The organism is Streptomyces sp. T028, from assembly GCF_048159505.1.
Taxonomy (GTDB): domain Bacteria; phylum Actinomycetota; class Actinomycetes; order Streptomycetales; family Streptomycetaceae; genus Streptomyces.
Genome location: NZ_JBLRVZ010000012.1, coordinates 114,204 through 170,512 on the forward strand (window position 1 = coordinate 114,204; position 56,309 = coordinate 170,512).

General features: G+C 71.6%; 53 protein-coding genes and 1 riboswitch (2 of these 54 cut by a window edge). Of the genes, 19 read left to right on the forward strand and 34 right to left on the reverse strand.

All coding sequences use genetic code 11. The features are described from left to right. The 10 genes from ACLZN2_RS12840 to rsmH form a co-directional block, all read right to left on the reverse strand. Positions 1-28, reverse strand: the start of a protein-coding gene (locus ACLZN2_RS12840) for a cell division protein FtsQ/DivIB (protein ID WP_416978545.1). The gene continues 779 nt to the left of window position 1, outside the view; the window shows 28 of its 807 coding nt (coding positions 1-28); the start codon lies at positions 26-28; its stop codon lies off the left edge, out of view. Between the two features lie 143 nt (positions 29-171). Beyond that, positions 172-1,269 carry an undecaprenyldiphospho-muramoylpentapeptide beta-N-acetylglucosaminyltransferase gene (gene murG / locus ACLZN2_RS12845; protein ID WP_416978546.1) on the reverse strand — a complete coding sequence of 366 codons (1,098 nt, stop codon included), beginning with the start codon at positions 1,267-1,269 and terminating at the stop codon, positions 172-174. A 6-nt stretch (positions 1,270-1,275) separates the two neighbouring features. Next, positions 1,276-2,640, reverse strand: coding sequence for a putative lipid II flippase FtsW (ftsW, locus tag ACLZN2_RS12850; RefSeq protein WP_416978547.1), 1,365 nt, complete (start codon positions 2,638-2,640; stop codon positions 1,276-1,278). A gap of 98 nt (positions 2,641-2,738) precedes the next feature. After that, on the reverse strand, positions 2,739-4,169 hold the full coding sequence (gene murD / locus ACLZN2_RS12855; RefSeq protein WP_416978548.1) for a UDP-N-acetylmuramoyl-L-alanine--D-glutamate ligase: 1,431 nt from the start codon (positions 4,167-4,169) through the stop codon (positions 2,739-2,741). Beyond that, positions 4,151-5,224, reverse strand: coding sequence for a phospho-N-acetylmuramoyl-pentapeptide-transferase (mraY, locus tag ACLZN2_RS12860; RefSeq protein WP_416978549.1), 1,074 nt, complete (start codon positions 5,222-5,224; stop codon positions 4,151-4,153). The genes murD and mraY overlap by 19 nt, the downstream gene beginning before the upstream one ends. Continuing rightward, the gene (locus tag ACLZN2_RS12865; protein ID WP_416978550.1) at positions 5,221-6,636 is read right to left on the reverse strand and encodes a UDP-N-acetylmuramoyl-tripeptide--D-alanyl-D-alanine ligase; all 1,416 of its coding nucleotides are present in this window, start codon (positions 6,634-6,636) and stop codon (positions 5,221-5,223) included. The genes mraY and ACLZN2_RS12865 overlap by 4 nt, the downstream gene beginning before the upstream one ends. A gap of 4 nt (positions 6,637-6,640) precedes the next feature. Continuing rightward, complete coding sequence (locus ACLZN2_RS12870) at positions 6,641-8,293, reverse strand: UDP-N-acetylmuramoyl-L-alanyl-D-glutamate--2,6-diaminopimelate ligase (protein WP_416978551.1); 1,653 nt, start codon at positions 8,291-8,293, stop codon at positions 6,641-6,643. 72 nt (positions 8,294-8,365) lie between these two features. After that, the gene (locus ACLZN2_RS12875; RefSeq protein ID WP_416978552.1) at positions 8,366-10,327 is read right to left on the reverse strand and encodes a peptidoglycan D,D-transpeptidase FtsI family protein; all 1,962 of its coding nucleotides are present in this window, start codon (positions 10,325-10,327) and stop codon (positions 8,366-8,368) included. Positions 10,328-10,332: 5 nt separating this feature from the next. After that, a complete protein-coding gene (locus tag ACLZN2_RS12880; protein ID WP_416978553.1) occupies positions 10,333-10,869 on the reverse strand; it encodes a septum formation initiator family protein in 537 nt (178 codons plus the stop codon). Positions 10,870-10,915: 46 nt separating this feature from the next. Then, positions 10,916-11,872 carry a 16S rRNA (cytosine(1402)-N(4))-methyltransferase RsmH gene (gene rsmH, locus ACLZN2_RS12885; protein WP_416978554.1) on the reverse strand — a complete coding sequence of 319 codons (957 nt, stop codon included), beginning with the start codon at positions 11,870-11,872 and terminating at the stop codon, positions 10,916-10,918. 395 nt (positions 11,873-12,267) lie between these two features. Here rsmH and ACLZN2_RS12890 point away from each other — a divergent pair, with 395 nt between their 5' ends. The 4 genes from ACLZN2_RS12890 (at position 12,268) to ACLZN2_RS12905 (ending at position 17,988) form a co-directional block, all read left to right on the forward strand. Beyond that, a complete protein-coding gene (locus tag ACLZN2_RS12890) occupies positions 12,268-12,813 on the forward strand; it encodes a beta-class carbonic anhydrase (protein WP_416978555.1) in 546 nt (181 codons plus the stop codon). A 251-nt stretch (positions 12,814-13,064) separates the two neighbouring features. Further along, the gene (locus ACLZN2_RS12895) at positions 13,065-14,102 is read left to right on the forward strand and encodes an AAA family ATPase (protein WP_416978556.1); all 1,038 of its coding nucleotides are present in this window, start codon (positions 13,065-13,067) and stop codon (positions 14,100-14,102) included. After that, positions 14,102-15,484 carry a DUF58 domain-containing protein gene (locus tag ACLZN2_RS12900; RefSeq protein ID WP_416978557.1) on the forward strand — a complete coding sequence of 461 codons (1,383 nt, stop codon included), beginning with the start codon at positions 14,102-14,104 and terminating at the stop codon, positions 15,482-15,484. Before ACLZN2_RS12895 ends, ACLZN2_RS12900 begins: the two co-directional genes overlap by 1 nt. After that, on the forward strand, positions 15,481-17,988 hold the full coding sequence (locus ACLZN2_RS12905; RefSeq protein WP_416978558.1) for a transglutaminaseTgpA domain-containing protein: 2,508 nt from the start codon (positions 15,481-15,483) through the stop codon (positions 17,986-17,988). The genes ACLZN2_RS12900 and ACLZN2_RS12905 overlap by 4 nt, the downstream gene beginning before the upstream one ends. A gap of 140 nt (positions 17,989-18,128) precedes the next feature. Here the strand turns inward: ACLZN2_RS12905 and ACLZN2_RS12910 are convergent, their stop codons facing one another. The 3 genes from ACLZN2_RS12910 to ACLZN2_RS12920 form a co-directional block, all read right to left on the reverse strand. Continuing rightward, the gene (locus tag ACLZN2_RS12910) at positions 18,129-18,521 is read right to left on the reverse strand and encodes a DUF3040 domain-containing protein (protein ID WP_416978559.1); all 393 of its coding nucleotides are present in this window, start codon (positions 18,519-18,521) and stop codon (positions 18,129-18,131) included. A gap of 275 nt (positions 18,522-18,796) precedes the next feature. Next, entirely contained in the window at positions 18,797-19,567 is a 771-nt protein-coding gene (locus ACLZN2_RS12915; protein ID WP_416978560.1) for a methyltransferase, read from the reverse strand. A gap of 197 nt (positions 19,568-19,764) precedes the next feature. Beyond that, a complete protein-coding gene (locus ACLZN2_RS12920) occupies positions 19,765-20,328 on the reverse strand; it encodes an SAV_6107 family HEPN domain-containing protein (protein WP_416978561.1) in 564 nt (187 codons plus the stop codon). Positions 20,329-20,509: 181 nt separating this feature from the next. Between ACLZN2_RS12920 and ACLZN2_RS12925 the strand changes: the two genes are divergently transcribed. The 4 genes from ACLZN2_RS12925 to ACLZN2_RS12940 all read left to right on the forward strand — a co-directional run bounded on the left by ACLZN2_RS12925 (position 20,510) and on the right by ACLZN2_RS12940 (position 25,971). Beyond that, entirely contained in the window at positions 20,510-21,286 is a 777-nt protein-coding gene (locus ACLZN2_RS12925; protein WP_416978562.1) for an ABC transporter ATP-binding protein, read from the forward strand. After that, a complete protein-coding gene (locus ACLZN2_RS12930) occupies positions 21,258-23,342 on the forward strand; it encodes a YhgE/Pip family protein (RefSeq protein ID WP_416978563.1) in 2,085 nt (694 codons plus the stop codon). The genes ACLZN2_RS12925 and ACLZN2_RS12930 overlap by 29 nt, the downstream gene beginning before the upstream one ends. Before the next feature lie 44 nt (positions 23,343-23,386). Then, positions 23,387-24,013, forward strand: a complete 627-nt coding sequence (locus ACLZN2_RS12935; RefSeq protein ID WP_416978564.1) for a TetR/AcrR family transcriptional regulator — start codon at positions 23,387-23,389, stop codon at positions 24,011-24,013. A gap of 485 nt (positions 24,014-24,498) precedes the next feature. Next, positions 24,499-25,971, forward strand: coding sequence for a phytoene desaturase family protein (locus ACLZN2_RS12940; protein WP_416978565.1), 1,473 nt, complete (start codon positions 24,499-24,501; stop codon positions 25,969-25,971). A gap of 44 nt (positions 25,972-26,015) precedes the next feature. Here the strand turns inward: ACLZN2_RS12940 and ACLZN2_RS12945 are convergent, their stop codons facing one another. The 6 genes from ACLZN2_RS12945 to ACLZN2_RS12970 form a co-directional block, all read right to left on the reverse strand. Continuing rightward, positions 26,016-27,017, reverse strand: coding sequence for a hypothetical protein (locus tag ACLZN2_RS12945; RefSeq protein ID WP_416978566.1), 1,002 nt, complete (start codon positions 27,015-27,017; stop codon positions 26,016-26,018). A gap of 56 nt (positions 27,018-27,073) precedes the next feature. Continuing rightward, on the reverse strand, positions 27,074-27,997 hold the full coding sequence (metF, locus tag ACLZN2_RS12950) for a methylenetetrahydrofolate reductase [NAD(P)H] (protein ID WP_416978567.1): 924 nt from the start codon (positions 27,995-27,997) through the stop codon (positions 27,074-27,076). Between the two features lie 94 nt (positions 27,998-28,091). Further along, the gene (gene thiE / locus ACLZN2_RS12955) at positions 28,092-28,739 is read right to left on the reverse strand and encodes a thiamine phosphate synthase (RefSeq protein WP_416978568.1); all 648 of its coding nucleotides are present in this window, start codon (positions 28,737-28,739) and stop codon (positions 28,092-28,094) included. A gap of 32 nt (positions 28,740-28,771) precedes the next feature. Beyond that, entirely contained in the window at positions 28,772-29,137 is a 366-nt protein-coding gene (locus tag ACLZN2_RS12960; RefSeq protein WP_133910060.1) for an Rv2175c family DNA-binding protein, read from the reverse strand. A 92-nt stretch (positions 29,138-29,229) separates the two neighbouring features. Then, a complete protein-coding gene (locus ACLZN2_RS12965) occupies positions 29,230-30,477 on the reverse strand; it encodes an NAD(P)/FAD-dependent oxidoreductase (RefSeq protein ID WP_416978569.1) in 1,248 nt (415 codons plus the stop codon). A gap of 32 nt (positions 30,478-30,509) precedes the next feature. Then, a complete protein-coding gene (locus tag ACLZN2_RS12970; protein ID WP_416978570.1) occupies positions 30,510-30,860 on the reverse strand; it encodes a hypothetical protein in 351 nt (116 codons plus the stop codon). A 55-nt stretch (positions 30,861-30,915) separates the two neighbouring features. Further along, positions 30,916-31,028, forward strand: a riboswitch (TPP riboswitch). Between ACLZN2_RS12970 and thiO the strand changes: the two genes are divergently transcribed. The 5 genes from thiO to ACLZN2_RS12995 all read left to right on the forward strand — a co-directional run bounded on the left by thiO (position 31,026) and on the right by ACLZN2_RS12995 (position 36,367). After that, on the forward strand, positions 31,026-32,192 hold the full coding sequence (gene thiO, locus ACLZN2_RS12975; RefSeq protein ID WP_416978571.1) for a glycine oxidase ThiO: 1,167 nt from the start codon (positions 31,026-31,028) through the stop codon (positions 32,190-32,192). It overlaps the preceding riboswitch by 3 nt. Continuing rightward, the gene (gene thiS, locus ACLZN2_RS12980) at positions 32,189-32,389 is read left to right on the forward strand and encodes a sulfur carrier protein ThiS (RefSeq protein ID WP_416978572.1); all 201 of its coding nucleotides are present in this window, start codon (positions 32,189-32,191) and stop codon (positions 32,387-32,389) included. The genes thiO and thiS overlap by 4 nt, the downstream gene beginning before the upstream one ends. A gap of 5 nt (positions 32,390-32,394) precedes the next feature. Beyond that, positions 32,395-33,189, forward strand: coding sequence for a thiazole synthase (locus ACLZN2_RS12985; protein WP_416978573.1), 795 nt, complete (start codon positions 32,395-32,397; stop codon positions 33,187-33,189). 216 nt (positions 33,190-33,405) lie between these two features. Continuing rightward, positions 33,406-35,349 carry a Stk1 family PASTA domain-containing Ser/Thr kinase gene (gene pknB / locus ACLZN2_RS12990; protein WP_416978574.1) on the forward strand — a complete coding sequence of 648 codons (1,944 nt, stop codon included), beginning with the start codon at positions 33,406-33,408 and terminating at the stop codon, positions 35,347-35,349. A gap of 124 nt (positions 35,350-35,473) precedes the next feature. Next, on the forward strand, positions 35,474-36,367 hold the full coding sequence (locus tag ACLZN2_RS12995; protein ID WP_416978575.1) for a deoxyribonuclease IV: 894 nt from the start codon (positions 35,474-35,476) through the stop codon (positions 36,365-36,367). Positions 36,368-36,372: 5 nt separating this feature from the next. Here the strand turns inward: ACLZN2_RS12995 and ACLZN2_RS13000 are convergent, their stop codons facing one another. Next, entirely contained in the window at positions 36,373-36,648 is a 276-nt protein-coding gene (locus tag ACLZN2_RS13000; RefSeq protein WP_416978576.1) for a hypothetical protein, read from the reverse strand. Positions 36,649-36,709: 61 nt separating this feature from the next. Continuing rightward, on the reverse strand, positions 36,710-37,342 hold the full coding sequence (locus tag ACLZN2_RS13005) for a sulfite oxidase-like oxidoreductase (RefSeq protein ID WP_416978577.1): 633 nt from the start codon (positions 37,340-37,342) through the stop codon (positions 36,710-36,712). Between the two features lie 175 nt (positions 37,343-37,517). On the opposite strand from ACLZN2_RS13005, the gene bfr reads away from it, so the two are divergent. Next, positions 37,518-37,997 carry a bacterioferritin gene (gene bfr / locus ACLZN2_RS13010; protein ID WP_416978578.1) on the forward strand — a complete coding sequence of 160 codons (480 nt, stop codon included), beginning with the start codon at positions 37,518-37,520 and terminating at the stop codon, positions 37,995-37,997. A gap of 28 nt (positions 37,998-38,025) precedes the next feature. On the opposite strand, the gene ACLZN2_RS13015 is transcribed toward bfr, so the two are convergent. Both ACLZN2_RS13015 and ACLZN2_RS13020 read right to left on the reverse strand, forming a co-directional pair. Next, positions 38,026-38,259: a (2Fe-2S)-binding protein gene (locus ACLZN2_RS13015; RefSeq protein ID WP_416978579.1), complete on the reverse strand. Its 234-nt coding sequence runs from the start codon at positions 38,257-38,259 to the stop codon at positions 38,026-38,028. A 121-nt stretch (positions 38,260-38,380) separates the two neighbouring features. Next, positions 38,381-39,733, reverse strand: coding sequence for a class II 3-deoxy-7-phosphoheptulonate synthase (locus ACLZN2_RS13020; RefSeq protein ID WP_416978580.1), 1,353 nt, complete (start codon positions 39,731-39,733; stop codon positions 38,381-38,383). A 97-nt stretch (positions 39,734-39,830) separates the two neighbouring features. Here ACLZN2_RS13020 and ACLZN2_RS13025 point away from each other — a divergent pair, with 97 nt between their 5' ends. Both ACLZN2_RS13025 and ACLZN2_RS13030 read left to right on the forward strand, forming a co-directional pair. Then, positions 39,831-39,887, forward strand: a complete 57-nt coding sequence (locus tag ACLZN2_RS13025) for a trp operon leader peptide (protein ID WP_416978818.1) — start codon at positions 39,831-39,833, stop codon at positions 39,885-39,887. 108 nt (positions 39,888-39,995) lie between these two features. Further along, entirely contained in the window at positions 39,996-41,864 is a 1,869-nt protein-coding gene (locus ACLZN2_RS13030) for an anthranilate synthase family protein (protein ID WP_416978581.1), read from the forward strand. Between the two features lie 62 nt (positions 41,865-41,926). Here the strand turns inward: ACLZN2_RS13030 and ACLZN2_RS13035 are convergent, their stop codons facing one another. From ACLZN2_RS13035 to ACLZN2_RS13045, 3 genes are all read right to left on the reverse strand, one after another. Further along, positions 41,927-42,574, reverse strand: coding sequence for a response regulator (locus tag ACLZN2_RS13035; RefSeq protein ID WP_416978819.1), 648 nt, complete (start codon positions 42,572-42,574; stop codon positions 41,927-41,929). Positions 42,575-42,585: 11 nt separating this feature from the next. Continuing rightward, positions 42,586-43,812, reverse strand: a complete 1,227-nt coding sequence (gene macS / locus ACLZN2_RS13040; RefSeq protein ID WP_416978582.1) for a MacS family sensor histidine kinase — start codon at positions 43,810-43,812, stop codon at positions 42,586-42,588. Positions 43,813-43,911: 99 nt separating this feature from the next. Further along, a complete protein-coding gene (locus tag ACLZN2_RS13045; protein WP_416978583.1) occupies positions 43,912-44,649 on the reverse strand; it encodes a lysophospholipid acyltransferase family protein in 738 nt (245 codons plus the stop codon). A 145-nt stretch (positions 44,650-44,794) separates the two neighbouring features. Here ACLZN2_RS13045 and ACLZN2_RS13050 point away from each other — a divergent pair, with 145 nt between their 5' ends. Both ACLZN2_RS13050 and ACLZN2_RS13055 read left to right on the forward strand, forming a co-directional pair. Continuing rightward, positions 44,795-45,574 carry an alpha/beta hydrolase gene (locus ACLZN2_RS13050; RefSeq protein ID WP_416978584.1) on the forward strand — a complete coding sequence of 260 codons (780 nt, stop codon included), beginning with the start codon at positions 44,795-44,797 and terminating at the stop codon, positions 45,572-45,574. Then, positions 45,567-46,211 carry a hypothetical protein gene (locus ACLZN2_RS13055; protein WP_416978585.1) on the forward strand — a complete coding sequence of 215 codons (645 nt, stop codon included), beginning with the start codon at positions 45,567-45,569 and terminating at the stop codon, positions 46,209-46,211. The genes ACLZN2_RS13050 and ACLZN2_RS13055 overlap by 8 nt, the downstream gene beginning before the upstream one ends. 211 nt (positions 46,212-46,422) lie before the next feature. On the opposite strand, the gene ACLZN2_RS13060 is transcribed toward ACLZN2_RS13055, so the two are convergent. The 6 genes from ACLZN2_RS13060 to ACLZN2_RS13085 all read right to left on the reverse strand — a co-directional run bounded on the left by ACLZN2_RS13060 (position 46,423) and on the right by ACLZN2_RS13085 (position 51,726). Beyond that, positions 46,423-47,196, reverse strand: a complete 774-nt coding sequence (locus ACLZN2_RS13060; RefSeq protein WP_416978586.1) for an endonuclease/exonuclease/phosphatase family protein — start codon at positions 47,194-47,196, stop codon at positions 46,423-46,425. Between the two features lie 154 nt (positions 47,197-47,350). After that, complete coding sequence (locus ACLZN2_RS13065) at positions 47,351-48,304, reverse strand: ROK family glucokinase (protein ID WP_416978587.1); 954 nt, start codon at positions 48,302-48,304, stop codon at positions 47,351-47,353. 130 nt (positions 48,305-48,434) lie between these two features. After that, a complete protein-coding gene (locus ACLZN2_RS13070; RefSeq protein ID WP_416978588.1) occupies positions 48,435-48,953 on the reverse strand; it encodes a DUF5304 domain-containing protein in 519 nt (172 codons plus the stop codon). A 91-nt stretch (positions 48,954-49,044) separates the two neighbouring features. Further along, complete coding sequence (locus ACLZN2_RS13075; protein WP_416978589.1) at positions 49,045-50,211, reverse strand: ArsA family ATPase; 1,167 nt, start codon at positions 50,209-50,211, stop codon at positions 49,045-49,047. 213 nt (positions 50,212-50,424) lie between these two features. Further along, positions 50,425-50,868 (reverse strand): SRPBCC family protein, encoded by a 444-nt coding sequence (locus ACLZN2_RS13080; RefSeq protein WP_416978590.1) that lies wholly within the window; start codon positions 50,866-50,868, stop codon positions 50,425-50,427. Between the two features lie 102 nt (positions 50,869-50,970). Continuing rightward, complete coding sequence (locus ACLZN2_RS13085) at positions 50,971-51,726, reverse strand: metallophosphoesterase family protein (RefSeq protein WP_416978820.1); 756 nt, start codon at positions 51,724-51,726, stop codon at positions 50,971-50,973. A 336-nt stretch (positions 51,727-52,062) separates the two neighbouring features. Here ACLZN2_RS13085 and ACLZN2_RS13090 point away from each other — a divergent pair, with 336 nt between their 5' ends. Further along, a complete protein-coding gene (locus ACLZN2_RS13090) occupies positions 52,063-53,859 on the forward strand; it encodes an AMP-dependent synthetase/ligase (protein ID WP_416978591.1) in 1,797 nt (598 codons plus the stop codon). A gap of 19 nt (positions 53,860-53,878) precedes the next feature. Here the strand turns inward: ACLZN2_RS13090 and ACLZN2_RS13095 are convergent, their stop codons facing one another. Next, a complete protein-coding gene (locus ACLZN2_RS13095; protein WP_416978592.1) occupies positions 53,879-55,459 on the reverse strand; it encodes a GMC oxidoreductase in 1,581 nt (526 codons plus the stop codon). 104 nt (positions 55,460-55,563) lie between these two features. Further along, positions 55,564-56,309: the 3' portion of a glycosyltransferase family 4 protein gene (locus ACLZN2_RS13100; protein ID WP_416978593.1), read on the reverse strand. Its footprint extends 397 nt past the window's final position; only the last 746 of its 1,143 coding nucleotides appear in the window; the start codon falls outside the window, past its right edge — the gene reads right to left on this strand; its stop codon occupies positions 55,564-55,566.

Sequence of the window (56,309 nt, forward strand, 5' to 3'; positions counted from 1 at the left end):
CGCGCTCGACGGTGGCGGATCCGGCCACGCGCACTCCCTTTCCCGGCTCGGTTCACCTCCGGGGCGCCACAGTCGGTGTCGAGAGCCCGACCGTGCTCACCCCTTCGGGCCTCCGCGCGCTCGACCTCTCAACACCGACGCGCCCCTTCGGCTCACTCGCCGATGCGTTTCCTATCGCTGGGCGCGACTCGCCGCGATCGCCTCGTACACCATGCCGACGAGCAGGTCGTCGGCGTCCCGGCGGCCGAACTCTCCGGCGGCGCGGGACATCTCGTACAGCCGGTGCGGGTCGGCGAGCACCGGCAGGACGTTCTCCCGGACCCACTCGGGGGTGAGTTCCGCGTCGTCGACGAGGAGTCCGCCGCCGGCCTTGACCACCGGCTGGGCGTTCAGCCGCTGTTCGCCGTTGCCGATGGGCAGCGGGACGTAGGCGGCCGGGAGGCCGACGGCGGAGAGTTCGGCGACGGTCATCGCGCCCGCCCGGCAGAGCATCATGTCGGCCGCGGCGTACGCGAGGTCCATCCGGTCCAGGTACGGTACCGGGATGTAGGGGGGCATTCCCGGCATCTGCTGGACATGCGGCAGTTCGTTCTTCGGGCCGACCGCGTGCAGGATCTGGATGCCGGCCTGCTGGAGCCAGGGCGCGACCTGCTGGACGACCTCGTTGAGCCGGCGGGCACCCTGCGAGCCGCCGGAGACGAGCAGCGTCGGCAGGTTGGGGTCGAGGCCGAACATGTGGCGGGCCTCGGGGCGGGCCGCGGCGCGGTCCAGGGTGGCGATGGAGCGGCGCAGCGGGATGCCGATGTAGCGGGCGTCGCGCAGCTTGCTGTCGGGCGTGGAGACGGCGACCCGGGCGGCGTACCGCGAGCCGATCTTGTTGGCCAGGCCCGGGCGGGCGTTGGCCTCGTGGACCACGATGGGCACGCCGAGGCGCTTGGCGGCGAGGTAGCCGGGCAGGGCCACGTAGCCGCCGAAGCCGACGACGGCGTCGGCCTTGGTGCGCTCCAGGATCTGCTCGGCGGCCTTGATCGTGCCGCGCAGCCGACCCGGGACGGTGATCAGCTCGGGGGTGGGCTTGCGCGGCAGCGGTACGGCCGGGATCAGCGCGAGGTCGTAGCCCCGCTGCGGAACGAGCGTGGTCTCCAGGCCGCGCTCGGTGCCCAGGGCCGTGATCCCCACGGTGGGGTCCTGCCTGCGCAGGGCGTCCGCGAGGGCGAGCGCGGGCTCGATGTGGCCGGCGGTCCCCCCACCAGCGAGTACGACATGCACCGAAATTCACCGCTCTCCGGACGGGCGCGCCGCCGAGGCACGCCGTCGCATCGTGTTCCATCTCCGGGGTTCCCGTTTCACGGCGGAACCCCCGGCCCCCCGCTTTCTACCAAAGCGGGGTTGCCGCATGGCAAGCGCCGCCCGCGCAGCGGGATCGTCGCGTGCGAAGGCGATCAGCAGCCCGATCGCGAACATGGTCGGCAGCAGGGCGGACCCTCCGTAGGAGAACAGCGGGAGGGGGACGCCGGCGATCGGCAGCAGACCGAGCACCGCACCGATGTTGATCACGGCTTGCGCGGTGATCCAGGTGGTCACGCCTCCCGCGGCATACCTCACGAAGGGGTCCTCCGTGCGTCCGGCCACGCGGATACCCGCATAGCCTAGAGCCGCGAACAGGGCGAGCACCGACAGCGTCCCCGCGAGGCCCAGTTCCTCACCGGTGACGGCGAAGATGAAGTCGGTGTGCGCTTCGGGGAGTTGGCCCCATTTCTCCACACTCGCCCCGAGTCCGGAACCGAAGATTCCGCCGGAGGCGAGAGCGTAGATCCCGTGCACGGCCTGCCAGCAGTCGGCGGCCCCGGACTTCGGCTCGGTGGCACCGATGCAGGCGAGGCGGGCCATGCGGTTCGGGCTGGTCTTGATCAGGACGAACCCGATCGCGGCGGCGACCGACAGCACACCGACGAACAGCCGGGTGGGCGCCCCCGCGAGCCACAGCAGCCCGAAGAGGATCGCCGTGAGGATGATCGCCGTTCCCATGTCGCCGCCGAGCATGATCAGCCCGAGCAGCATGAAGGCCACCGGTACCAGCGGCACCAGCATGTGCTTCCACTGGGTGAGCAGCTTCTTGTCCTGCTTGCGGGCGAGCAGGTCGGCGCCCCACAGCACCAGGGCGAGCTTGCCGAACTCGCTGGGCTGGATCTGGAAGGAGCCGCCGAGCGAGATCCAGTTCTGGTTGCCGTTGACGGCCATCCCTATCCCGGGCACCTGCACCAGGGCCATCATGAAGACGGCTCCGGCGAGGATCGGGTAGGCCAGCGCCCGGTGCAGCTTGACCGGCATCCGCGAGGCGACCAGCAGCAGCACGGCCCCGATGGAGGCGGCCAGGAACTGCTTGCGGAAGAAGAACGACCCGGGCAGCGACATCTGCAGCGCGGTGATCTGCGAGGCGGAGTACACCATGACCAGCCCCAGCACGGTGATCAGCAGACTGCCACCGAGGATCACGTAGTAGGCGGTGAGCGGCCGGTCCCAGGCCTTGCGGGCACGCGTGTAGGCGCGCAGGACGGGGTTGTCGCGCGCGGGGCGGGCGGCGGGGGGTTTGCGGACGGTCCGCTGGACGGGCGGCCTCCCGGTACGACTACCAGCCACGTGACTGCAACCCCCTAGGGGCGCGGGGAACTGCGCGACCAGCCCCCCACGGCCCGCACCCGAACGACACAGTCACGCGTCCTCCAAAAGACCCGCCGTCAGGCGAGTTCCCGCACCGCCTCAGCGAACGCGTCCCCGCGCTGGTTGTAGTTGACGAACATGTCCATGGAGGCGCAGGCCGGGGCGAGCAGCACCGTGTCTCCCGCGCGGGCGAGGCGCCGGGCCTCCTGGACCGCCGCGAGCATCGCCCCAGTGTCGGTCCGGTCGAGGTCCACGACGGGTACTTCCGGGGCGTGTCGCGCGAGGGCTTCACGGATCAGCGCGCGGTCGGCGCCGATCAGGACGACCCCGCGCAGCCGCGGTGCCGACTTGGCGACGAGTTCGTCGAAGGTCGCGCCCTTGGCGAGCCCGCCCGCGATCCACACGATCGACTCGTACGCCGCCAACGAGGCTTCCGCCGCGTGGGTGTTGGTGGCCTTGGAGTCGTCGATGTACGTGACGCCGGCCACGTCGGCCACGTGGGCGATGCGGTGGGCGTCCGGGGTGAAGGCCCGCAGGCCGTCCCGTACGGCCGTGGGAGGCACGCCGAAGGCGCGGGCGAGGGCCGCCGCGGCAAGGGCGTTGGCGACGTTGTGCGGGGCGGGCGGGGTGACGTCGGAGACCTCGGCGAGTTCCTGGGCGTTCTTCTGCCGGTTCTCGACGAACGCGCGGTCGACCAGGATGCCGTCGACCACGCCGAGTTGGGACGGCCCGGGGGTGCCGAGGGTGAAGCCGATGGCCCGGCAGCCCTCCTCGACGTCCGCCTCGCGCACCAGGTCCTCGGTGGCCTTGTCGGCGACGTTGTAGACGCAGGCGACGCGATTGCCCTCGTAGACGCGGCCCTTGTCGCGCGCGTACGCCTCCATCGAGCCGTGCCAGTCGAGGTGGTCGGGCGCGAGGTTCAGCACGGTCGCCGAGTGCGCCCGCAGGGAGGGCGCCCAGTGCAGTTGGTAGCTGGACAACTCCACGGCCAGGACGTCGTACTCCTCGTCGCCGAGGACCGCGTCGAGCAGCGAGACGCCGATGTTGCCGACGGCCGCCGTGCGCAGGCCGGCCGCCTTCAGGATGGAGGCCAGCATCTGCGTGGTGGTCGTCTTGCCGTTGGTGCCGGTGACGCACAGCCAGGGGGCCGCGTCGGGTCCCCTCAGGCGCCAGGCGAGTTCGACGTCGCCCCAGACCGGCACCCCCGCCTCGGCGGCCGCCGCGAAGAGCGGCTTGTCGGGCTTCCAGCCGGGCGCGGTGACGATGAGTTCGGTGCCTTCGGGCAGGGTCGCCCCGTCGCCGAGGCGCACGGTGATGCCGAGCGCCTCCAGTTCCGCCGCCTGCTCACGCGCGCGTGCGTCGTCGCCGTCGTTGACGACGGTGACGCGTGCGCCGAGCCCGTGCAGCACCTTGGCCGCCGGGATGCCGGAGACGCCGAGCCCGGCGACCGTGACGTGCTTGCCCTCCCAGGAGAGCCCCTGCCGGTCGGTCACTTTTCTGCTGCCCATCCCGCGTAGAAGAGACCCAGTCCCACGATCACACAGATGCCCTGAATGATCCAGAATCGGACCACGACAAGGACTTCGGACCAGCCCTTGAGCTCGAAGTGGTGCTGGAGCGGCGCCATCCGGAAGACGCGCTTGCCGGTCAGCCGGAACGAGCCGACCTGGATGACCACCGACATGGTGATGAGGACGAACAGACCGCCCATGATCGCCACCAGCAGCTCCGTGCGGGAGCAGATGGCGAGGCCCGTGAGGACACCGCCGAGCGCGAGCGAACCGGTGTCGCCCATGAAGATCTTGGCCGGCGACGTGTTCCACCACAGGAAGCCGAGGCAGGCGCCCATCAGCGCGGCGGAGATGACCGCGAGGTCCAGCGGATCGCGCACCTCGTAGCAGGCGTTGGGGTTGGTGAGGGTCTCGCCGTTGGCGCAGGACTCCTGCCACTGCCAGACGCCGATGAACGTGTACGCGCCGAAGACGAGGACCGAGGCGCCGGTGGCGAGGCCGTCCAGGCCGTCGGTCAGGTTCACGCCGTTGGACATCGCGAGGATCATGAACAGCGCCCAGACGACGAACAGCACGGGGCCGATCGTCCAGCCGAAGTCCGTGATGAACGACAGCTTCGTGGAGGCCGGGGTGTTGCCGCGGGAGTCCGCGAACTGCAGCGACAGGACCGCGAAGGCGATGCCGACGATCAGCTGGCCCGCCATCTTCGCCTTGGCCCGCAGACCCAGCGAACGCCGCTTGACGATCTTGATGTAGTCGTCGAGGAAGCCGACCAGGCCCATGCCGCACATCAGGCCCAGCACCAGCAGGCCGGTGAAGGTCGGCGGCTTGCCGGTGATCACCTTGGACAGGAAGTACGCGGCGACCGTCGCGAGGATGAAGGCGATACCGCCCATGGTCGGCGTACCGCGCTTGCTGGCGTGCTCACGCGGGCCGTCGTCGCGGATGTACTGGCCGTAGCCCTTGCGTGCGAGCAGCTTGATCAGCAGCGGCGTGCCGATCAGCGTCAGGAAGAGGCCAATGACTCCTGCGAACAGGATCTGCTTCATCATCGGGCGGAAACCTCACCCTCGGCACCGGTCGCGAGCAGCGCCTGCGCGACACTCTCGAGGCCGACCGAACGGGACGCCTTCACGAGTACGACGTCCCCCGGGCGCAGCTCGCTGCGCAACAGGTCGACCGCCGCCTGTGCGTCGGACACGTGCACCGACTCCTCACCCCACGAACCCTCGTTATATGCGCCCAGTTGCAGCCAGGCGGCTTCCCTGCCCCCGACCGCGACGAGCTTGCTGACGTTGAGCCGGACGGCGAGCCGTCCGACCGCGTCGTGCTCGGCGAGCGCCTCGTCCCCGAGCTCGGCCATCTTGCCGAGCACCGCCCAGGTCCGCCTCCCCTTGCCCATTGCCGCGAGCGCGCGCAGAGCGGCTCGCATGGACTCGGGGTTCGCGTTGTAGGCGTCGTTGACGATCGTCACGCCGTCCGGGCGCTCGGTGACCTCCATCCGCCAGCGGGAGAGGGAGCCCGCCTCGGAGAGCGCGGTGGCGATCTCTGTTACGGACATGCCCAGCTCATGGGCGACGGCTGCCGCGGCGAGCGCGTTCGACACGTGGTGCTCACCGTACAGGCGCATGGTCACATCGCTGCACCCGGAGGGTGTGTGAAGGCTGAAGGAGGGCTGTCCGCTGTCCGTGAGTCGTACGTTCTCGGCCCGTACGTCCGCTTCGCCGGACTCTCCGAAAAGGACCACCTTCGCCTTCGTACGGGAGGCCATGGCCCGGACCAACGGGTCGTCGGCGTTGAGGATCGCGACGCCCCCGTCGCTCGCCGCGGGAAGGCTCTCGACCAGCTCGCCCTTTGCCTGTGCGATCTGCTCGCGGCCGCCGAACTCGCCGATGTGGGCGGTGCCGACGTTCAGGACGAGGCCGACCTTCGGGGGCGTCAGATCGGTGAGGTAGCGGATGTGTCCGATGCCGCGGGCGCCCATCTCCAGGACCAGGAACCGGGTTTCCCCGGTGGCGGACAGGGCGGTCAGCGGCAGCCCGATCTCGTTGTTGAGGGAGCCGGGGGTGAAGACGGTCGGCGCCTTGCGCCGGAGCACCTGCGCGATGAGGTCCTTGGTGCTGGTCTTGCCGGCCGAGCCGGTGAGCGCGACGAGGGTCGTGCCGAGCTTGTGCACGACGTGCCGGGCGAGGGCGCCGAGGGCGGTCTGGACGTCGTCCACGACGATCGCGGGCACACCGACCGGTCGCGAGGCCAGGACGGCCGCGGCGCCCGCCTCGACGACCGCGGCCGCGTAGTCGTGGCCGTCGACGCGTTCGCCGACGAAGGCGACGAAGAGGCTTCCGGGTTCCACCTCGCGGGAGTCCCGGACGACCGGTCCGGTGACTTCCACGGACGGATCCGGTATGTCGTGGGTCTGCCCGCCGACGACTGCTGCGATCTCGGCGAGGGAGAGGGCGATCACAAGTTCATCCCTGGGTCTGCTGGATAGCTTCGCGAAGCACCTGGCGGTCGTCGAACGGACGGACCACCCCGGCGATGTCCTGGCCCTGCTCATGGCCCTTGCCCGCGACCAGCACGGTGTCCCCGGCGTGCGCGCGGGCGACGGCGGCGGCGATCGCGGCGGCCCGGTCCTCGAACAGGAGCACCTCGCCGCGCTCGTGCGCGGGCACGGAGGCGGCCCCTTCGAGCATGGTCGCGAGGATCGCGAGGGGGTCCTCGGAGCGGGGGTTGTCGGAGGTCAGCACGGCGGTGTCGGCGAGCCGTGCCACGGCGGCGCCCATCGGCGCGCGCTTGGTGCGGTCCCGGTCGCCGCCGCAGCCGAGGACGACGTGCAGCCGGCCCTTGGTGACCTTGCGGAGTGCCTTGAGCACCGACTCGACGGCGTCCGTCTTGTGGGCGTAGTCGACGACCGCGAGATAGGGCTGGCCGGCGTCCACCCGCTCCAGGCGGCCCGGCACGCCCGGTACGGCGGCGACGCCGTCGGCGGCGGTCTGCGGGTCGAGTCCCGCGGCGGCGAGGGCGACGATCGCGGCGAGGGTGTTGGCCACGTTGAACGGGCCGGGCAGCGGCGCCCTGGCGGCGATCCGCACCCCGTCCGGGCCGAGGACGGTGAACGTCGAGTCCATCGGGCCGATGTGGACCTCGGTCGCGCGCCAGTCGGCGTCGGGGTGGCCCTCCGCGGAGAAGGTGACGACCGGGACCTCGGCCTCGCGGGCGAGTCGGCGGCCGTACGCGTCGTCGAGGTTGACCACACCGAGTTTGCTGCGTTTAAGGGTGAACAGCTGTGCCTTGGCCCGGAAGTAGTCCTCCATGTCGGAGTGGAACTCCATGTGCTCCGGGCTGAGGTTGTTGAAGACGGCGATGTCGAAGACGCAGCCGTCGACCCGGCCGAGGACCAGCGCGTGACTGGAGACCTCCATGGCGACCGCCTCGACGCCCCCTTCGCGCATGACGGCGAACAGGGCCTGGAGGTCGGTGGCTTCGGGGGTGGTGCGCTCGGACTTGATGCGCTCGTCGCCGATGCGGATCTCCACCGTGCCGATGATGCCGGCCGGGCGGGTCGCCGCCAGACCGCCCTCCACCAGGTAGGCGGTGGTGGTCTTGCCGGAGGTGCCGGTGATGCCGATCTGGAGCAGGTCGCGGCCCGGATGGCGGTAGATCGTGGCCGCCAGCTCTCCCATCCGGCCGCGCGGGTCCTCCACCACCAGCACCGGCAGTCCGGTCGCGGCGGCGCGCTCGGCGCCCGTCGGATCGGTGAGGACGGCGACCGCGCCCAGGCCGGCGGCCTGCGTGACGAAGTCGGCGCCGTGCAGCCGGGCGCCCGGGAGGGCGGCGTACAGGTCGCCGGGGCGGACGGCGCGCGAGTCATGGGTGATGCCCGTGATCTCGGTGGCGGCCGGGGCGGTGACACCCAGCTGGCCGGCGAGCTCCGCGAGGGGTGTGGCGGGCAGCAGTTCCGGCCGGGGCAATCCCGGATATGTCACGGGTTGACCCTTCTGGGTGGTTTGCGACTGATCAGCGTGTGGCACGGCGGTGAGCGTACCGGGCCCACCCGCCTGCGGGCGAAGCGAGGAGGCGGGGGACACCTGGTTCCCGGGGTCGGGAGTGATCATGGTCACGGGCTCGGTTCCTGGCTGGTTCGGCGCTGAACGGCGATGGGCGGGGATCGGCGGGCGGGAGCGAGCAGGACGTCAGGGGGTGAAGGTGACGGGCAGGTTGGCGGCCTTCGCCCCGGTCGGCGGGATCTGCAGGGTCTTCAGCGCGAACTCCATGACCTGTTTGAAGACGGGTCCGCAGATCTGGCCGCCGAAGTAGCTCCCCTGGGTGGCGTTCTGGATGGCGCAGTAGACGGTGACGCGGGGCTTGTCCGCGGGGGCGAAACCGGCGAAGGACGAGGTGTATCCCTTGTACTTGCCGGTGGCCGGATCCACTCGGTTCGCGGTGCCGGTCTTGCCCGCGACGCGGTAGCCGGGGATGCGCGCCTTGGTGCCGGTGCCCTCCTGGTCGTCCACGACCGACTCCAGCATCTGGGCGAGGGTCTTCGCCGTCTTCTCGCTGACGACCCTGGTCTTCTTGGGCGCGGAGGCGGGGGTGAAGCGGCCGTCGGGGCCCTCGGTGCCGCGCACCAGGGTCGGCTCGATCCGTACGCCGCGGTTGGCGATCGTCGAGTAGACGGAGGCGGCCTGGAGCGCGTTGAGCGACACGCCCTGTCCGAAAGGAATCGTGTACTGCTGCGAGGTCGACCAGGTGTCCGGCGCGGCGAGGATGCCCTTGGTCTCGCCGGGGAAGTCGAGGCCGCTGTAGCTGCCGAGGCCGAACTTGCGCAGGTAGGAGTAGAGGACGCGGTTGGACTCCGCCTGGGTCTTGCCGAGCTGGCCGGTGGCCAGGATCGTGCCGATGTTGCTGGACTTGGCGAGGACGCCGTTGAGCGTGAGGTTCCAGGTCTCGTGGTCGATGTCGTCCTTGAAGAGCCGGTCGCCGCGGTGCAGCCGGTTCGGTACGACGACATGGGTGAGCGGGGTGGCGACGTTCTCCTCGATGACGGCGGCCATCGACATGACCTTGGCGGTGGAGCCGGGCTCGTAGGCGTCCTGGAGGGCCGCGTTGCCGAGGGCGTCGGGGTCGGCGGTGGTGAGGTCGTTGGGGTCGAAGCCGGGCGAGTTGGCCATGGCGAGGATCTCGCCGGTGCGGGTGTCCTGGACGACGACATAGCCGCGGTCCGCCTTGGACGCCTTGACCTGCTCGGTGATGGCGTTCTGGGCGGCCCACTGGATGTCCCGGTCGATCGTCAGCTCGATGTCGGAGCCGGGCACGGCGGGGGTCTCGGTGGAGCCGGCGGTGGGCACCTGGCGGCCACCGGACTGGGCGTAGCGGATCTTGCCGTCCTTGCCGGACAGGATCTCGTTCAGCTCCTGCTCGATGCCGCCGCCGCCCTTGCCCTCGGCGTTGACCCAGCCCAGTACGGAGGCGGCGAGGTCGCCGTTGGGGTACACGCGCTTGCTGCTGGGGACGGAGAAGACACCGGCGAGGACGTTGACCGTGGTGCCGTCCGAGCCGGCCTTCGCGACGAGCGCCGACTTCAGGTCCTTGATCTGCTTCCAGACCTGCGGGGTCTGCCGGACGGCCAGCAGCGCGTACTGGGACCTGGTGTCCTTGGGCCGCAGCTTCCCGACGATCGTGGACTGCTCCTGGCCGAGGATCGGCGCGAGCAGCGCGGCGGCCTGCTCGGGGCCGTCGTCGATCTTCAGGTTCTCGGGGTTGAACATCGTGGGGTCGGCGGTGATGTCGTACGCGTCCTCGCTGCTGGCGAGGGCGATCCCGCTGCGGTCGGTGATCTCGCCGCGCTCGGCGGCCAGGACCTGGCCGACGTAACGGTTCCTGTCGGCCTTGGCGGCGTAGGTGCTGGCGTCGACGGCCTGGACCTGGAGGAGACGGACGACGAAGGCGGCCATCACCAGGGTCAGCGCGAGGCCGACCATGCGCAGCCGGGGGCGCGGGCTGCCGAGCCGGATGGCGCGCGGGGCCGGGGGGCGCGGGGCGGCCGGACGGCGGGCCGGGCGGGCGCCGGGGCCCGGCCGCCGCTGGGCGGAGGCCGGGCGGGAGGGCCGGGCGGGGCCGGGGACGCGGCGGCGGGGCGGTTCCCTGTCGGACACTTCCGTCACCTGCCGGGGGTCGTGGGAAGGGCTGCGGTCGGCGCCGGCGCCGCGCTCTGCGCGGGAGCCCCGCCGGTGAGGGCGGGCGACGGTGACGCCGTCGGCGTCGCGATCGTCTGGGAGAGCGTCAGCGCCTCGGGCGGCCGTACGACGTCGGCGGCGTCCTGCGCGGACTGCTGGGCCGCGGCCGAGGGGACGCCCTTGACGGTGCCGTCGGGGTCCAGGAAGGCGGGGTCGCCGCCGGGGACCATGCCGAGTTCGCGGGCGCGGCGCTGGAGGGCGTCCGGGGCGGAGTAGGAGTCGATGTCGCGCTGGAGCGCCTGTTCCTCGTCGGTGAGGTTCTTGGTGTCCCGCTGGAGGTCGTCCATCCGGAACGCACCCTCGCTGAGCGCGGAGTTCAGCACGAGGAGCCCGATGAGGCCGCCCCCGAGCAGGAGGACGACGAGGAGGACGAAGGGGGTGCGGGCCGCCTGGCGCGGCCCCGCGGGGAACAGACGGGCGAGCCGGGCCGCCCTCCCCTTGAGTTCGGGTTTCCTACTCACTCGCCCTCCCCCGAGTCCGGCTTTCCAACCTGCCCCCGCCGCGCCCTCATTCGATGGACTCCCTGATGCGTTCGGCCCCGCGCAGCCGGGCCGGGGCCGCGCGCCGGTTCTCGGCGATCTCTTCCTCGGTGGGAAGTTCGGCACCGCGGGTCAGCAGCTTGAGCCGGGGCTGGTAGCGCTCCGGGACGACGGGCAGCCCGGGCGGCGCGGTGGTGGCGGCGCCGGCCGCGAAGACCTGCTTGACCAGCCGGTCCTCCAGCGAGTGGTACGACAGCACGGCGATCCGTCCGCCCACGCCGATCGCCTCGACGGCGGCCGGGATCGCCCGCTCCAGCACCGACAGTTCGCCGTTGACCTCGATGCGCAGCGCCTGGAAGGTGCGCTTGGCCGGGTTGCCGCCGGTGCGCATGGCGGCCTGTGGCAGGGCGGAGCGGATCAGCTCGACGAGCCGGGCGCTGTTGGTGAAGGGCTCCTTGTCGCGTTCGCGGACGATCGCGGAGACGATCCGCTTGGCCTGCTTCTCCTCGCCGTACGCGCGCAGGATCCGCACCAGCTCGCCGGGCGGGTAGGTGTTGAGGACCTCTGCGGCGCTGATGCCGGTCGTCTGGTCCATGCGCATGTCGAGCGGGGCGTCCTGGGCGTAGGCGAAGCCCCGGTCGGCCTCGTCGAGCTGCATGGACGACACGCCGAGGTCGAACAGGACGGCCTGCACGTGTGCGATGCCGAGCCGCTCGAGTACGTCGGGCAACTCGTCGTAGACGGCGTGCACGAGGGTGGCGCGCTCGCCGAAGGGGGCGAGTCGCTCGCCGGAGAGCCGCAGCGCCTCCTTGTCGCGGTCGAGGGCGACGAGCCGGACCTCGGGGAACCGCGTGAGCAGGGCCTCGCTGTGGCCGCCGAGACCGAGGGTGCAGTCGACGACGACCGCTCCGGGCCGCTGCAGGGCGGGGGCCAACAGGTCCAGGCACCGCTGGAGCATCACCGGGACGTGTCGACTCTGTCCCACCCGTCGCCCGCCACCACCCTCATTCGAATGCGCTTCGCGCCCCATTGATTCTGGGCCCTCTCAGATCCGGCGGGGAACACGCACCGCCGGGTCCCCGCCCTCTCGTCTGGGGAAGGCCTGCCGCGGCACGCGGGGAAGTTCAGTCCAGCAGGGAGATCGCCGTTGAGATCGCCGCCTCCCGCTTCGCGCCACTTTAGTCCACGGTGTCGCGCGGTCAATCAACCGGCCTGCGCGTCGCGGGCGGGCGCCGCGGTGAAGCGGTGGAGCGGCGGAAATCACCCGGCCGGGTGACCCGGTCTCAGTCTTGTGGCTTACCTCACAAACACGACGTGATGACGCTCTTTTTCCCTTCTCACAACAGGACCACAACAGCCGTGACCAGTACCGTCATGGTTATGACGACTTCCGCATCCGTACCCACAGAGCCCGAAGGCGCCATACGCGGTGGCACGGTGACCGACCGCCTCGTCGACGCGAACGCGCGGTACGCCGCCGCCTTCACCGATCCCGGCATGGACGCGCGGCCCGTGCTGCACGTCGCGGTCGTGGCCTGCATGGACGCCCGCCTCGACCTGCACGCGGCGCTCGGCCTGGAGCTGGGCGACTGTCACACCATCCGCAACGCGGGCGGTGTGGTCACCGACGACGTGATCCGTTCGCTCACCATCAGCCAGCGCAAGCTGGGCACGCGCAGCATCGTGCTGATCCACCACACGGGCTGCGGCCTGGAGGCGATCACCGAGGACTTCCGCACCGAACTGGAGATGGAGGTCGGACAGCGTCCGGCCTGGGCGGTGGAGTCGTTCCGGGACGTGGACCAGGACGTGCGGCAGTCCATGCAGCGGGTGCGGACCTCGCCGTTCCTCGTGCACGCCGACGATGTGCGCGGCTTCGTGTTCGACGTGCAGACGGGTTTGCTGCGCGAGATCGATCCCGCCTGAGCGCCCCGTTGCCGCCCCTCGGTAGCTGTCGATTGGCTGTTGATTTCTCCCGTTGGCGCACCCAAAAGGCCATAGAACCGACATATCGCGGGCAGTTGTCCACAGGCGAGTGACACGAATCGGTAACGGCAGCAAGAATGCGTTTGTGACGCCACGCCGAACATTTCACGGGTGGCGCACGTGATTCGGGGTGGGCCGGTCCGCAGCAGACAGCGTCGGCCCGGAGGAATGTAAGGGCCGAGGAGGGCCGGGTGACGACCTATGACGAGCGAGCGAGCCTCACGGATCTGACCGCCACTGTGGATCGAGTCCGCAGTTCGGTGGAGGGAGTGATCGAGGGCAAGCCCGAGGTCGTACGGCTTTCGCTGACCGTACTGCTCGCCGAGGGACATCTTCTGATCGAGGACGTCCCCGGCGTCGGCAAGACGATGCTCGCCAAGGCGCTGGCGAAGTCCATCGACTGTTCGGTGCGCCGTATCCAGTTCACGCCGGACCTGCTGCCCTCGGACATCACGGGCGTGTCGATCTGGGACCAGCAGCGCCGCGACTTCGAGTTCAAGCCGGGCGCGATCTTCTCCCAGATCGTGATCGGCGACGAGATCAACCGGGCCTCGCCCAAGACGCAGTCGGCGCTCCTGGAGTCCCTGGAGGAGCGCCAGGTCACCATCGACGGGCAGACGTACGAGCTGCCCAGTCCCTTCATGGTGGTGGCCACGCAGAACCCGGTCGAGATGGAGGGCACCTACCCGCTGCCCGAGGCCCAGCGCGACCGTTTCATGGCCCGGGTCTCCATCGGCTATCCGAGCCCGGAGGCCGAACTGCAGATGCTCGACGTGCACGGCGAGGTCAGCCCGCTGGACGACCTCCAGCCGGTCGCCCACGCGCACGAGATCGTGAAGCTGATCGACGCCGTCCGCACGGTCCATGTCGCCGAATCGGTTCGCCGGTACGCGGTCGACCTGGTCGCCGCCACCCGCACCCACCCGGATCTCAGACTCGGCGCCTCGCCGCGCGCGACGCTGCACCTGCTGCGCGCGGCGAAGGCGTCCGCCGCCCTCGGCGGCCGGGACTACGCGCTGCCGGACGACGTGCAGAACCTCGCCGTGGCGGTCCTGGCCCACCGCCTCCTGCCCACCGCGCAGGCGCAGCTCAACCGCCGCACGGCGGAGCAGGTCGTCGAGGAGATCCTGCAGCGCACCCCGGTGCCCACCGGCGGCCAGCAGCACACCTACGGCGGCCTGGGCCAGAACGCGCCCGCGTACCCGCAGCAGCCGCCGCGGAGGATCTGATGACCACCGGGGGGACCGGGCAGACCGGACAGCCCCAGGGCGGCCGCGCGGAGAAGAGCGGCGCCCGGACCGCCCTGGCGGGTCTGACCACCCGCGGGCGCTCCTTCCTGGCGGCCGGCATAGCCGCCGCCGTCTGCGCCTATGTGCTCGGTCAGCCCAACCTGCTGCGGGTCGGGCTGCTGCTGGCCGTGCTGCCGCTGATCTGCGCGGCCGTCGTCTACCGCACCCGCTACCGGGTCGCCGGCAGCCGCCGGCTGGCCCCCGCGCGCGTACCGGCCGGCAGCGAGGCCCGCGTCCATCTGCGGATGGACAACGTCTCGCGGCTGCCCACCGGTCTGCTGATGCTCCAGGACAAGGTGCCCTACGTCCTCGGCCCGCGCCCCCGGTTCGTCCTGGACCGGGTCGAGGCGGGCGGCCGGCGCGAGGTGTCCTACCGGGTCCGCTCCGATCTGCGCGGCCGCTATCCGCTGGGCCCGCTCCAGCTGCGGCTGAGCGACCCGTTCGGCATGTGTGAGCTGACCCGGGCCTTCTCGACGTACGACACGCTGACGGTGATCCCGCGCGTCGAGGAGCTGCCGCCGGTGCGGCTGAGCGGCGAGGCCAAGGGGTACGGCGACGGACGGCAGCGCTCACTGGCCCTGGCCGGCGACGACGACGTGATCCCGCGCGGCTACCGCTACGGCGACGACCTGCGCCGGGTGCACTGGCGTTCGACCGCCCGCTACGGCGAGCTGATGGTGCGCCGCGAGGAGCAGCCCCAGCGGGCCCGCTGCACGGTGCTGCTGGACACCCGGGGCGTGGCCTACGCGGGTGCCGGCCCGGACTCGGCCTTCGAGTGGGCCGTCTCGGGCGCCGCGTCCGTGCTGGTGCACATGCTGGAACGGGGCTTCTCGGTACGGCTGCTCACGGACACCGGCACGTCGGTGCCCGGGGAGGGCGCCGACGGGTTCGCCGGGGCCAGCCAGGGGTCGGCGGACGCGGCCGGGCTGATGATGGACACCCTCGCGGTGGTCGACCACTCCGACGGCGCGAGCCTGTCGCGGGCGTACGACGTGCTGCGCGGCGGCGGCGAGGGGCTGCTGGTGGCGTTCCTCGGCGACATCGACGAGGAGCAGGCGGCGATCGCCGCGAAGATGCGCCAGCGCAGCGGGGGCGCGGTCGCCTTCCTGCTGGACAGCGACACGTGGGGGCGTGAACCGAACGGCATGGCTCATCCGATGAACAGGCAGGAGGAGCGGCTGCGGTTGCTGCGCGAGGCGGGCTGGACCGTCCTGAGCGTGCCGCGGGGCACCTCGCTGAGCGAGCTGTGGCGTCAGGCCGACCGCGAGCGGGCGGGGGCCATTGCGGCGGGCGGGACACGTGCGGGGGAGGCGGGATCATGAGCGGACGGGCTCGGCTGACGCTGTGCTCGGCGGCGGCCACGCTGCTGGCGGCGTGCGCCCTGCTGCCCCTGGTCGATCCGGCGACCTGGATCCTGCAGGCGGCGGTGCTGCTGGCGATCCAGTCCGGGGTGGGCGCGGCCGCGCGCCGGGTGCCGCTGGCCAGGCCGCTGACGGTGGCCGCCCAGACGCTGGTCACGCTGCTGCTGCTCACGCTGGTCTTCGCCCGGGAGCAGGCCCTGCTCGGAGTCGTCCCCGGCCCGGAGGCGCTGCGGCACTTCGGGGAGCTGTTCCAGGCGGGCGCCGAGGATGTCGGGCAGTACGCGATCCCGGCCCCGCTGTCCGACGGCATCCGGCTGATGATGGTCGGCGGTGTGCTGGTGATCGGCCTGGCGGTGGACACCCTCGCGGTGACCTTCCGCAACGCCGCCCCGGCCGGTCTGCCGCTGCTCGCGCTGTACTCGGTGGCCGCGGGACTCTCCAACGGGTCGAGCGACTGGGTGTGGTTCCTTCTCGCCGCGGTCGGCTATCTGATGCTGCTGCTGGCCGAGGGCCGCGAGCGGCTCGCCCAGTGGGGCCGGGTCTTCGCGGGCGCCCCGCGCAGCCCGGGCGGTCAGCCGGGGGCGGTGGCACCGGTGCGCACCGGGCGGCGCATCGGCATGGCCGCGCTGGGCGTGGCCCTGGTGGTGCCGCTGCTGCCCCTGCCGGCGATCCAGGGCGGACTGCTGGCCGGCGCCGGGACGGGCGTGGGCTCGGGCAACGGCAGCGGGGGCACGATCTCCGCGGTCAACCCGGTCGTGTCGCTGCGCGACAGCCTGAACGTCAACGAGGACCGCACGGTCCTGACGCTGAACACCAACGCCAGCGACCTGTCGGACATGTATCTGCGGATCGTGTCCCTGGACGACTTCGACGGCACCACGTGGAAGCCGTCCAAGCGCCACATCGTGACCGTGCCGAACGAGTTCCCCACGCCCACCGGTCTGGGGCCCGACGTCGAGCGCACGGTGATCTCCACCCGGATCTCGGCCGCCGACGGCTACGCCCAGGACTGGCTGCCGATGCCGTATCCGCCGAGCAGCGTGGACATCAAGGGCAACTGGCGGTACGAACCGGTCGGCATGACCCTCGTCGGCGACCACGGCGAGGACACCAGCGGCAAGACGTACGAGGTGACGAGCCTCGACGTGCAGCCGACGGCGGAGCAGCTGGCGGCGGCGCCCGAGGCACCGAGCTCGATCAGGGACGAGTACACCAAGGTGCCCGACTCGCTGCCGAAGGTGGTGGCGCGCCAGGCCGAGGAGATCACCAAGGGCGCGACGAGCGACTCCGCGAAGGCGATCGCGCTGCAGGACTACTTCGCGGTGACGGGCGGTTTCGAGTACGACACCGATGTGGAGGTCGGCTCCGGACGCGACGCGATCGCCCGCTTCCTGCGGAACAAGCAGGGCTTCTGCGTCCACTTCTCGTTCGCGATGGCGGCGATGGCCCGCACCCTGGGCATACCGGCCCGGGTCGCGGTGGGCTTCGCGCCGGGTTCCCCGCAGGCGGACGGTTCGGTGGCGGTGAGTCTGAAGGACGCGCACGCCTGGCCCGAGCTGTACTTCCAGGGCGTGGGCTGGACCCGCTTCGAGCCGACCCCGACCCGCGGTACGACGCCTCCGTACACGGTGCCGGACACCTCGGACTCGGACACCCCCGACCTGCCGCAGTCCTCCGAGTCCGCGGGCGCGGCCCCGTCGGCCGCGCCCTCGACGAGCGCGAGCTGCTCGGCGCAGGACAAGAAGCTCGAGGGCTGTGGTGCGGCGCTGCCGCTGGACGAGGCGGAGCAGAGCGACCAGGGCACTCCGGTGTACGCGACGGTCGGCTGGATCCTGCTGGGGGCCCTGGCGCTGACGGTGCCGTTGCTGCCGATGCTGTGGCGGCTGCGGCGGCGGTCGGTGCGGCTGGCGTCGGCGCGGCACGCGGTGGCCGCGGTGGCCGGCGGCCGGCATCCGACCGGCGGCACGGACGACCTTGCGGCGGAGACCGCCGGTTCCGCGGTGCTGCTGGACGAGCCGTCCCAGGAGGTGGCTGAGGCCGCGACGGCGTATGTGCTGGCGGTGTGGCGCGAGCTCATCGACACGGCCTGGGACTACGGCATCGAGCCGGACGACGCGCTGACCCCCCGGCGGGCGGCGGCGCGGATCGCGCGGATAGGGGAGCTGGACGAGACGGTGGCCGGATCGGTGCACCGGGTGGCGGGTGCCGTGGAGCAGGTGCTGTTCTCTCCGCGTCCACAGGCCGAGGCAGGGCTGTCCGAGGACGTCCGCCGGATGCGGACGGCGCTGCGGGCGAGGGTCAGCTGGAACACGCGGGTACGGGCGGTCGTGGCACCCCGCTCGGCCATGCGGGCGGTCTGGGACCTCGCCGACCGCTGGACGGCCCTCAAGGCGTCCTGGGCGACCCGGGCGGCCCAGCTGGCGAGCCTGCTGCGCCGACGCCCTTCGGGCCAGTCGAGCGGGTAGGCCGAGTCGGTCGTCCCACGCGGGACGACCGGCTGCGGAAGGCACCCCCTCCCGGAGCCCGAAGCAATGTTGAGGGGGTGACCCACCCGGTGGGTGGTCACCCCCTCAACATTTCAACGCTGTTCCGGGGTGGGGGCCGGTCAGTGGCCGCCCTGCTCGTCTCGGCGGCGCTGCCAGCGCTGCTCGATCCGGTCCATCAGTGAGCGCTTCTGCCGTCCCTGGCCACGTGTGTGATGGCCGCCCGCCGGGTGTTCGCCCGGCTTGGGGGCCTTGCGCCAGCCGGTGACGGCGAGCACCGCACAGCCCAGCATGACGAGGAAGCCCACCACGCTGAGCCACACCTGCTTGGCGACCATTCCCGCCATGAGGAGCGCGATACCCACGAGGAAGCCCGCGACCGCCTGGTAGACCCGCCGCCGGGTGTACGTACGCAGCCCGCTTCCCTCGAGCGCCGACGCGAACTTGGGATCTTCGGCGTACAGCGCTCGCTCCATCTGCTCGAGCATGCGCTGCTCGTGCTCCGAGAGCGGCACGGAGTCCTCCTCATCGTGCAGTCGCCGGGGCGACTCGGGGGTCCCTTCAGGATAGGCAGGGATTCGCCCCCGTGAAACCCGCCCCTCTACGCCAATTGGCCAACCGGAGCCCGTCATGGGCGTCCCGGTCCGCTGAGGCTTCCATTCCCCAGCGGCCGACCCGTCATGCCGGGCGGTCTCCCTCGATCATACGGCGCACAGCGCCCGAACGGGGGGCCTGTGGCGTACTCCATGTGCCGCCCAGGCCCTGATCAGCGGGCGCGGTCCGGGAGTGCTCAGGCCTCCTCGGTCCCCCGCGTCTCACCGAGCACATGAAGCTGGGTGGCCACGGAGTGGAAGGCGGGGAGTTCCGCGGCGGCCTCCTCGAGCTTGAGGAGGGCGTCGAGGGCGCCGGGCTCGGTGTCCACGAGGACGCCGGGGACGAGGTCGGCGAAGACCCGTACGCCGTGCACGGCGGTGACGCCGAGGCCCGCGCCCTCGACGAGCCCGGTGAGCTGCTCGGCGGTGAAGCGGCGCGGCACGGGGTCGCCGCTGCCCCAGCGGCCGTCCGGGTCGGTGAGGGCCTGCCGGGCCTCCTTGAAGTGACCGGCGAGGGCCCGCGCGAGGACGGCTCCGCCGAGGCCGGCCGCGAGGAGGCTGAGGACGCCCTCGGAGCGCAGGGCGGCCACGGCGTTGCGGACGCCCTCGGCGGGGTCGTCGACGTACTCCAGGACGCCGTGGCACAGGACGGCGTCGTAGCCGCCTCGCTCGACCACGTCGAAGAGGCCGTGGGCATCGCCCTGGACGCCGCGCACCCGGTCGGCGACGCCGGCCTCGGCGGCGCGGCGCTCCAGCGCGAAGAGCGCGTTGGGGCTGGGGTCGACGACCGTGACGCGGTGGCCGAGGCGGGCGACGGGCACCGCGAAGTTGCCGCTGCCGCCGCCGGTGTCGAGGACGTCCAGCGTCTCGCGGCCGGTGGCCTTGACCCGGCGTTCCAGGGCGTCCTGGAGGACCTCCCAGACCACGGCGGTACGGAGAGCGGCACGGGGGCGGAGCGGGTCCGGCACGGCAGTTGACTCCTCGGCGCGGCACCGCCTCTTGCGCGGCGGAGCGAACGGGCTGCCCCCCGGACCGGCGCGACCGGGGTGGGGCCGGGCGGAGGGAAGGCTTCAAACACCTTCCACCCTATTGCCTCGGGCGCCCGGACCGGGCACTCCGTCCGGCCGCACCCGGGCAGCCCGCCTCAGCCCCGGGGCAGCCCGCCTCAGCCCGCGTCCGGCATCGCCCGCCCCGCTCCCCTGCCCTCCGGGTCGTCCCCGTCCTGGCGGGGCTGGGGCAGGACGGGCTGGAGGACCAGCATGCGCTCGACGAGGCGGACGAACATCGCCACGTCACGTATCAGATCGTCGGCGTCCCGACGGCTGGCCGCGCCCTGGATGCCCGCCTCGGCCCGGGCACGGCGCCGGGCCCCGGAGGCGAACAGCGCGCTCCACTCGGTGAGTTCGGGCGCGATCTCGGGGAGCACTTCCCAAGCGCTCCGGATGCGCGCCCGCTTGCGGGGGGAGGGGTCGGGCCGGCCACGCGCGGCGAGGACGGCGGCGGCGGTGCGCAGGGCGGCGAGATGGGCCGTGGCATAGCGCTCGTTGGGGGTTTCGAGGACGGCCGCCTCCTCCAGGCCGGCGCGGGCCTGGGCGAGCAGGTCGAGTGCGGCGGGCGGCGCCGTCGTCCGGCGCAGCACGGGGTGCACGTCGCTCGCCGGGCCGGTCAGTGAGGGGGCAGGGCCGGTGGCGCGGCGCCGGTGTGCGGCGGCTGCGGGGTAGCTGGCCATGACGAACCTCCTGTCGTCTGTGTGACGGCACGACCTGTCCGGTGGTGCCGTATGTGCCCATCGTGGGGTATGCCACTGACAGTCCGTTCTGACCTGCGCTTTTGCTTCGATCGAAGATTCGGGCTAGTTTTTGCACTGACCAGTCAGTTCAAAAAATTTCACCAGTGGATCAGGGGGGACAGTGGGCGGCGTCCGCATCACAGCCGAGGGCCTCGGCCTCAGGGGCCCCCGCGGTTGGGCCTTCCGGGGCGTGGACCTCGACGCGGAACCCGGCTCGCTGCTCGTGATCCAGGGACCGTCCGGCTCCGGCCGCACGAGCCTGCTGCTCGCGCTCACCGGCCGGATGAAGGCCACCGAGGGGACGGCGACCGTGGGCGCGGCACGGCTGCCGAAGCAGTCGGCCGCCGTGCGCCGGATCGGCGCGCTCGCGCATGTCGCCGGCGTCACCGACCTCGACCCGGCCCTGACCGTCGGCGAGCACCTGCGCGAACGGGCGCTGCTGCAGCGGCGGTTCGGCGGATCCGTACGGGAGCTGCTGCGCCCGCGCGCGGAGCGGGCGACGCAGACCGAGTCCAGGATCGACACCGCGCTGGGCGCGGCGGGCCTCGACCGCGCGGCCCTGCCCAAGGGCGCGCGGACCGCCGTACGCGATCTGGAGCGGATCGAGGCGCTGCGGCTGTCGGTGGCCCTCGCGCTCGTCGGGCGGCCGCGGCTGCTCGGCGTCGACGACACCGACCTGAAGCTGTCCGAGGCCGAACGCGGCGAGATCTGGGGCCTGTTGAGGTCGATCGCCGCGTCCGGGACCACCGTCCTGGCGGTGTGCGCCGAGGCACCCGAGGGAACCGCCGCGGTGTCCCCCCACAGACCCGAGGCCCACAGACCCGAGGGCACGGCGTCCGCCCCCGCACCCGACGACAAGGAGAAGGCCGATGCGCTCGCCGAGACTGGCCGCGCTTGAGCTGCGCCGCTTCGGGCGGGGGAAGCTGCCACGGGCCGCGCTGGTGGCGCTCCTGCTGCTGCCCCTGCTGTACGGCGCGCTGTACCTGTGGTCGTTCTGGGACCCGTACGGGCGGCTCGACCGGATCCCCGTGGCGCTGGTGAACGACGACAAGGGGGCGACCGCCGACGGGAAGCGGATCGCCGCCGGCGACGACATCACCCAGGGGCTGCGGGACAGCGAGGTCTTCGACTGGCACGAGGTCGGCGCCGAGCAGGCACGCGCGGGCGTGGAGGACGGGACGTACTACCTGTCGCTCACCGTGCCGGCCGACTTCAGCGCGCGGATCGCCTCCAGCGCGGGCGACGCGCCGGAGACCGGCGCCCTCCAGGTGCGGACGAACGACGCGAACAACTACATTGTCGGGCAGATCTCACGGACCGTCTTCAGCGAGGTCCGCACGGCCGCGTCCACGAAGGCCTCGCGGACCTTCCTGGGCAGGATCTTCGTGTCGTTCTCCGGCATCCACGGCGCGACCGCGAAGGCCGCCGACGGCGCCGACGACCTCACGGACGGCATCGGCAAGGCCGAGCAGGGCTCCAAGGACCTCGCCGACGGGCTGTCCGAGGCCAAGAAGGGCAGCGGCTCGCTGGCCACGGGCCTGCAGAAGCTCGACTCGGGCGCCGGTGACCTCGCGGACGGCACCCAGAAGGTCGCGAACGGCACCCAGGCGCTCGCCGACCGGGTCAACGGGGTCGCGGGCAGGGTGGGCCCCTTCCTGAAGGACAACGAGAAGACGATCGGCGACACCGCGCAACTGGTCGCGGACTCCGCCCAGGCGGTCGGCGCCCACCTCGACACGCTGGTGAAGGCCGCTCCGACCGCCGCCAAGGGCGCGCACACCGCCTCCGACACCCTGGCCGCCGTCCACCGCGCACGCTGCGAGAACCCGGTGCTGGCCGACCCCGCCTGTACGGAGCTGAAAAAGGCCCGGGACACGGCAGCCGAAGTCGCGACCATCGCGGACGACCTCAACACGCTGATCGCCGACCAGGACGGCGACCTGAAGACCATGCGCGCCCACCTCGGCACGCTCCAGGAGCAGGCACAGGCCCTCGCCGACCGGGCCCCGCACCTCTCCGAGGACCTCGACGACGCGGTCACCCGGATCAACGCCCTCAACACGGGCGCCGGAAAGGTCGCCGCGGGGGCGCGGGAACTGCACACCGGCCTCGGCACCGCCGCCACCGGCGCGGGCACCCTGGACCAGGGCGTCGGCCGGCTCAGGACGGGCGCCGAGGACCTCAGCGGCGGCATGTTCAAGCTCTCCGACGGCTCCGGGCAGCTCGCCGACGGACTGCACGACGGCGCCGCGCGGATCCCCGATTACGACGAACAGGAGCGCGACGCGCGTACGGCCGTCATGGCCGACCCCGTGCGACTCGCCTCCCGGGACCTGCACAAGGCGGCGAACTACGGCACCGGTTTCGCCCCGTACTTCATCCCGCTGTCGCTGTGGGTGGGCGCGATGGTCGCGTACATGCTGATCCCGCCGATGAACCGGCGCGCGCTCGCCGTGGGCGCCTCGGCATGGCGGATCGCGCTGGCGGGCTGGCTGCCGGTGGTCGCGGTCGGGGTGCTGCAGACGACGGCGCTGATGGCGGTGCTGCACTGGGCGATCGGTCTGGAGATGGCCCGCGCGGCCGGGACGGTGGGCTTCCTGTTCCTCGTCACGGCGTGTTTCGCGGCCCTCGTGCAGTGGCTCAACGCGCGCTTCGGCGCGGCGGGCCGGATCCTCGTGCTGGCACTGCTGATGCTCCAGCTGACGTCGGCGGGCGGCACCTACCCGGTGCAGACCAGCCCCGGCTTCTTCAACGCCATCCACCCCTGGCTGCCCATGAGTTACGTCGTGGAGGCGCTGCGCAGACTCATCACGGGCGGCGGCATGGAACCGGTGTGGCACGCGTGCGTGGTGCTCGTTCTCTTCAGCGCGGGCGCGCTCGCGCTGACCGCCCTGTCGGCGCGCCGCCGCCAGGTGTGGACCCTGGACCGGCTGCACCCCGAACTGAGCCTGTGAAGATCCGGCATACGGGAGGTCGGGTTCCTGTGACAATCAGGACCATGGAAAGCAGCACCACGTCGGGCGGCCGCACCCGCCGCGAAGCCACCCGGCAGAAGCTCTACGAGGCGGCCGTCACGCTCATCGCCGAACAGGGCTTCTCCGCCACCACGGTGGACGAGATCGCCGAGCGGGCCGGCGTCGCGAAGGGCACCGTCTACTACAACTTCGCGAGCAAGTCGGTCCTCTTCGAGGAGTTGCTGCGGCACGGCGTGGGCCTGCTCACCGCCTCCCTGAGACAGGCCGCCGAGGACACCGAACAGAGCGGCGGCAGCAAGGTCGACGCACTGGACGCGATGGTCCGCGCGGGCCTCGTCTTCATCGAGCGCTACCCGTCCTTCACCCAGCTGTACGTGGCCGAGCTGTGGCGCACCAACCGGACCTGGCAGTCCACGTTGATGGTGGTGCGCGAGCAGGCGGTGGCCGTCGTGGAGGGCGTACTGCGCGAGGGCGTCGAGAACGGCGAGTTCAGTGACGAGATCGATGTGCAGCTGACCGCGTCCGCGCTGGTCGGGATGGTCCTGGTGGCCGCCCTGGACTGGCAGGCCTTCCAGCCGGAGCGCACCCTCGACGACGTCCACTCGGCGCTGTCCCGGCTGCTGCAGGGGCGGGTGAGCGGTCACCGCTGACGGCGGGACGCGCACACACGAAGGCGCCGGTCCGCCGTGGCCGCGTCCCCCGCGGGCCACCTCGAACCGGCGCCTCCTCGTGCTCCCCCGTTCCCCCCGGTTTCCCCCGTTTCCCTCCCCCGTTGTTCCCCCGTGTTCCCCCGTGCGGTCGTTCCCCCGGATCTCCCCCGTGCCTCGCTCCCGCCGACCTGGTCGGCGGAAGGAGCGGAGCGGGGGCCGCACCGTTCCGGCGCCCCGTGTCGCCGGTGCCGGAGCCGCGCCCCTTTTCCGTGTCTCCAACTCTCGCGTCCGCGCAGGCCCGCCCCCATCCGCGCGCGTACTCAACTCACTGCTTAGGTACGCGTACTCAGAGCTGTGTGCTCAACCTCAGAACGCTCCGCGGTCGTCTGGTCACGATCGCGTCCGCCGCCGTACTCCCCCGCACCGGGTCAGGCCCCGCCGGGCCGCGGACGTGACTGTCAGTGGTGGCCGATAAAGTCGCAGGCATGGCACGGATTGCGGTGATCGGCGCCGGGCTGGGCGCGATGGCGTCCGCCGCCCGGCTGGCCGTCGCGGGCCACCGGGTGGCGGTGTACGAACGTACGGAGACGTACGGCGGAGCGGTGCGCCGCTTCGAGCGGGACGGCTTCGGCTTCGACACCGGGCCGGGGCTGCTCCCCCTGCCCGCGGTCTACCGGGACCTGTTCGTCAAGACCGGCAAGGAGTCGCTGGAGGCCCGTGTCGAGCTGGTCCAGGTCGACCCGTCGGCCCGGCATGTGTTCGCGGACGGCACCGAGGTGTCCCTGCCGAACGCCTCGCGCGCGGGGGTCGTCTCCGCCCTGGACGGGGCGCTCGGGTCGGGTGCGGGGCTGCGCTGGGGCGACTTCCTGGTCCGGGCCCGTGAGGCCTGGGACCGCACCCGCCGCCCGCTCCTGGAGGAGCCCCTGTGGCCGAACTGGCAGGTGCTGGCCGACCGTGAGCCCTACCCGGCGGTGCCGCACAAGCGGCTGCTGCGCACCCGCCGGGCGGGCACCCTCGCCGAGGTCGGCGCCTGGGAGCTGCGCGACCCCCGGCTGGCCGCCCTGCTGGACGGGCACGCGCTCGCGTACGGCCTGGATCCCCGGGCCGTCCCGGCGAGCGCGGCCGTGCTGCCGTACATGGAGCACGCCTTCGGCATGTGGTACGTGCGCGGGGGCCTGCGGGAGCTGGCCCGCGCGGTGTACGAGCGCTGTGTGGCCCGCCGCGTCGAGTTCGTCTTCGGCGCCGAGGTCACCCGGGTGCTGGAGAAGGACGGCCGGGCGACGGGCGTGGAGCTCGCCGGAGGCGAGGTGGTGGACGCCGACTTCGTGGTCGCGCCCGGCACCGCGGCGGAGCTGCCCGTCCGGGGCGAGGGCGAAGTGGCGCCCCAGCGGGGCCTGACCAGCCGGCTGACCGTGCTGCTCGCGCTGCGTGGCGCCCGGCCGGAGGGGACCGCGCACCGGACCGTGGTGCACACCCAGGACCGCGAGGGCGAGCTGGAGAGCCTGTTCGGTACGGCAGCGACGGTGCCCGCGCGGCCGACGGTCACGGTGCTGCGGCCCGGCGACCCGGCGCTGGTGCCGGACGGCGACCACGAGGCGGTCACGCTCGGTGCGGCTGTGCCTGCCGGGGCGGAGATACGCGAGGAGCACGTGGAGTCGGTGATCGCCGCCGCCGAGCGTGCCGTACCGGGGCTGCGGGACCGTGTTCTGTGGCGCGAGGTGCGCACCCCCGCCGACATCGCGGCCGAGACGGGCGCGGCGGGCGGTGCCGTCCCGGCGCCGGCACTGGCGGCGGCCGGGGGCCGGCTGCTGCACCCGGCCAACTCGACCGGTCTGCAAGGTCTGTTCACCGCCGGAGGCTGGTCGCACCCGGGCGGCGGACTCCCGCACGCGGGCATGTCGGGGGCGCTGGTGGCCGGACTGATCGTGGAGGGACCGGAGTTCCGCGGCTCGCAGTGAGAGCCCGTCGGCTCGCGGTGAGAGCCCGTCGGCTCACGGTGGGGTCAGTAGCGGTACTGCTGGTCGTCGTACCCGCCCTGGCCCTGCTGCCCCTGCTGGCCGTCCCCCTGGTACGGGTACTGCTGCTGGTCGGGCGGGAGTTCGCCGCCGAACGGGTCGTCGGTGCTGCGCTGCTGCGGGACCCAGACGCCGCCCGCCGGGGTCTCCCCGTAGCCGCCCGTGGCGTACTGGTCCTGGCTGTAGCCCTGCTGCCCGTACTGCTGCTGGCCGTAGCCGCCGTCGTAGGTGCCGCCGCCGTAGGTCTGGGTGCCGATGTACGGGTCGGAGTAGGCGGCGTACTGCTGCTCGCCGGTGGTGTCGTAGCCGTACTGCTGCTGGTTGTACCCGGAGTAGCCGTCGTAGCCGTAGGCCGTCTGGTCGGCGCCCTGGGCGGCCGTCGCGTACTGGTCCTGGGACTGGCCGGTGGCGCCCGCGTACTCGGAGGAGTCGGTGTATATGCCGTAGGCGTTGGTGTCGTCGGGCATGGGCTGCGGTGAGTAGACGGTGGTGCTCTCGGCGGCGGAGGCCTGGGCCTGGCGGGCGGCCGGGGTGAAGACGTCGTCGCGGTCGTAGTCGTCGTCGGCGTACGCGTCCTTGTCCCGGCCGTAGCCCGGGCTGTCGCCGCCGAAGGAGTCCTCGTCGCCGTAACCGGCGGGGCGGCCGGTCTCCAGGTCGGTGACCTCGAGGTTCGGGTCCTCGCCCTTGTTGCGGCGGCCCTTGCCCAGGCCCTTGGGAAGCGGTCCCTCACCGTCGCCGCGGCGCACGGCCCAGCCCTCGGCGAAGCCGCGGCGGAAGGACAGCGTGACGTACGTCTGGCCGACCGCGAAGGCGGCCGCGCCCAGCCCGATGACGATCACCGACGGGATCAGCACACCGAGCACGACACCGAGGAAGCCCACGAAGGCCAGCAGCCGCCAGCGCAGGCGCGCCTTGTACTGCAGCAGCACCTCGCCGAGCAGCCACAGCGCGACGATGCCGAACGCGATGTAGAGGACCGTCCAGCCCATGTACGCCCCTCTCCCAGTGGCCGCTACGCAGTGTGTCGTATATCCGTGCGACCGGTCTAGGCCTGCGGCGGGTGGTGCAGACCCAGGTTCTCGTAGATTTCCAGTGTCGCCGTGGAGTTGTTGAGCGTGATGAAGTGCAGTCCGGGCACTCCCTCGGCGAGCAGCCGTGCGCAGAACTCCGTGGCGAAGTCGATGCCAATGGAGCGTACAGCGGCCGGATCCTCTTTGGCTGTGAGGATCCGCTCTTTCAGGGCGTCCGGGAAGTGGGCGTTGCTGAGCTGGGGCAGCCTCTCCAGCATCTTCACACTCGTCACCGGCAGGATCTCCGGGATGACCGGGGTGTCACAGCCGGCCGCCGCCACCCGGTCGCGCAGCCGCAGGTACGACTCGGGCTGGAAGAACATCTGGGTGATGGCGTAGTCGGCGCCCGCCCGGCACTTGTCGACGAAGTGCGCGACATCGGTGTCCCAGTCGCCGGAGCGCGGGTGCATCTCGGGGAAGGCGGCGACGCCCACGCAGAAGTCGCCCGACTCCTTGATGAGTCGGACGAGCTCCGCGGCGTAGGTGAGGCCCCGCGGGTGCGGCACCCAGTCGCCCATCGGGTCGCCCGGCGGGTCGCCGCGCACGGCGAGCATGTTGCGGATCCCGGCGTCGGCGTACTGGCCGATGATGTTGCGCAGCTCGGCGATGGAGTGGTCGACGGCGGTGAGGTGGGCCACCGGGGTGAGGGTGGTGTCGACGACGATCTGCTGGGTCTCCTTGACCGTGGTGGCCCGGGTGGAACCGCCGGCGCCGTACGTCACCGAGACGAAGTCGGGGGCGACCGCCTCGACCCTGCGGAGCGCGCCCCACAGGCTCCGCTCACCCTTGGGCGTCTTCGGCGCGTAGAACTCGAACGAGTACGTCGTCTTGCCGGTCGCCAGGATGTCACGCACGGTGCGTGCGCGGTCCGTCCTGGTGGATGCGGTTCCGAGGGCCATACCCGCAGGTTAACCAGGGGCCGACGACCACCCAACCGAACGCCGGATATTTGCCCGAATTGTCGGCCTGTTGTCCACCCTTTGGACAGACGTCCTAGATCTGGCGCAGCCGCTTCGCGAACTCCGCCGCCGCCGCGCCGGGATCGTCCGCCTCGGTGATCGCCCGGACGACCACGACCCGGCGGGCGCCCGCCTCCAGCACCTCGTCGAGGTTGTCGAGGTCGATGCCGCCGATCGCGAACCAGGGGCGGTCGGTGCCGAGGGCGGCGGTGTGCCGTACCAGACCGAGGCCCGGGGCGTGCCGGCCTGGCTTGGTGGGGGTGGGCCAGCAGGGGCCGGTGCAGAAGTAGTCCACGCCCTCCTGGACGGCGGCGGCCTCCGCCTCCGCCTCGGCGTGGGTGGAGCGGCCGATCAGGACGTCGTCGCCGAGGACGGCACGGGCCGCCGGGACCGGCAGGTCGCCCTGGCCGAGGTGGAGGACGCCGGCGCGGGCCGCGTGGGCGACATCGGCCCGGTCGTTGACCGCGAGCAGCCTGCCGTGCCGGGCGCAGGCCTCGGCGAACACCTTCAGGTGCTCCAGCTCCTCGGCGGCCTCCATGCCCTTGTCGCGCAGCTGCACGATGTCGACACCGGCCGCGAGGACCGCGTCCAGGAATTCCGGGAGGTCGCCCTGGCGGGTGCGGGCGTCCGTGCACAGATAGAGCCGGGCGTCCGCGAGGCGGGCGCGGGCGGTGTCGGTCATCGGTGTCCCCCGTGGTGTCGGTACTGGCTGCCTCAGACGGCGAGCGCCTGGGCCCGGCGCTTCACCTCCGTACCGCGATTCTCGCTGAGGGCCTGTGCGGGGGTGCCGGGCAGGCTGTCGTCGGGCGTGAAGAGCCACTCCAGCATCTCTTCGTCCGTGAAGCCGTCGTCCCGCAGGAGCGTCAGGGTCCCGGAGAGGCCCTTGACGACCTTGTCCCCGTCGATGAAGGCGGCGGGGACGTGCAGCGCGCGGTTCTCACCACGGCGTACGGCGATGAGCTGACCCTCCTTGATCAGCTGCCGGACGCGGATCACGTCGACATCGAGCATCTCCGCGATGTCGGGCACGGTGAGCCAGGCGGGGACGAGAGCATCGGTCTTTGCGTCAATCTCGGTCACGGGGTCAAGGGTAGGCGCATCTTGGGGTGGCGGCGATGGGTCGTTCTTCGGGTGCGGCGCCGTGGGGGCTGGTCGCGCAGTTCCCCGCGCCCCTAAAGACCTGCAGTCGCGTTCTTCATGGGGCGGGCCGGGTCCGACAGGGCCTCCGGGTCCATGCGGCGTGCTGTCTCGATCAGTTTCCTGCCCTGGGCGAGATCCCGTGGGCGCCCTACCGCCAATAGAGCCACCAGGCGGTCCTCCCGGAGCCAGCAGACGCTCCAGGCCGGGCCCGTCGGGTCGCCGCGCCAGACCAGGTGGTCGGCCGCGGTGTGGTGGCCTGCGTACTGGACGAAGCGGCCGAACTGCTCGGACCAGAAGTACGGGACCGGGTCGTAGACGGCCGGGGGCTCGTCCGTGGCCGTGCCGATGATGTTCGCGGCGACGGTGCGGGGGCCCTGGAGGGCGTTGTCCCAGTGATGGACGAGGAGGCGTTCGCCGTAGCGGCCGGAGGGGAAGGAGGCGCAGTCGCCCACCGCGTAGACGTCGGGGACCGAGGTGCGCAGCCGGTCGTCGGCCAGGACCTCGTGATGGGCGCCCAGTTCGACGCCGGAGCCGGTCAGCCAGGCGGTGGCGGGGCGGGCGCCGATGCCGACGACGACGGCGCCCGCGGGCAGCCGGGAGCCGTCGTCGAGGACGACCGCGCCGGGCTCGACGCGGGCCACGCGCGCGTGGGTGCGCAGTTCGGTGCCGCTGTCGGCGTACCAGGAGGTCATCGGGGCGGCGACCTCGGCCGGGAGGGCGCCGGCGAGGGGCCGGTCGGCGGCCTCCACGACGGTGACCGCGCAGCCGGCCTCGCGCGCGGCGGTGGCGAACTCGGCGCCGATCCAGCCGGCGCCGACGACCACGATGTCGTGCTGGCGGGCGAGGACGGGCCGCAGCCGCTCGGCGTCGTCGAGGGTGCGCAGCAGATGGACGCCGGGCACGCCCTCGGCGCCCGGCAGCCTGATGGGTTCGGCGCCGGTGGCGAGGACGAGGACGTCGTACGGGACGGGCCCCGCCTCGGTGTCCACCTCGTGGTCGGCGGGGCGCAGGCCGAGCACCTCGCGACCGAGCAGCAGGTCGATGCCGAGGCTCTCGAAGTCGACGTCGAAGGCGGAGCCCTCGGCCTTGCCGAGCAGGACGGCCTTGGAGAGCGGGGGCCGGTCGTAGGGCTGGTGGGGCTCCGCGCCGATCAGCGTCACGGTGCCGTCGAAGCCCTGTTCGCGCAGGGCGACCGCGGTCTGCACCCCGGCCATGCCCGCACCGACCACGACCACGCGCCGCGCGGGCGGCCTGTCCTCTTCCCGACTCTGCTCGCTCACCCGATCACCATAGACAACTGACAATTTGTCAGTCAGCCGTCGTGCTCCGTGACCTGCTCCACAACGCTGGTGCCGCTGCCCTCCTGCGACTCCCAGGACCAGGTCTCCTCCAGTCGCACCCGACCGTCCGCCAACGCGACGACCATCGAGACGCAGTGCCCCGAGGAGGTCGTCCCGTCCCGCTTGAGCTGGACGTACCGGAAGTCGAGCCGGTCCCCCTCACGGGTACCCACGAGATGGCCGCGTACGACGTCGCCGCCCGCGTAGTCCGCCCAGATCACGCCGTCTTCCTCGTGGTACGTGAAGCGGGTGCGGGTGCCGACCTGGCCCGGGGCCTGGTCGGCGACGGGGGCGAGGACGAGACCGTCGAGCGAGCGGGACACGGGCGGGAGGCTCCCTTTAAGAGGCGCGGAACCACGGGCTAGGGTGTGGCCAACGTAGAGCACTCGCGGGAGCCCGGACGCACCGGGCTGAGAGGGAGGCTGGCCGGCCTCCGACCGTACGAACCTGATCCGGGTCATGCCGGCGAAGGGAGGGGCTGGACGCCCATGTCGCGTACACGTACATCCGACGTCCTCGTCGTGGGGGGCGGGATCATCGGGCTGGTCACGGCGTGGCGGGCCGCGCAGCGCGGGTTCGCCACGGCGGTGGTGGATCCCGAGCCGGGCGGCGGGGCCGCGTGGGTGGCGGCCGGGATGCTGGCCGCCGTCACCGAACTGCACCACGGCGAGCAGACCCTGCTGGGACTCAACCTGGCCTCGGCCCGCCGCTACCCGGACTTCGCGGCCGAGCTGACGGAGGCGACCGGGCTGGACCTCGGCTACCGCCGGTGCGGCACGCTCGCGGTGGCGCTGGACGCCGACGACCGCGCTCATCTGCGGGAACTGCACACATTGCAGACGCAGTCAGGGCTGGAGTCGGAGTGGCTGACCGGGCGGGAGTGCCGACGCCTGGAGCCGATGCTCGCGCCCGGGGTGCGGGGCGGGCTGCGGGTGGACGGCGACCACCAGATCGATCCCCGGCGGCTGGCCGACGCGCTGGTCGTGGCGTGCGAGCGGGCGGGGGTGGTCCTCCACCGCGTGTGGGCGGAGCGGCTGTCCGTCGTGGGCGGGCGGGCCGCGGGGGTCGTCACGGGGGACGGTACGGCCCTGGCGGCGGGGCAGGTGGTGCTCGCGGCGGGGAGCCTGAGCGGGCGGCTGGCGGGGGTTCCGGAGGACGTACTGCCGCCGGTCCGGCCGGTGAAGGGGCAGGTGCTGCGGCTGACGGTGCCGCCGGCGTACGCGCCGTTCCTCAGCCGTACCGTGCGGGCCGTCGTGCGGGGCAGCCAGGTGTATCTGGTGCCCCGGGAGAACGGCGAGCTGGTCGTGGGCGCCACCAGCGAGGAGCTGGGCTGGAACACGACGGTGACGGCGGGCGGTGTGTACGAGCTGCTGCGCGACGCGCACGAACTGGTGCCGGGGATCACGGAACTGCCGTTGACCGAGACACGCGCGGGGCTGCGGCCCGGCTCCCCCGACAACGCGCCGCTGCTCGGGCCGACCGGACTGGACGGGCTGCTGCTGGCCACCGGGCACTACCGCAACGGCGTGCTGCTGACCCCGGTGACCGGTGACGTGCTGGCACACGCCCTGGCCACCGGTGAACTCCCCGACGAGGCCCGCCCCTTCACCCCCCGGCGCTTCGGCGCCGCCGCCGTCACGGAGCAGCTCGTATGAACATCTCGGTGAACGGTGAGCGGCGGGTGGTCGCTCCCGGTACGGCCCTCGACAGCGTCGTACGAGCCCTGACGGCGGCGCCCTCCGGCGTGGCGGCCGCGCTGAACGAGACCGTCGTCCCGCGCGGGGAGTGGTCCGGCACCGCGCTCCACGAGGGCGACCGGGTGGAAGTCCTGACCGCCGTGCAGGGAGGGTGAGCGCCGTGGCCGACGACGCCTTCGTCCTTGCGGGTACGTCCTTCTCGTCCCGTCTGATCATGGGTACGGGGGGTGCGCCGAGCCTGGAGGTGCTGGAGCGGGCGCTGGTGGCGTCCGGGACCGAGCTGACGACGGTGGCGATGCGGAGAGTGGACCCTGCTGTGCGGGGTTCTGTGCTGTCGGTCCTTGAGCGGCTCGGCATCCGGGTGCTGCCCAACACGGCGGGGTGCTTCACGGCCGGGGAGGCGGTGCTGACGGCTCGGCTGGCGCGGGAGGCGCTCGGGACGTCCCTGGTGAAGCTGGAGGTCATCGCCGACGAGCGGACGCTGCTGCCGGACCCGGTGGAGTTGCTGGAGGCGGCGGAGACGCTGGTGGACGACGGGTTCACGGTGCTGCCGTACACGAACGACGATCCTGTGCTGGCGCGGAAGCTGGAGGACGTGGGGTGCGCCGCCGTCATGCCGCTGGGGTCGCCGATCGGGTCCGGGCTGGGGATCCGCAACCCGCACAACTTTCAGCTGATCGTGGAGCGGGCGGGTGTGCCGGTGATTCTGGACGCGGGGGCCGGGACGGCGTCGGATGTGGCCTTGGCGATGGAGTTGGGGTGTGCGGGGGTGATGCTGGCGTCGGCGGTGACGCGGTCGCCGGATCCTGAGCGGATGGCGTCCGCCATGCGGGCCGGGGTGGAGGCGGGGCGGCTGGCCCGGCTGGCGGGGCGTATTCCCCGCCGTTACTTCGCCGAGGCGTCGTCTCCTACGGAGGGTTTGGCCACCCTGGATCCGGAACGCCCCGCCTTTTGACGCTCTCCCACCCGCGCACCACCCGTTCACCGTCGGTCGAGAGGTGGGCCGGCCCGTGGGGGTTGATCGCCGTCGGCGGCCGGCCCTCGCGGGTGGGCACGCATGTACGCCTGGTGCGTGCCCGCGCCCCGTGGGGCGCGTCACAGGTCGGCTGCAGTCGTGCTCCGAATGGGTGGGAAGGGGTGGGGTGTCAGTCGTGGCTCGTAGACTCGCTGCGTGGACACGACCCTTCAGGACCCTCTGGTCGGGCAGGTGCTCGACGGGCGGTATCGCATCGAGGCGCGGATCGCCGTGGGCGGGATGGCCACGGTCTACCGGGCCGTGGACACCCGCCTCGACCGGGTGCTCGCGCTCAAGGTGATGCATCCGGCGCTCGCGGCCGACGGGTCGTTCGTCGAGCGGTTCATCCGGGAGGCGAAGTCCGTCGCGCGGCTCGCGCACCCCAATGTCGTTCAGGTGTTCGACCAGGGTGCGGACGGGTCGTATGTGTATCTCGCGATGGAGTACATCGCCGGCTGCACCCTGCGTGACGTGCTGCGCGAGCGTGGGGCGCTGCAGCCCAGGGCCGCGCTCGACATCCTGGAGCCGGTGCTCGCCGCGCTCGGGGCCGCGCACCGGGCCGGGTTCGTGCACCGGGACATGAAGCCCGAGAACGTGCTGATAGGGGACGACGGGCGGGTCAAGGTCGCCGACTTCGGGCTGGTGCGGTCCGTCGACACCGTCACCAGTACCACCGGGGCCGTGCTCGGGACCGTCGCCTATCTGGCGCCCGAGCAGATCGAGACGCCCGGTGCCGCCGACCCCCGGGTCGACGTGTACGCGTGCGGTGTCGTGCTCTACGAGATGCTCACCGGTGAGAAGCCGCACGACGGCGACTCCCCCGCGATCGTGCTCTACAAGCATCTCCACGAGGACGTCCCGCCGCCGTCCGGCGAGGTCCCGGGGCTGGCTTTCGCACTCGACGAGCTGGTCGCGTCGGCCACCGCCCGCGCCCCGGGCGTCCGGCCGTACGACGCCGTCGCGCTGCTCGGACAGGTGCGGGACGCGCGCGCCGCGCTGAGCGAGGCGCAGCTGGACTTCCTGCCCCCGCAGGCCGTGTCCGCCGCGCACGACAACGCCGACGACCGCACGAGCGTCATCCCGCGCTCGCTGACCGTGCCCCGGCCGCTGCCGGTCAACGAGGAGGAGGGGTTCGGGGCGGACGCGGGCTCCGTCCACCGGACCTCCCGGTTCCAGAGCCCGCCGCCGCTGCCTCCCCGGCGCCGTACGGCGCGGCCCCGGCGCGGGGTGCTCGCCCTCGTCACCGTGTTCCTGCTGGTGATCGGGGTCGGCGCCGGCGTCTGGTACATCAACTCCGGCCAGTTCACCACGGTGCCGAGGGTGCTGACGCAGTCGCAGGCGAAGGCGGAGCAGCGGCTGGAGGCCGCCGGGCTGGAAGTGGGCGACGTCGAGCATGCCTACAGCGACACCGTCAAGCGCGGCACCGTGATCAGCACGGACCCGGAGCCGGGCTCCCGTATCCGCAAGCACGACTCCGTTGCGCTCACCGTCTCCGACGGCCCGCAGACCGTGGAGGTGCCGGATGTGACGGGCTCCCGGCTGGACAAGGCCAAGGCGCTGCTGAAGTCGGACGGGCTGGAGCCGGGGCAGGTCACCGAGGAGTTCAGCGACGACGTCATCAAGGGCTTCGTGATCAGTACCTCGCCCGAGGCGGGCACGGAGCGGCGCACGGGCTCGGCGGTCGCGATCGTCGTCAGCAAGGGCAGCGCGATCGACGTCCCGGACGTGACCGGCGAGGATCTGGAAGACGCCAAGGCCGACCTGGAGGAGGCCGGTCTGACGGTGGAGGTCTCCGCCGAGCAGGTCACCTCCGAGTTCGACGCGGGCCAGGTCGCGGCGCAGACCCCGGAGGCCGGCAGCGAGGCCGCCGACGGGGACACGGTGACGCTGACCCTGTCCAAGGGCCCGGAGATGGTCGAGGTCCCGGACGTGGTCGGCGACAGCGTCGACGACGCCAGGACGGCTCTCGAAGGGGCCGGGTTCGGGGTCAAGGAGGACCGCGGACTGCTCGGGCTGTTCGGCGACACGGTGAAGAAGCAGTCGGTGAAGGGCGGCAAGACCGCGCCCAAGGGGTCGACGATCACGATCACCATCCGGTGACGGTGACCGGGCGGCGGGAAGAAGCCCGAAAGGAGCCCGGGAAGGGGGCCCACAAAGAGCCCCGGGAAGGGGCCCGGGAAGGGGCCCGGGAAGGTCACCCGCCCGGGCATGACACCCTGAACGGGTGAGTCAGCCAGCACCCCGCCCAGCAGCACCCTTCCCCTCCCGCAACCCTGTCGGCGGCCATGTCCCCGTGGCCGGCGGACTGCACTCCGTGGGCCTGACGTACGCCCATGACCTCAAGGCCGAGACGGTCCAGGTGTTCGTCGCCAACCCGCGCGGCTGGGCCACTCCGGCCGGCAACCCGGCGCAGGACGAGGCGTTCCGGGAGGCCTGCGCGGCGGAGTCGGTCCCGGCGTACGTACACGCCCCGTATCTGATCAACTTCGGTTCGCACACCGAGGCGACCGTGGAGAGGTCGGTGGAGTCGCTGCGGCACTCGCTGCGCCGGGGCCGGGCGATCGGCGCGCTCGGGGTCGTCGTGCACACGGGGAGCGCGACGGGCGGGCGGGAGCGGTCGGTGGCGCTGAAGCAGGTGCGGGAGCATCTGCTGCCGCTGCTGGAGGAGCTGACCCATGACGACGACCCGTTCCTGCTGCTTGAGTCCACGGCCGGGCAGGGCTCCTCGCTCTGCTCCCGGACCTGGGACTTCGGGCCGTACTTCGAGGCGCTGGACGCCCATCCGAAGCTCGGTGTCTGTCTGGACACCTGCCATGTGTTCGCCGCCGGGCACGATCTGACCGGCCCGTCCGGGATGCACGAGACCCTCGATTTGCTGGTGGACACCGTCGGTGAGGGCCGGCTGAAGCTGATCCACGCCAACGACTCGAAGGACGTGGTCGGCGCCCACAAGGACCGGCACGAGAACATCGGCGCCGGTCACATCGGCGAGGACCCGTTCCGCGCGCTGATGACCCACCCGGCGACGGAGGGCGTACCGCTGATCATCGAGACGCCGGGGGGCAAGGAGGGGCACGCGGCGGACGTGGAAAGACTGAAGAAGCTGCGGGACGGCTGAGGCTGTCAGTCCTCGTTTTCGAACAGCACGTGGGACGTGTCGACGATGTGCACCACGAGCACGATCAGCAACCCGTCGCTGACGACGTACTCGATGGCCATGCTGTGGGTCAGTGCGAGGGAGCGGGTGTTCTCGTCACCGGAGATGGGCGACGAGATCTTGGTGCGGGGGTCCGTGGACACTATGGCGAGGCCCCGCTGGAGCAGCTCACGGCGGTCCTCGGGGAGGCTGTCGCGCACGCGAGCCGCAGACTCGGTGTAGATCACGTTGAAGATGGCCATCAGTGGCTCCCTGCACGGTTGTCGTGGTAACCGGCAATGAGCATACCGCCACGAACCGTACTCAGAGTTCCGGGCCGTCCCCCGGCTCCTCCTGGTAGGAGTAGCGCTGCTCCTTCCAGGGGTCGCCGATGTTGTGGTAGCCGCGTTCCTCCCAGAAGCCGCGGCGGTCGGCGGTCATGTACTCGACGCCGCGGACCCACTTGGGTCCCTTCCAGGCGTAGAGGTGGGGGACGACGAGACGGACCGGGAAGCCGTGCTCGGCGGTGAGGAGCTCGCCGTCCTTGTGGGTGGCGAAGATCGTGCGCTCGGCGGCGAAGTCCGCCAGGCGCAGATTGGAGCTGAAGCCGTACTCCGCCCACACCATCACATGGGTGACGTCGGCGGCGGGCGGGGCGATCTCCAGGACGGTGCGGGCCGGGACCCCGCCCCACTCGGCGCCGAGCATGCTGAACTTCGTCACGCAGTGCAGATCGGCCACGACGGTGGTGTACGGCAGAGCGGTGAACTCCTCGTGGTTCCAGCAGCGCTTCTCGCCGTCCGCGGTGGCGCCGAAGACCCGGAACTCCCAGCGCTCGGGCCGGAACCTGGGGACCGGGCCGTAGTGGGTGACCGGCCAGCCCCGCTGCAGTCGCTGTCCCGGCGGAAGCTCGGACGGTGCTGCTTCTGCAGATTCGCGCTCCACCGGCTGACCCATGTCTCCATCCTGACAGACCCGACACAGTGCACATGACCAGCCATGTCCTGAATCGGGCAACACCGACTAAGCATGCACTAACTTACTAAGTACGCACTTACTGGACGATCTTTCCGCCCGGTGAAATCATGCGGCGGCAACCTCCCCGAATCCCCACGTGGAAGGAGCCTCTGCGATGCAGGGCGACCCCGAGGTCATCGAGTTTCTGAACGAGCAGCTCACCGGTGAGCTCACCGCGATCAACCAGTACTTCCTCCACGCCAAGATGCAGGAGAACTTCGGCTGGACGAAGCTCGCGAAGTACACGCGGCACGAGTCCTTCGACGAGATGAAGCACGCGGAGGTGCTCACCGACCGCATCCTGTTCCTCGAGGGGCTGCCGAACTACCAGCGGCTGTTCCACGTACGGGTGGGCCAGACCGTCAAGGAGATGTTCGAGGCCGACCGGCTGATCGAGGTCGAGGCGATCGACCGCCTCAGGCGCGGCATCAAGGTGATGCGCGAGAAGGGTGACATCACCTCGGCGAACATCTTCGAGTCGATCCTCGAGGACGAGGAGCACCACATCGACTACCTCGACACCCAGCTGGAACTGGTGGAGAAGCTGGGCGAGGCCCTCTACATCGCACAGCTGATCGAGCAGCCCGAGAGCTGAGCGGCCCGGGAGCTGAAGGGCCCGAGAGCTAGGCGGCTTCGTCGAGCCGTTCCAGGTCCGAGAGGACCGGGCGGCCCTGGTCGGCCAGCTCGCGGCGCGGGCAGGTGCCGCGGCCGAGAATCGCCTGAATCCGGCGGACGCACGAGCCGCAGTCCGTGCCGGCCTTGCAGGCGGAGGCGATCTGGCGAGGTGTGCAGGCTCCGTCCTCCGCGTGCTGCTGGACCTGCGCTTCAGTCACTCCGAAGCAGCTGCAGACGTACACGCGGATTCACCTCCTGCCGGGATCGATAAGGCTAACCTAACCTTACCCGGCACTCGGTGTCCACAAAAGTGGAGAGGGCGCGGATCGCATGTGATCCGCGCCCCACCCCTGTGACCGGAAGTCACTGGTCCCGGTACATCTCCGCGACGAGGAACGCCAGGTCGAGGGACTGGCTGCGGTTCAGCCGCGGGTCGCAGGCCGTCTCGTAGCGCTGGTGGAGGTCGTCGACGAAGATCTCGTCGCCGCCGCCCACGCACTCGGTGACATCGTCACCGGTGAGCTCGACATGGATGCCGCCCGGGTGGGTGCCGAGGCCCTTGTGGACCTCGAAGAAGCCCTTGACCTCGTCGAGCACGTCGTCGAAACGGCGGGTCTTGTGGCCGGAGGCCGCCTCGAAGGTGTTGCCGTGCATCGGGTCGGTCACCCAGGCCACGACCGCGCCGGACGCCGTGACCTTCTCGACCAGCTCGGGCAGCTTGTCGCGGACCTTGTCGGCACCCATGCGGACGATGAAGGTCAGCCGGCCGGGCTCACGGTCGGGGTCGAGGCGCTCGATGTACTGCAGCGCCTCCTCGGCCGTGGTCGTCGGGCCGAGCTTGATGCCGATCGGGTTGCGGATCTTCGAGGCGAACTCGATGTGCGCGTGGTCCAGCTGCCGGGTGCGCTCACCGACCCACACCATGTGCCCGGAGACGTCGTACAGGTGCCCGGTGCGGGAGTCGACCCTGGTCAGAGCGGCCTCGTAGTCCAGCAGCAGCGCCTCGTGCGAGGAGTAGAACTCGACCGTCTTGAACTCCTCCGGATCCGCCCCGCAGGCGTGCATGAAGTTCAGCGCGTTGTCGATCTCGCGCGCCAGTTGCTCGTAGCGCTGCCCGGACGGGGAGGAACGGACGAAGTCCTGGTTCCAGGCGTGGACCTGGCGCAGGTCGGCGTAGCCGCCGGTGGTGAAGGCGCGCACCAGGTTCAGCGTGGAGGCGGAGGCGTGGTACATCCGCTTCAGCCGCTCCGGGTCCGGGACGCGGGCGGCCTCGGTGAAGTCGAAGCCGTTGACGGAGTCGCCGCGGTAGGTCGGCAGGGTCACGCCGTCGCGGGTCTCGGTCGGCTTGGAGCGCGGCTTGGAGTACTGGCCGGCGATCCGGCCCACCTTCACCACGGGCACGGACGCGGCGTACGTCAGCACGGCGCCCATCTGGAGCAGCGTCTTCAGCTTGTTGCGGATGTGGTCGGCCGACACGGCGTCGAAGGCCTCGGCGCAGTCGCCGCCCTGGAGGAGGAACGCCTCTCCCTTGGCGACGGCCGCCATCCGGGCGCGCAGCTGGTCGCACTCGCCCGCGAAGACGAGCGGCGGATACGACTCCAGCTCCGCAACGACTGCGCGCAGAGCCTCGGTGTCGGGGTACTCGGGCTGCTGCGCCGCGGGCAGGTCTCGCCAGGTGTTGCCAGCGCTCGCGCTGGTCTTAGCGTTCACGGTCACGCCCTCAACATTACGGGGTCGTGTCGAGTCCTTTTCGCCCCGGCTCGACAGGTGAGACGACCCCATGCTCAGGTGCGCGTGGGGTAGGGTGCGGCACATGTTCGCGCACTCGAACCAGAACTGGTGGTGGACCGTCCGACCGGCGGCCCACTGACTGCGCGTACGCAAGACTTCGCGAAGGCCGCCCGAGGGGCGGCCTTCGGCGTTTCCGGGGTCCGTTCCTCTCGCACCTTTCCCATCTTTCCCACCGTGCAGAGGAACCATGGACCTGACAGCGCTGTTCCACGACGACCGTCCCTTCGCCCTGCTCCGCCGCCGCGGCCCCGGCCACGACGAGAACACGGTGGAGGTGCTGATCGGCCCGGTCGGCACCTTCGACCGGCTCGCCGACCTCCCCGACGAGGGCCTCGCCCTGGTCCCCTTCCGCCAGATCCGCGAGCGGGGCTTCGACGTCCGCGACGACGGCACTCCCCTGCTGGTCCTCACCCCCGAGGAGACGCACACGCTCACCCTGGCGGACGCCCTGGCCCAGCTCCCCGCGCACGAGGTACGTGTCACGGGCGGGGGTTTCGACGTCGCCGACGAGGCCTACGCCGAGATCGTCGGACGGGTGCTGCGGGACGAGATCGGGCGGGGCGAGGGCGCGAACTTCGTGATCCGGCGGACGTACGAGGGTGAGATCCCGGGGTTCGGCAGGGCGGACGCCCTCGCGCTGTTCCGGCGGCTGCTGGAGGGCGAGCGGGGCGCGTACTGGACGTTCGCCGTGCACACCGGGGAGCGCACGCTGGTCGGCGCGAGCCCGGAGGTGCATGTGCGGATGTCCGGCGGGACGGTCGTGATGAACCCGATCAGCGGGACGTACCGCTATCCGGCCGAGGGACCCACCCCGGAGCAGCTGCTCGGCTTCCTCGCCGACGGCAAGGAGATCGAGGAGCTGTCGATGGTGGTCGACGAGGAGCTCAAGATGATGTGCACCGTCGGCGACATGGGCGGGGTGGTCGTGGGGCCCCGGCTGAAGGAGATGGCGCACCTCGCGCACACCGAGTACGAGCTGCGCGGGAAGTCCTCGCTGGACGCGCGGGAGGTGCTGAAGGAGACCATGTTCGCGGCGACGGTGACCGGCTCGCCGGTGCAGAACGCCTGCCGGGTCATCGAGCGGCACGAGGTCGGGGGGCGGGGCTACTACGCGGGGGCGCTGGCGCTGCTGGGCCGGGACTCGGGCGGGGCGCAGACCCTCGACTCCCCCATCCTCATCCGGACCGCCGACATCGACGCGGCCGGGCGGCTGCGGGTGCCGGTCGGCGCCACGCTCGTACGGGGGTCGGACCCGGCGGGCGAGGTCGCGGAGACGCATGCGAAGGCGGCGGGGGTGCTGGCGGCGCTCGGCGTACGGCCGGGCAGGCCCCGGGAGGAGCAGGCGCGGCCCCGGCTGGCGGACGACCCCCGGGTGCGGGCCGCGCTGGACGGGCGGCGCTCGTCGCTGGCGCCGTTCTGGCTGCGGATGCAGGAGCGGACGCGGGACCTCACCGGTCATGCCCTGGTCGTCGACGGGGAGGACACGTTCACGGCGATGCTCGCGCACGTGCTGCGCTCCGGCGGCCTGGAGGTGTCCGTCCGGCGCTACGACGAGCCCGGGCTGCGCGAGCGGGTTGTGGCGCACGAGGGGCCGGTGGTGCTGGGCCCCGGACCCGGTGACCCGGCCGATCTCGGCGACCCGAAGATGCGGTTCCTGCGGGAGCTGACCGCGCGGGTGCTGCGGGAGCACCGGCACGGGGTGCTCGGCGTCTGTCTCGGGCACGAGCTGATCGCGGCGGAGCTGGGGCTGGACATCGTACGCAAGGAGGTGCCGTACCAGGGGGCGCAGACGGAGATCGACCTGTTCGGGCGGGCCGAGACGGTCGGCTTCTACAACAGCTTCGTGGCGCGGTGCGACGACGGGGCCCTGGCCGAACTGGCCGCGCACGGGATCGAGGTGAGCCGGGCGGCGAACGGGGAGGTGCACGCGGTACGGGGGCCCGGCTTCGCGGGTGTGCAGTTCCACCCGGAGTCGGTGCTGACGGTGAACGGGGCCTTCGTGGTGCGGGAGCTGGTGACCGGGGTGCGGTGCTCCGGGCGGCGGACGGCCCGGTAGCCGGGGCGTGGTCGGCGCCCCCGGCGACGGGGGCGCCATCCCCGGCGTGTCCTCACTGGCCGTCACTCGTCGTCGAGACCCCGCTCTATCGCGTACCGGACGAGCTCCACCCTGTTGTGCAGCTGGAGTTTGCCGAGTGTGTTCTGCACGTGGTTCTGGACCGTGCGGTGGGAGATGACGAGGCGTTCGGCGATCTGCTTGTAGCTCAGCCCCTTGGCGACCAGCCGCAGCACCTCGGTCTCCCGGTCCGTCAGGCGCGGCGCGTCCGGCTCGTCGGGGCCGGAGGCTGGGCCGGGGTCGGAGGCCAGCCGGCGGTACTCGCCGAGAACCAGTCCGGCGAGGCCGGGCGTGAACACCGGGTCGCCGACGGCCGTACGGCGCACCGCGTCCAGGAGTTCCTCGGTGGACGCCGACTTCAGCAGATAGCCGGTCGCGCCGGACTTGACCGCCTCCAGCACATCGGCGTGCTCACCGCTCGCGGAGAGGACGAGGACGCGTAGCGCGGGGTTCGCGGCGACGACCTCCTTGCACACCTGGACGCCGGGCTTGGCCGGCAGGTTGAGGTCCAGGACGAGCACGTCCGGCACGGCCGCCTTGGCGCGGCGCACCGCCTGCTCGCCGTCGCCGGCGGTGGCGACCACGTCGAAGCCGGAGTCGGCCAGGTCCCGGGCGACCGCGTCGCGCCACATCGGGTGGTCGTCGACCACCATGACCTTGATGCTCATCGCCTGCTGTCCTTCCCCGCCACGGCCTTCGGCACGGTCAACTCCACTTCGGTGCCCTGTCCGGGCGTCGAGATCAGCTCGGCGCGGCCGCCGAGGTCGCGCAGCCGGCCCCGGATCGACTGGGCGACCCCGAGCCGTCCTTCCCCCTCGGCCTGCGCGAGCCGCCCCTCCGGGATGCCGGGCCCGTCGTCCCGTACGGTGACGATCACCTCGTCGGGCTCGTCCTCGACCAGGATCCAGGCACGGGCCTCGTCACCCGCGTGCTTGCGGACGTTGTCCAGGGCCGCACCCACGGCCGCGGCCAGCTCCCGCGCGGCGGCCGGCTCCAGCGGCACCGGCGCTCCCGGCTCCGCGAGACTGACCCGGGCGGCGGCGTACGGCGCGAGCAGGGTGCGCAGATCGACGGGAACGTCGCTCTCCTCCGGCCCCTCGGGCTCCTCCACCAGGCGTACGACGGCCCCCTCGGCCAGGTCCTCCGACACCCGGGAGACCGGGACGAGCCCACCGGAGACCAGGGTGCGCAGCGCGACCTCCTGCTCCCCGGCCAGCCGGCCCAGCTCGGCCGCCTCGCCGCCGATGACCGCGCCGCGCCGCTGCACCATGGCCAGCACCTGCAGCACGCTGTCGTGGATGTCCCGGGCGAGCCGTTCCCGTTCCCTCGTCGCGGCCTCGATCTCCAGGGCGCGGGCGAGGGTGCGCTCGGAGGCGCGGGCGACCTCGACGACGTAGCCGATGGCGATGGAGGCGACCCAGACGAGGATCACGTTGTGGACGGTGTCGCGGGCCGGGTGGCCGCGCTCGATCAGGTTGGCGACGGCGACGGTCGTGGAGGCGAACGCGGCCCAGCGCCAGCCGCCCTTGATGGCGAAGGCGAGGACCGAGCCGGCCGTCCATATCGACGGCAGGGTCGGCCCGCCGCTCTGGATGTGCTGGTCGTCGACGACGAACGGGGTCAGGACGATGCCGGTGAGCGCGACGGCGAGGTCGACGGCGAGGAAGCGCTTGGTGCAGGCCGCCGCGTTCTGCACCCGGGGCAGGGTCGCGAGCGTCCAGACGAACAGGACGGCGAAGTAGGTGATGGCGACGCCGGGACGGTCGTGGTCGTCGTAGGCGGAGGCGAACAGGCCGACCGCGTACAGCATCGTCAGGACCCGGTAGCCGGAGAGCGCGCGCCACAGCGGCAGCTCGACCGACATCCTCATGACTCTCTCGCGCCTGGCCATCCGTCCAGTCCCCCCGCCGCCGGAGCGCCGCCTGCTTCTCTTGTACCTACTGCTGTTGTTCCTATGTACCTACTGCTGCTGTTCCTACTGCTCTTGTACCTACTGCTCTTGTTCGTTCTTGGCCTGTGCGAGCGCCGCCTTCGCGGCCTTGGCCGCCTCCGCGATCTGCCGCTTGGCGGTGGTCGCGTAGATGTCGACGTACTCCTGGCCGGAGAGCTTCATGATTTCGTACATGACCTCGTCCGTCAGCGCCCGCAGCACGAAACGGTCGTGGTCCATGCCCTGGTAGCGGCTGAAGTCCAGCGGCTCGCCTATGCGGATGCCGGGCCGCATCACCTTGGGCATCACCTTGCCCGGCGGCTGGATCTTCTCCGTGTCGATCATCGCGACGGGGATGACGGGCGCGCCGCTGGCGAGCGCCACGCGCGCGAGGCCGCCCGGCTTGCCGCGGTAGAGACGGCCGTCGGGCGAGCGGGTGCCCTCCGGGTAGATCCCGAACAGCTCACCGCGCTCCAGCACCTCTATGCCGCTCTTGATCGCGGCCTCCCCCGCGCCGCGCGCGCCGGAGCGGTCCACCGGGAGCTGGCCGACGCCCTTGAAGAAGGCGGCCGTGAGCCTGCCCTTGACGCCGGGGGTCGTGAAGTACTCGGCTTTCGCGATGAACGTGACCTTGCGGTCCAGGACCGCGGGCAGGAAGAACGAGTCCGAGAAGGACAGGTGGTTGCTCGCCAGGATCGCGGGGCCCTCGGCGGGAATGTTCTCGAGGCCTTCCACCCAGGGCCTGAAGGTGGCCTTCAGCGGTCCCCCGACAAAGACCTTCATCGCGCCGTACAACAACCGAGTGCCTCCTGTATGTGTAGATCAGACCTTAACCCGGAAGCCCAGGCAAAGGCTCCGACGGCCCTGGTCGGTGTCAGTGGGGTCGCGTACCGTGAACCTCACGTCCCTCTCATGAAGAACAGACGAAGACAGGAGACCGAAGGTGCCGGTCCTTCCTGGAGCCGAGCCGTACCGCCATGAGGGCGGGGAGGTCGGGGTCCTCCTCTGCCACGGCTTCACCGGTTCCCCGCAGTCGCTGCGCCCCTGGGCCCGGTATCTGGCCGGCCAGGGCCTCACCGTCTCGGTGCCCCTGCTGCCGGGGCACGGCACGCGCTGGGAGGACATGGCCCTCACCGGCGGCCCCGACTGGTACGCGGAGGTGGACCGCGAACTGCGCGCCCTGCGCGAGCGGTGCTCCCGGGTCTTCGTGGCCGGGCTGTCCATGGGTGGCGCGCTGGCGCTGCGGCTGGCCGCGAAGCACGGCGCGGGCGTCGAGGGCGTGGTCGTGGTCAACCCGGCGAACAAGGTGCACGGGCTGTCGGCGTACGCCCTTCCGGTGGCCCACCATTTCGTGCGGTCGGCGAAGGGGATCGCCAGCGACATCGCCAAGGAGGGGGTCGTGGAGACGGGGTACGAGCGGGTGCCGCTGCGCTCGGCGCACGCCCTGCGGGTGCTGCTGCGGCAGATCGACGGGGAGCTTCCGCAGGTCACGCAGCCGCTGCTGCTTCTTCACAGCGTCCAGGACCATGTCGTCCCGGCGGCCGACTCGGCCCGGGTGCTGAGCCGGGTGTCCTCCACGGACGTGACCGAGATCCTCCTGGAACAGAGCTACCACGTGGCAACGTTGGACCACGATGCGGACCGGATCTTCGAGGAGAGCTACGCGTTCATCGCCCGGATCGCGCCCAGTGTCGGCAAGGAAGGGACGGCCGTAGGTGGCTGAGCACGACTCCGACCGCGAGGACCGGGAGAACCGGGACGAGCGGGAGGGCCTGGATGGCCTGGACGGCCAGGACGGCCAGGACGCCCGTCGGGGCCGGGAGCCGGAGGAGCAGAACGTGCCCTTCGACGAGGACGCCGCGTGGGCGGCGATCGTCGCGGGGTACGGGGACGAGCCGCCGGACCCGCCGGGGGCCAAGCCGTTCAAGTCCATCGAGGACCTTGCGCTGCTGGAATCGCGGACGAACGACGACGAACCCCGTGACTCCGGGGACGAGCAGGAGCCGAAACCGGCCAAGCCGCTCGGCAGTTCCGTCTCGTTCGCACCCGGTGTCGGCCCGCGCGACTACACCGCGCAGGAACCGGCCGAGGAGGACTTCGACGAGGACGACGAGGGTCACTTCGTCCCGCCGGAGCCGCCGCCGCTGCCGGCCGCCGACACCACGGCGAAGTTCGCCTGGCTCGGCGTGATCGGCGGGCCGGTGCTGCTGTTGCTGGCGGTGCTGCTGGGCTGGGACATGACGTGGTGGCTGACGACGGTCTGCGTCGGCGGCTTCCTCGGCGGCTTCGCCACGCTGGTGGTACGGATGCGCCCGGACGACGAGGACGACGGGGATCCCGGGCGGGGGGCCGTGGTCTAGGGCCCTTCTGATGGATCTCCGTGGGAGAAGGAGCGGCGTTCGGTGCGTGCTCTGGGGGTCCCCCCGGCCGAAGGCTGGGGGAGTGCCGGGCGGAAGCCCTCGATGGGGGTCCCCCCGCGCGAGCGAAGCCGAGCGTGGGGGAGGAGCTACCAGGGCTTTTGTCCGGTGCGGCGAGAGGGCGTGCCGGGCGTCGCGACGCCGCGGAGATCCATCAGAAGGGCCCTAGTTCTCGGGTTCTCTGGTTCGCGGGGATTCTGAGGGCGGCCAGGACCGGGAGGTGGTCCGTGGCCGCCCTCAGGTCGTTCTCGGTGATGCCGGGGAGACCCTCGGGGACGCCGCAGCCGAGGACCTCCACGGCCTTCGTCGCGAAGAGGGCGTCGATACGGCGGTCGGGGGCGGCTGCGGGGAAGGTGTGCTCGGCGCCCCAGGGGGCGGTGGCGCGGCAGTCGCGCAGTGTGGCGGCGAGGCGGGCGAAGGTGGGACCGTCCGGGCGCTCGTTGATGTCGCCGCCTGCGATCGCGTGCTCGACGCCCAGGCCGGCGAGGCGGTCGAGGAGCATGCCTCCCTGGTCGTAGCGCTCGTTCCTGTGGAGGCTGAGGTGGCAGCTGATGACGCCGAGGCGGGCGCCGGCGAATCGTACGACCGCTGTGGCGAGACCCCGGCGGTGGTGGCCGGGGGTGAGCGGGAGGAGGACGTCCTCCGTACGCTCGACGGTCGCCCTCAGGGAGCAGAGGACGGCCGGGCCGGCCGCGGTGCCGCCGCCCGTGAGGGTCACCAGGTCGGCGGCGCGAGCCAGACGGGCGAGTTTCTTGCGCCAGCGGAAGAAGAGGGGGGCCTCTTGGATCAGGACCAGGTCGGGGGCGGTGGCGGTGATGACTCGGGCGAGGGCGTCGGTGTCGTCGCGCATCGAGCGGATGTTGTAGCTCAGGACCCTGATGACGGCCGAACCGTCGGGCTCGGTACCGGAGTTGGGGAGCGGGGGCATGTGGATCAATTTACGCCCAATGAGGTGGGGCGCGAGGATTGTGTGCGACTGCCGGTTCGTTGTGGCTTGTCGCGCCCACGCGGCGGAGCCGCATGTTTACACAGCCCCGCGCCCCTGGGGGTGGGCCCCGTGGCCCCTGCACAAGAAGTGAGCGTTACATGATGGGGTCCGGTTCTCTTGCCAGGTCTGCTGCGCCCACCAGGCCCGCCTTGTTGCCCAGCTGGGCTGCGATCACGTCGGCCACCGGGCGCCAGTTGCCGCCGACCAGCCAGCGCTTGTAGGACTTGCGGATCGGGTCGAGGACCAGTTCGCCCTCGTCGGAGAGGCCTCCGCCGACGATGAAGGCGGAGGGGTCGAAGAGGGAGGCGAGGTCGGCGAGGCCCGCGCCGGCCCAGCGGGCCAGCTCGCGGTAGGAGTCGACGGCGACCGGGTCGCCCTGGCGGGCGGCCATGGAGATGTGCTTGCCCTCGATGCCCTCGGGGCTGCCGTCGCCGAGGCCGAGCAGGATCTCGGCGTTCTCCGGGGTGGCGTTGGCGCGCTGCTTGGCGTACCGCACGAGGGCGCGGCCGGAGGCGTACTGCTCCCAGCAGCCCTGCGAGCCGCAGCCGCACAGCAGGCCGTCCGGGACCATCCGGATGTGGCCGAACTCGGCGGCGACGCCGAAGTGGCCGCGGCGCAGCTTGTTGCCGATGATGATGCCGCCGCCGAGGCCGGTGCCGAGCGTGATGCAGATGACGTTGCGGTGGCCCTTGCCCGCGCCGAACTTGTACTCGCCCCAGGCGGCGGCGTTGGCGTCGTTCTCGACGACGACCGGGAGGCCCACGCGGGCCTCGACGTCGTCCTTGAGCGGTTCCTGGCGCCAGTCGATGTTGGGCGCGAAGTAGACGGTGGAACGCTGCCGGTTGACGTAACCGGCGGCTCCGATGCCCACACCGACGATCTCGTGGCCCGCGCGGGCACCCTCCACGGCCGAGGCGATGGCGTCCACGATGGCCTCGGGGGTGGTGGGGGTCGGCACCTTGAAGGTCGAGAGGATGTTGCCTTCCTCGTCGACCACGCCGGCCGCGATCTTCGTGCCGCCGATGTCGACGCCGATGGTGAGTCCCATGAATCCCTCAGTTTCGGTCGAGCCCCGCTACGGCCCACGGTACCCGAGGTACTGCTCCCGGATTCCTGTCGTCCGCCCGGCGGACAGGCCTCTCGGGGCACCTCTGAGGGGTCCTGCGGTCATCCTGTGGTCAGTCGAGGTCGATGCGCTGTCCCGGGCCGGTACCCTCGCCGCCGTCGCGGGGTTCGTCGCGCGGGTCGTCCTTGAGGTCGTGGTCGCGGCTCGTCCAGCGCTGTTCCTGGTGCTGGACCGCGGAGCGGTAGGCGGCGAGGAGTTCACCGCCGGCCGCCGCGAGGTGGTCGAAGACCTCGGGGTTGCGCTCGATGACGGGCTCGACGGCGGCCTTGGCCTGCTGGACGACCTGGCGGACGACCTGCTGGGCGGCGCCGCCCGCGACCGCGCCGAACAGCGGGGACTGGATGCCGGAGAGCTTGTCGGCGACGGTTTCGACGAGCTTGCGCAGCTCCTCGGCGGCCGTGCCCTCGGGCCGGCCCTGCTCGGCCCGGCGGCGGGCCTTCTCGCGGGCCAGGTCCTCGGCACAGGCGGTGGCCCAGGCGTCGGCGTCGGTGGCGCGGGGCTCCTCGGCGGGGACCTCCTTGGCGGCGGCCTCGTCCCGGGCGGCGTCGGGCGTGGGGCGCTCTTCGCTCATGACGGACTCCTGGTGACTTCTGCTGTCCTGATGGGACGACGCCCGATGACGGATCGTCTCTCTCGACGTTACCCGAACGGGGGTACGCCGTTCACCGTCCCTGCGGCCACAGGCCGGGATCCGGCGCGAACCGGATGCGCAGCTCGCCGTCGCGCAGGGCGGCGCCGTCGACGGTGCAGCGGCGCAGGGCCGAGGGCAGCGGGACGATACGGCGGAAGGGTCCGGCGGCGAGGACGAGTTCGTCGCCGCGCCGGATGAGGTCCAGCTCGTCGCGTATGGCGCCGGGCAGCGGGATGTGCCAGACCAGCACGCCGTCCTCGGCGAGCCGGTCGGTGACGGCCCACTCGACCGGGGAGGCGGCCGTGTTGACGGGGGGCACGGCGAGCGCCGTGAGGTCGTCGGCACCGCGCGGGTCGTGGCCCAGGTGGGCGACGGTCCGCGCCGCCTCTTCCCACTCCCCGAGGGCCTTGCGCTGCTGGGTGACGAGCCTGCCGAGCCAGCCGTCGTCGGCCGCCGCCTCCGGCAGGACACGGTTGGCGACGAGCGACTCCACGGGCAGGGCGCGCAGCGCGAGGCCGAGGCGGGCGTCCCGGACGGCGTCGGCCCCGGCCGGTCCGGGTTCGGCGACGAGCCGTACGGCGGTGTCGCGGTCGGCGAGGACCGCCTCGACGGCGGCGAGTTCCATGTCCCAGCGGGCGGTGGTCTCGTACAGCCACTCGGCGGGCATCGGCACCCCGGCGAGCCGGCCGAGGACGGGGCGCAGGGCGCGGGCGGCCTGCCGCTCCGGCGGGAGCAGCCGCCGCAGATAACGCCGCAGCTCCTCGGGGAGCGCGAGCAGGGCGAGGGCCTGGGCGGTGGGCGGCAGATCGACGACGAGCAGGTCGTGCGCCTCGGCGAGGGCGGCGTCCCGCAGGGCCCGCAGCAGAGTCAGCTCCTCGGCGCCGGGAAGCGGCGTGACCTCCTCGGGGTCCAGCCGTGCGGCCCCGAGCAGATCGAGCACGGTGGAGGCGCGGTCCTGGAACCCGGCGAGATCGTCCCGGAAGCCGGTGGTGGCGTCGGGGCGCCAGGCGGTGAGATGCGACAGGACCCGGACGGGCTCCGCCCCGGTCGGTGCGCCGAGGGCGGCGCCGAGGGTGTCGGTGCGGTCGGCGCTGAGGACGAGGGTGCGGGTGCCCGCGCGGGCGGCGTCCAGGGCGGTGGCGGCGGCGACGGTGGTACGGCCGCTGCCGCCGGGGCCGGTGATCAGGATGGTGCGCATGAGGGTGAACGGTAGCGTTGGCAGGGGTAGAGGCGGCTTCAGGCGGTGCCCGGTACTGCAGGCTGTGCCCACCCGTTCCTCCCCCAGTGCCTTGAGGGCCTGGGGGGACCCCCAGCGGAACGACTGCCCACAGCGGTGAGCGATAAGCGGTGAGCGGTAGCCCTGAGCGGTGAGCTATAAGCCATGAGCGGTAAGCGGTACCCCTGTTTGGCGCTACTTGTCGCTCGACTCCACGCGCTTCTTCAGGCCGGCCAGGGCCCGGTCGATGATGACCTTCTCGGCCTTTCGCTTGATCATCCCCAGCATGGGGATCTTGACGTCGACGGTCAGCTGGTAGGTGACCTCGGTCGCCCCCGCCCCCGCAGGCTTGAGGATGTACGACCCGTCGAGCTGCCGCAGCATCTGGGACTTCACCAGCGTCCAGGACACCTCGTGCTCGCCGGTCCAGGTGTACCCCAGCACCTGGTCGTCCTTGATCGCGCCGGCGTCCATGACGAGCCGCACCTGCTGGGCGCGGCCGTGCTCGTCCTCCTTGAGGACCTCCGCCTGCTTCACCTCGCCGGTCCAGTCCGGGTAGCGGGCGAAGTCCGCGATCACGGCCATGACGTCGGCCGGTGCCGCCTCGATCGTGATGCTCGAACTGGTGTGTTCCGCCATCGCCGTGACTCCTCCGGATACGGGCCCGTAAAGGTGCGTGTGTGCAGCGTGAAGGCTACCGCGCGCCCGCCCTGCCGCCGTCACCCGCACCACCTGACCGGCTCACCACTCCAACGCCCACGGCTTCCCGCTCCCCGCGAAGTGCCCGACGTTGACGCACTCGGTCGCGCCGATCCGCATCCGCTGGGCCAGCGGCTGGTGGACGTGCCCGAAGAGGGAGTACCGGGGGCGGGTCCGGCGGATCGCGTCCAGCAGGGCGCGGCTGCCCCGTTCGAAGCGGCGCGCGACGGTGTCGTAGACGAGTTCGGGCACCTCGGGCGGGATGTGGGTGCAGAGCACGTCGACCTCGCCGACGGCCTCGATCTTCGCGGCGTACTCCTCGTCGCTGATCTCGTACGGCGTGCGCATGGCCGTCCGGAGGCCGCCGCCGACGAAGCCGAACACCCGGCCGCCGATCTCCACGCGCTCGCCGTCGAGGACGGTGGTGCCGGGGCCGGCGTACTCGCTCCAGAGCTGGGGCATGTCGACGTTGCCGTAGGTGGCGTACGTCGGGGTCGGGAACGCCGGGAACATCTCGGCGTACTGCTTGCGCACGGCCTTCTCGATGACGGCGGCCCGGTCGCCGTCGATGCCGCCCCAGAGCCGGCGGCCGAGTTCGCGGGCCTCCTCGAAGCGGCGGGCGGTGCGCAGCTCGACGATCAGGTCGGCGTTCTCCACGCCGAAGAGGTCGGGGAAGATCCCGCGGGAGTGGTCGGCGTAGTCGAGGAAGAGGACGAGGTCGCCCAGACAGATCAACGCGTCCGCGCCCTCTCCGGCCCGGGCCAGGTCACGGGCGTTGCCGTGCACGTCACTGACCACATGGATGCGTGTCCTGCGGTTACCGGAGGGTGTGGATGCCATGTCGATCAAGGGTAGGCGTGTGCGGCATAAGTGAACAGGCCGACGGAAATAGCGGTTACTGGCCAGTCAGTAAAGGGGTGGACTACTGTGCGCGAGGAAACACCAATCTGTGTGACGCAGCGAACATCTCGTCGGACCCCCCTGTCGAAGACGCCATACCGGCGGGTAACGTCCGGGCAGTCCAGTCGTGCTCAGGATTTCAACGATCGATGTCCGAGCACCAGCCCGAGCCGTGGACCGCACCGTCGCATCACACAACGTCGTGGCGCCGGCGCCGTATGAGGAGCAGCAGTCTTGCGCGAGTTCAGCCTTCCGGCTTTGTACGAGGTCCCTGCGGACGGCAATCTGACCGACATCGTCCGCAGAAACGCCGCGCAGCACCCCGATGTCGCCGTCATCGCCCGCAAGGTGGGCGGCGCCTGGCAGGACGTGACCGCGACGGCCTTCCTGGCCGAGGTGCACGCCGCCGCCAAGGGTCTCATCGCCTCCGGTGTGCAGCCGGGCGACCGGGTCGGCCTGATGTCGCGCACCCGCTACGAGTGGACGCTGCTCGACTTCGCGATCTGGAGCGCGGGCGCGATCACCGTCCCGGTGTACGAGACCAGTTCGCCGGAGCAGGTGCAGTGGATCCTGTCCGACTCGGGCGCCACCGCGATGATCGTCGAGCTGGACGTCCACACGGCCGCCCTGGAGTCGGTGCGGGACACGCTGCCCGCGCTGAAGCACGTCTGGCAGATCGAGGGGGGCGGGGTCGAGGAACTCGGGCGGCTCGGCCAGGGGGTCTCCGACGGGACCGTGGAGGAGCGCGGTTCGCTCGCCAAGGCGGACGATCCGGCGACCATCGTCTACACCTCGGGCACGACCGGCCGCCCCAAGGGCTGTGTGCTCACCCACCGCAGCTTCTTCGCCGAGTGCGGGAACGTGGTGGAGCGGCTGCGTCCGCTGTTCCGCACGGGCGAGTGCAGTGTGCTGCTCTTCCTGCCGCTCGCGCACGTGTTCGGCCGGCTGGTGCAGATCGCCCCGATGATGGCGCCGATCAAGCTGGGCACGGTCCCGGACATCAAGAACCTCACCGACGAGCTGGCCTCGTTCCGGCCGACGCTGATCCTGGGTGTGCCGCGCGTCTTCGAGAAGGTCTACAACTCGGCGCGGGCCAAGGCGCAGGCGGACGGCAAGGGCGCGATCTTCGACAAGGCGGCGGACACCGCGATCGCGTACAGCAAGGCGCTGGACACCCCGTCCGGCCCGTCGATCGGTCTGAAGATCAAGCACAAGGTGTTCGACCGCCTGGTCTACAGCAAGCTGCGCGCGGTGCTCGGCGGCCGGGGCGAGTACGCGATCTCGGGCGGTGCGCCGCTCGGCGAGCGGCTCGGTCACTTCTTCCGCGGCATCGGCTTCACGGTCCTGGAGGGCTACGGTCTGACGGAGTCCTGTGCGGCCACCGCGTTCAACCCCTGGGACCGGCAGAAGATCGGCACGGTGGGTCAGCCGCTGCCGGGCTCGGTGGTGCGGATCGCGGACGACGGCGAGGTGCTGCTCCATGGCGAGCACCTGTTCAAGGAGTACTGGAACAACCCGGCCGCGACCGCCGAGGCGCTGGCGGACGGCTGGTTCCACACCGGTGACGTGGGCACCCTCGACGAGGACGGCTACCTCAGGATCACCGGCCGCAAGAAGGAGATCATCGTCACCGCGGGCGGCAAGAACGTCGCCCCGGCCGTGATCGAGGACCGGATCCGGGCGCACGCGCTGGTCGCGGAGTGCATGGTGGTGGGCGACGGGCGGCCGTTCGTGGGCGCGCTGGTCACCATCGACGAGGAGTTCCTGGGCCGTTGGGCCGCCGAGCACGGCAAGCCCACGGGCTCCACCGCGGCGTCGCTGCGCCAGGACCCCGACCTGCTGGCCGCGATCCAGTCGGCGGTCGACGACGGCAACGCCGCGGTGTCGAAGGCGGAATCGGTGCGGAAGTTCCGCATTCTCTCCTCCCAGTTCACGGAGGACTCGGGCCATCTCACGCCGTCGCTGAAGCTCAAGCGCAACGTCGTGGCGAAGGACTTCGCGGGCGAGATCGAGGCGATCTACGCCAAGTAGCCCCCTTTCCGAACAAGCGTCATGGCGCGGCGTCCTCGGCGAGGACCCGCGCCATGGTGCGTTCGGCGAGCGCGGTGATGGTGACGAACGGGTTCACCCCGATGTTGCCGGGCACCAGTGAGCCGTCGGTGACGTACAGCTTCGAGTACCCCTTCACCCGGCCGTAGTTGTCGGTCGCCTTGCCCAGCACGCAGCCGCCGAGCGGGTGGTAGGTGAAGTCGTCGGCGAAGGTCCTGCTGGGGGTGCCGAAGAGGTCGGAGCGGTAGATCGTGGTGTTCGCCGAGTTGATCCGGTCGAACAGTTTCTTCGCCATGCCGGAGGAGACCGAGCTCTGCGCGGCGCTCCAGTTGAGGCTCAGGGCGTTGTTGGCGTACGAGAACGTGGCGCGCTGGGGGTTCTTGGTGATCGCGAGATAGAGGCTGACCCAGTGTTCGAGTCCCGTCGGCAGCGGGGCGATCTCGGCGAAGACCGGGTTGTCAGTGTTGGCCCAGTCGTCGATGCCCATGACCGGCATGGTCGACTGGTTGGCGCCGACGGTGTCCCAGAGGTGGTTGGCCCGGCCGAGCATCACGTTGCCGTTGGGTCCCCAGCCGGCCCCGACGCTCGCGTCCAGCGCCGGGAGCGTGCCCGACTGCCGTGCCCTGAGCAGCAGTTCGCTGGTGCCGAGGCTGCCGCCGCCGAGGAACAGGTAGGTACAGCCGTACTGCTTGGTCTCGACGACCGTGCCGGTGTCGTCGATGCGGTCGGCGGTCAGCACCCAGGTGCCGTCGCTCGCCCTGCTGATCCCGCGGACCTTCTCCATGGTGTGGATGGTGACGTTCCCGGTGCCGAGCGCGGATGCCAGATAGGTCTTGTCGAGGCTCTTCTTGCCGTAGTTGTTGCCGTAGATGACCTCCTGGCCCAGGGCCGACTTCGTGGCGGTGCCGGCGGCTTCGCGCTGCATGTAGCCGAAGTCGTAGACGCTGGGCACGAAGGTGGTCTTCAGACCGGTGTTGGTGGCGTGCTTCCGCGAGACCCGGGTGAACTGGTACCACTCCGTCGACTCGAACCAGGCCGGGTCGATGGTGTTGACACCGAGCATGGCGCGGGCGCGCGGGAAGTACGTGTTGTACATCTCCGTCACGTCCACCGTGGGGAACTGCTCGGCGAAGTAGGACTGCAGCGGGGTGACCGCCATCGAACCGTTGACCAGGGAACCTCCGCCGACCCCGCGGCCGACGAAGACGGACATGTTGGCGAAGTGCACCCGGTCCAGGACGCCGGGATAGGGGTTGATGTCCTTGTTGACGACGTCCAGCCAGAGGAAGGTGGCGAGCGGCGCCTCGGTGCGGGTCTTGAACCACATGGAGCGCGAATCGGGGTTGGCGGTGTTGCAGAAGACCTTTCCGTCGGCGCCGGCGGTGTTCCACAGCCGGCCCATCTCCAGGACGAGGGTGCGGATGCCGGCCTGGCCGAGGCGGAGGGCGGCGACGGAGGCGCCGTAGCCGGAACCGACCACGATCGCGGGCGCGGACTCGACCGCTGCGGGCTCTTCCGCCTGGGCCGACTTGAGGCCCACGCGGGTGAAGCCGAGGGTGGCCGCCGTCTGGAGGGCGGCCATACCAAGGATTTGACGTCTCGTCAGCTGACGCTGCATCAGTTTGACTGTCATATGCGCAGCATCAGCCGAAAGCCGTCATTAGCCCAGAGAGCGGACGGAAAAGTCTAGAGCAATGTTCTGAGCCGCTCCGCGAGGAGATCCCAGCGCCATCGCTCCTCCACCCACCGCCGCCCCCGCTCCCCCATCCTGCGGCGCAGTTCGGCGTCCTGGAGCAGTACGACGATCCGCTCGGCGGCCTCGGCCGGGGAGCCGCCCCGCACGACCCAGCCGGTCTCCCCGTCGAGCACGGCGTCGGGCGCCCCGCCGGAGTCCCCGGCGACGACGGGCAGCCCGGTGGCGGACGCCTCCAGGTAGACGATCCCGAGCCCCTCGACGTCCAGTCCGCCCCGCCGGGTCCGGCACGGCATCGCGAAGACGTCCCCGGCGCCGTAGTGCGCGGGCAGTTCGCTCCAGGGCACCGCCCCGGTGAACCGCACGGAGGCGGCGACGCCGATCTCCCGGGCCAGCCGGCGCAGGTCCTTCTCGTAGGGCCCACCCCCGACGATCAGCAGCACGGCGTCCGGCTCGGCGGCCAGGATCCGCGGCAGGGCGAGGATCAGCGTGTCCTGGCCCTTGCGCGGCACCAGCCGCGAGACGCACACGACCACCGGCCGGTCGGTCAGCCCGAGCCGCGCCCGTACCTCGTCGCCGCCCGAGCCGGGGTGGAAGGTCTTCTCGTCGACGCCCGGCGGCAGCTGCACCATCCGCCCGGCCGCCGCCGGACTCAGCGCGGTCGCTATCCGCGAGCGCGTGTACTCGCCGAGGTAGGTGATCGTGTCGGTGCTCTCCCCGATCCGGCCCAGCAGCTGCC

Bases quoted from the DNA above. Each gene is read 5' to 3' on its own strand.
- murD (WP_416978548.1), bottom strand. From the start codon at position 4,169: ATGGGCAGCAGAAAAGTGACCGACCGGCAGGGGCTCTCCTGGGAGGGC.
- mraY (WP_416978549.1), bottom strand. From the start codon at position 5,224: ATGATGAAGCAGATCCTGTTCGCAGGAGTCATTGGCCTCTTCCTGACG.
- ACLZN2_RS12890 (WP_416978555.1), top strand. From the start codon at position 12,268: ATGACGACTTCCGCATCCGTACCCACAGAGCCCGAAGGCGCCATACGC.
- ACLZN2_RS12900 (WP_416978557.1), top strand. From the start codon at position 14,102: ATGACCACCGGGGGGACCGGGCAGACCGGACAGCCCCAGGGCGGCCGC.
- ACLZN2_RS12905 (WP_416978558.1), top strand. From the start codon at position 15,481: ATGAGCGGACGGGCTCGGCTGACGCTGTGCTCGGCGGCGGCCACGCTG.
- ACLZN2_RS12920 (WP_416978561.1), bottom strand. From the start codon at position 20,328: ATGGCCAGCTACCCCGCAGCCGCCGCACACCGGCGCCGCGCCACCGGC.
- ACLZN2_RS12930 (WP_416978563.1), top strand. From the start codon at position 21,258: ATGCGCTCGCCGAGACTGGCCGCGCTTGAGCTGCGCCGCTTCGGGCGG.
- ACLZN2_RS12935 (WP_416978564.1), top strand. From the start codon at position 23,387: ATGGAAAGCAGCACCACGTCGGGCGGCCGCACCCGCCGCGAAGCCACC.
- ACLZN2_RS12940 (WP_416978565.1), top strand. From the start codon at position 24,499: ATGGCACGGATTGCGGTGATCGGCGCCGGGCTGGGCGCGATGGCGTCC.
- ACLZN2_RS12945 (WP_416978566.1), bottom strand. From the start codon at position 27,017: ATGGGCTGGACGGTCCTCTACATCGCGTTCGGCATCGTCGCGCTGTGG.
- metF (WP_416978567.1), bottom strand. From the start codon at position 27,997: ATGGCCCTCGGAACCGCATCCACCAGGACGGACCGCGCACGCACCGTG.
- thiE (WP_416978568.1), bottom strand. From the start codon at position 28,739: ATGACCGACACCGCCCGCGCCCGCCTCGCGGACGCCCGGCTCTATCTG.
- thiO (WP_416978571.1), top strand. From the start codon at position 31,026: ATGTCGCGTACACGTACATCCGACGTCCTCGTCGTGGGGGGCGGGATC.
- thiS (WP_416978572.1), top strand. From the start codon at position 32,189: ATGAACATCTCGGTGAACGGTGAGCGGCGGGTGGTCGCTCCCGGTACG.
- ACLZN2_RS13000 (WP_416978576.1), bottom strand. From the start codon at position 36,648: ATGGCCATCTTCAACGTGATCTACACCGAGTCTGCGGCTCGCGTGCGC.
- ACLZN2_RS13005 (WP_416978577.1), bottom strand. From the start codon at position 37,342: ATGGGTCAGCCGGTGGAGCGCGAATCTGCAGAAGCAGCACCGTCCGAG.
- bfr (WP_416978578.1), top strand. From the start codon at position 37,518: ATGCAGGGCGACCCCGAGGTCATCGAGTTTCTGAACGAGCAGCTCACC.
- ACLZN2_RS13030 (WP_416978581.1), top strand. From the start codon at position 39,996: ATGGACCTGACAGCGCTGTTCCACGACGACCGTCCCTTCGCCCTGCTC.
- ACLZN2_RS13035 (WP_416978819.1), bottom strand. From the start codon at position 42,574: ATGGTGGTCGACGACCACCCGATGTGGCGCGACGCGGTCGCCCGGGAC.
- macS (WP_416978582.1), bottom strand. From the start codon at position 43,812: ATGGCCAGGCGCGAGAGAGTCATGAGGATGTCGGTCGAGCTGCCGCTG.
- ACLZN2_RS13060 (WP_416978586.1), bottom strand. From the start codon at position 47,196: ATGCCCCCGCTCCCCAACTCCGGTACCGAGCCCGACGGTTCGGCCGTC.
- ACLZN2_RS13065 (WP_416978587.1), bottom strand. From the start codon at position 48,304: ATGGGACTCACCATCGGCGTCGACATCGGCGGCACGAAGATCGCGGCC.
- ACLZN2_RS13070 (WP_416978588.1), bottom strand. From the start codon at position 48,953: ATGAGCGAAGAGCGCCCCACGCCCGACGCCGCCCGGGACGAGGCCGCC.
- ACLZN2_RS13075 (WP_416978589.1), bottom strand. From the start codon at position 50,211: ATGCGCACCATCCTGATCACCGGCCCCGGCGGCAGCGGCCGTACCACC.
- ACLZN2_RS13080 (WP_416978590.1), bottom strand. From the start codon at position 50,868: ATGGCGGAACACACCAGTTCGAGCATCACGATCGAGGCGGCACCGGCC.
- ACLZN2_RS13095 (WP_416978592.1), bottom strand. From the start codon at position 55,459: ATGGCCGCCCTCCAGACGGCGGCCACCCTCGGCTTCACCCGCGTGGGC.